Raw genomic sequence first — 57,671 nt, forward strand, 5'->3', positions numbered from 1 at the left:
GGTTAACAGCAACATGCGCAACGGATTTCATCGGGAATGTCAAATAATTCAGCGATTTCAGCGCATCACCGATTCAGTATCGCACCCATGATGGACTGGACTGACCGGCATTGCCGCGTCTTCCACCGTGGGCTGACGAAACGTGCGCTGCTTTATACCGAAATGGTCACCGCCGACGCCGTCATCCGCGGCGATCGCCAGCGCTTGATCGGCTTCTCGGCCGTCGAGCACCCGATCGCCCTTCAGCTTGGCGGCTCGGACCCGGCAAAGCTCGCCGAAGCGGCGGCAATCGGCGCAGAGTTTGGCTATGACGAAATCAATCTCAACATCGGCTGCCCGTCGGACCGCGTCCAGGAAGGCCGATTCGGCGCCTGCCTGATGGCGGAGCCCGAACTCGTCGCGGCATGCGTTTCCGCGATGCGCAAGAGCCAGCCGATGCCCGTCACCGTCAAATGCCGTATCGGCATCGACGAGCAGGATGCCGAAGCTGATTTGCAGCGGTTCATCAACGTCGTGGCGGCGACCGGCGTCAGCACGTTCATCGTCCACGCACGCAAGGCGTGGCTGAAGGGATTGTCGCCGAAAGAAAACCGTGAGGTTCCGCCACTCGATTACCAGCGCGTTTATCGCCTGAAGGCGAGGCATCCTGAACTCACCATCGTGATCAACGGCGGTATCGAAACGCTTGATGACGCGTGCCGCCATCTCAAACATGTCGACGGCGTCATGCTCGGTCGTGCCGCGTATCAGCATCCCTACATCCTCGCGGACGTCGATCGCAGGATCTTCGAAGAGACCACACCCGCACCAACGCGCGGGGAAGCCTTGGCTCGACTGCTTCCATATGCAGAAGGGCACATTGGCAAAGGCGGCCGCTTGTCGAACATCACGCGACATGTTCTCGGTCTCTACCATGGCCAGCCGCGCGGCCGTGCATTCCGCCGCCTGCTGAGTGAGCGCGCAACAAACCCATCTGCAACGGTTGCTGTGCTGGCGGATGCGATAGCTCTCGCCGAGCACGAGTTCGGTCGCGAAGACCGATCGGACGCGGCTTAGGAATGACCGCCGCCATATCGACGGAACATCTGATCGCGTTGCTCGCGCTGCTTGCGGGCGCCGGTTTACTCGCAGGATTTTTATCGGGTCTGCTCGGCATCGGCGGCGGCGGCATCATCGTGCCTGTGCTTTACGAGGTATTTGGAGCGGCAGGCGTTCCCGAAGACGTCAGAATGCACGTCACGCTCGGGACGACGCTCGCCGTCATCGCACCGACCGTGTTTCGGTCTTTCTCTGCGTTTCGGGCGCGCGGCAGCGTCGATATCGATGTCGTCAAACGGATGGGCCCCTGGATCGTCTTCGGAGTGATCGCCGGTATCGTCATCGCGAATTACGCGAGCAGCGAAGTTCTTCGATGGATCTGGGTCGTTTTCGGAACGGCCCTCGCGGTGAAGATGTTTCTAGGTCGAGACGACTGGCAAATCGCCGATAAGCTTCCGCGACCGCCGTGGCTTGAGGCTGCAGCAGGCTTCATTGGCCTCATCTCGACCTTGATGGGAATTGGCGGCGCGACCTTCACCGTTCCACTTTTGACACTCTACGGAATGCCGCTGCTGAGAGCGGTCGGAACGGCGACCGGCATCGGCACGATAATCGCGGTACCCGGCATTGCCGGATACATCATATCCGGCTGGGGCGAGGCGGGTCTCCCGCCGCTTTCGCTGGGCTACGTCAACCTCGGCGCATGCGTGATCGCACCACTTGCAGTATTAACCGCGCCGTTGGGCGTAAAGGTCGCCCACGGCATTTCCAAGCGTACGCTCGAACTCGCGTTCGCCGTTTTTCTGACGACTGTCGTCGCGCGTTTTCTTTGGACGTTGCTGACTTGATCTGATGTGCCGGCGGCCGCAGCACAGCCGCGCCCGGCGGCCGGCTCGCGAAACGCGAGTCGCCGGGCGCCAAAAGAAACCTTCGCCGGGCGCAAACGTTAAACTGCGATTTTCTGATTGTACTCGCCGACCTCAGGAAAGCGCGCGAGCTGCTGATCGATGTCTTTGAAGATCGCTTTCATATTCGCTTCCGACGTCGGGCTTTCGACGACGACGACGAGCTCCGGCTTGTTCGACGAGGCGCGAACCAATCCCCACGTTCCGTCTTCGAGCATCACGCGCACGCCGTTGACGGTGATGAGCTCGCGGATCGCCTGACCGGCGACGTGCCCGCCGCTTTCCTGTTGGCGCTTATAGTGCTCGGTGATGCGATCGACGACATTGTACTTTTTCTCGTCATCGCAATGGGGCGACATGGTTGGCGAGCCGTAGGTCTTCGGCAGTGCATCGCGGAGATCCGCAACCGTTTTTCCCGGATTGCGATCGAGCATATCGCAAACGGCGATAGCCGAAACCAACCCGTCGTCGTAGCCACGGCCGAGAGGCTCGTTGAAGAAGAAGTGTCCCGACTTCTCGAAGCCGACGAGCGTTTTGTGCTCGAAATTGTAGCGCTTGATGTAGCTGTGGCCCGTCTTCCAGTAGCTGGTCGTTGCGCCATTTCCGAGCAGCACCGGGTCGGTCGAGAACAGTCCGGTCGATTTGACGTCGACGACAAACTTCGCGTTCGGATAGATCGACGAAATATCGCGCGCCAGCATCACGCCGACCTTGTCCGCGAAGATTTCATGCCCGTCGTTGGCAACGACACCACAGCGATCGCCGTCACCGTCAAAGGCTAGGCCGACATCCGCGCTGGTCTCGAGAACCTTCGCCGAGACCGCATGAAGCATCTTCATGTCTTCGGGATTGGGATTGTGGTTTGGGAATGTGTAATCGAGGTCGGCATTGAGTGGCACGACTTCGCAGCCGAGCGCTTCCAGAACCTTCGGCGCGAAGGCGCCTGCCGTGCCGTTGCCGCTCGCGGCGACGACCTTGAGACGGCGCTTGAACTTCGGACGGTTCGTCAGCGCCTTGATGTAACGTTCTTCGAGATCGGGAACGAAAATATATTTGCCGCCCGACTGCTCTTTGAAGTCGCCGTTGAGAACGATGGACTTCAATTCGGACATGTCGTCGGGTCCGAACGTCAACGGCCGCGACAATCCCATCTTGATGCCGGTCCAGCCGTTGTCGTTGTGGCTCGCCGTCACCATCGCGACGCCTTCGACATCGAGTTCGAATTGCGCAAAGTAGGCCATCGGCGAAAGTGCGAGCCCGATGTCGTAGACTTCGCACCCGCCAGCCAGAAGGCCCGTCATCAGCGCCTGCTTCACGGCGGCGGAATACGACCGGTAGTCATGCCCGACCACAAGACGTTTCGGAACGCCGCGCCGGGCGAAGAGCGTTGCCATCCCGAGGCCAACGGCGTTGAGGCCCATGAGGTTGATTTCTTGAGGGTAGAGCCACCGAGCATCGTATTCGCGAAACCCGGTCGGCTTGACGAGCGGGAAACGCTCAAAGTCGGCGGTATTCGGCTTCAGGTCGGCGCGTGGCTTCGGCAACATATGCCTCTCCTCGAACGTTATTCATTCGGGGAACCTAACGCGCTGAGACCAGGGCGGGGTTCCGGGGTGCGCTCTATCAGCAATGTTATGGGCGGAATAGTGGAATAATGGGCGAGAGTTACTCTTGCAGCACGAGGGTGCCACCGCGCATTTCGACACGGGAGAGCCGCCCGAGAAACGACATTCCCAGCAGGGTCCGCTCGGACGCGCCGCGCTCCGATACAACTCCGGGAACGTTTCTGACGGTAATACTGCCGATGCTGATGCGCGGAATTGTGACAGGTGCAACTCGGGCGATGCCGTTCGCTGTCTGGGCCGTGTGGGTGAAGTCCGAGGGCTCCACCGAGATCCCCGCTCGTCGCGCATCCTCGTAGGTGAGAGCGACGAGGGATGCTCCGGTATCGACCATGACATCGACTTCGCGTCCGTTGATGTCAGCTTCGGCCCGGAAGTGACCGTAGTCGCCCGCGGGCAATGTCACGATGCCGGATTGGCCGCGAGGGGCATCGTCCGTGCCGGGTAGAGCGCCGTCGCTTTGAGCAGAGGATGATTGCTGCGAAAGACCGGATGTCGTTTTGGCGCGCTCTATAAAGCCGGCCACAACGCCGGGATGCGTCAGCGTATAAGCTAGGCCTGCAGCTCCCACCGCCGCGAGCGCGAAGGAGCCAAACAGACTGACAGTTGCTGATGACATTCCGGACGCCCTTTTCCAAGAGAGCTGCGCATAACCGTAATCGGCGTTCTATTGCCGAAGCGTCGCAAAATTGCCGGTGACTTGATATGACGCCAGACGTCTTAAGAAACTTGTACCGAGCAGGTTTTCGTTGAGAGTTCCGGGCCGCGCCACAAGCCCTTCCACATCGTCGATCGCCAACGGTCCGATGCGCACCGACTTCAGCCGGACCGGAGCAAGGTAACTCGTTCCGTTGGCAGTCTTGAGAGGCGTATCGAAAGTCAGATGGCTGACGTCGATGCCGGCCTTTTCGGCGTCCGATTGCCGGAGAACGACCGTCGCGGAGCCGGTGTCGATTCGAACCGTCATCGCTTGTCCGTTGACTTCAGAGTTGGCGAGAAAAGTGCCGTCGTCGGTCTGCCGGATGCGCACCGAGGCAGGCATGTCCCGTCTCGGCTGAGCCGCATCCACGCTGGTTGTTGCGCTGGGGATGAAATCAGACAACGCAAATGGCGCGCTCTTATTGAATGCCCCCGCGACGAGAACGGCGCCCGAGATGCACGCAGCAAGCGTCGGCCACAAAGCAAGCCGTCGCTCACCCCGATGGTTGAGCAGCGTCGCCATGTAAAGCGCGACCAGAATTGCGATCACGGTTGCCGCAACCGGTAGATCGGGAGCGGCGTCGAGCTTCACTCCGCCAAAGACCGTCGCGGCGAGCAGCGTTCCAAGCCCAAGAATGACCGTTAGAAGAAAGCCGAGCATCGGACCCCGAATAATAAACGATTATCGCGCATCGCCCGCGACCTTCCAGGCCACGTTTTCCGGCGCGAATGGCGAAGCAGAACGCATGCGTGGCTGCCGTGCCGGACGTGGCGCTGGATCGCGGTGACGTTCCTGACCGAGCGGTTGCAACGGCGCAATTGAATGAAGAACGCGGCGGGACGGAAGCGTGACGGTGACTTCCGTTCCCTTCCGCAATTCCGACTGCAGGTCGAACGTACCGCCATGCAGATGAATGAGGTTCTGTACGATCGGAAGTCCGAGGCCTGTGCCGCCCTCGGCTGTCTCATGCGCGAGCGACCCTTGGCCGAAGGCCTGCAGCACGCGCGGAATTTCTTCCTTCGGAATACCTGGCCCCGTGTCCGCCACCGTCATGAACTGTCCGCCGTCCTGCGTGTGGCCGACCATGAGCGTGATCTGGCCACCCTTCGGCGTGAACTTCAGGGCGTTCGAGAGCAGGTTGAGACAGATCTGGCGCAGTGCCCGCGGATCGGCCCAGACATGCGGTAAATCCGGCGCAAAGTCTTCGACGAACGTCAGCGATTTCGCATCGGCCTTGATCTTCACGAGGCGTTGGCAATCCTCCGCGATGTCGGTGAGCCGCATCGCCTCCTCATGCAGATCGTAGCGCCCCGCTTCGATACGCGAGAGATCGAGAATTTCGTTGATGATGCACAGCAGATGATCGCCGCTCTGATAAATGCTGCGCGCATAATCGCGATAGATGTCGCTCCCGATCGGGCCGAGCAGCTCTTTCTCCATCACCTCGGAAAAACCCATGATCGCATTGAGCGGGGTGCGAAGCTCATGGCTCATCGTGGCGAGAAAGCGTGATTTGGCCTTGTTGGCAGATTCCGCGCGGCGGCGCGCTTCATCGGAAATGGCGCCTGCCTCTTCGAGTTCCGAGATCAGGCTATCCTTCTCGGCACGGAATTCTACCATCGCGAGCGCCGTCGAATGCAAGCCGCGCGCGAGATAGACGAAGAACACGTGAATGCCGATCGCCATCGAGGCAAGCGCGAAATAGAAGGGGTCACCGAGCGTGAAGAGCCGGCCCGCGACGGCAACTGTCATCGGCACCGTGCCCGCCAGGAAAAGGCGAGGGAGCGTCGAGGCGAACGTCATGCGGATCGCGAGCACTACCATCAGTGTCGCGAAAATGAAGACATGCGAGGAGAACGTCGCGGGCGAAACGCCGGCCGGATTGCTGATCGACATGCCGATAAGCGCGAAAGCAGCAAGTGCGAAGCCGTTGACGAGTTCGATCCGGGTGAAATGACGGCGCCATTGACCGACATTGACTTCGGTCCGCGGAATGGAAAGCAAGCGCCGGCATTGGTCGAGCATGTAGACGCGAGAGATCGAGACGATGGCGATCCAAGTCGTCGCCTCGGTGAACGACGCCCAGAACATCGACGTGATGTAGAAGATGAAGCAAAGTGCCGGCATCGCGAAGGGCGCGCTGGTTTCGTTGCGCGCGAACATCGTGAGCAGTTCGTATTCGAACTCGGGCTTATGGACGGTGCCGTGCGTCAGCCTATCCCGGAATGATTTGAGCTCATCCCGAGAACGACCTCGTCGCGCCGGACGCGCTAGCTGTTCAGCTGCCGGCTCGACGCTGTAGGCGTTATCGTCCATACCGCGCGTTGCGTCCTATCGATGAAGGGGCACGGGTGAGATGCCCGGGCGCCGCCTGTAAATTGGCGTCAATTTGTTAAAGCAAGACTTAAAATCTCGCGGACTGGTTGAGGCTGTGGAATGCAACCCTACCCGCCTAAGTGGCGGCGGACATCGTCCAGGCGCCGATTAAATGGCTTTCTAGGGCGCTGGAGGCCGTATGTAAGGCTCATTTTGACGTTAACCGTCGCCGGAATGGCTATTTTCGCAGGCCGCGACCATTGGCGCTTTTTCCAAAGCCGCAATGACCCGTTTCCGCCCAGCGTTAGCGGCGCCGGCCGCCCCATCGATGGCGATAGCCTCTGGGTGGACGGCAACGAGGTGAGGCTGCAGGGAATTGATGCGCCGGAAGGTCGCCATACATGCCGGCGCAACGGCGAGGTCTGGAGTTGCGGCGAAGACGCTCACCGCGAGCTTGCCCGTGCCATCGGCAGCGATACGGTCACGTGCAGGGTCAGTCAGAGAGATGTCTACGGTCGGCTTCTTGCCCGCTGCACGGCCGGCGGCCGCGACCTCAATGCCCGCATGGTGGCGATCGGAATGGCCATCGCCTATGGGGTTTACACGACTGAAGAAGCCGACGCCCGTTCATCGCGGCGTGGGCTGTGGGCAGGCGAATTCGACCCGCCGGGCAAATGGCGAGCCGAGAACAATTCAAAATTCGGGAGGTAGGAAATTGCGGATCATCGAAACGCATGCAGCCCCAAGTCCGCGACGGGTCAACATCTTCCTCGCCGAAAAAGGCATCGATGTTCCGCGCGAGGAACTGAACATGATGGTCGATGACCTCAAGACCGGGGACTTCGCGAAGCTCAATCCTTGGGCTCGGGTGCCGGTGCTTATCCTCGATGACGGCCGGGCGATCTCCGAGACGGTCGCCATCTGCCGCTATTTCGAAGAGATCTCGCCCGAGCCTGCCTTGTTCGGTGTTGGCCCCGTCGGCAAAGCCGAAGTCGAAATGTGGAACAGGCGCATCGAGATCGGCCTCTACAACGCAGTGTTCGCCGTTTTCAGGCATTTGCACCCGAAGATGGCGCACCTCGAAGTTCCGCAAATCGCGGAGTGGGGCGAAGCCAACAAGGAAAAGGTCGCGCACGAATTGAAGCGGATCGATGCGCGTCTGTCGGAAAGCCCGTTTTTTGCCGGCGAAAACTATTCTATCGCCGACATTACCGCTCTCGTTGCCATCGATTTCATGAAGCCAGCTCGCCTCGGTCTGCCCGAAGGTTTCAGCAACGTCATGCGCTGGCACCGTGAGGTTTCAGCGCGGCCGAGCGCCAAGGCTTGACCGCGGCGACGCCCGATCAGGTTTCCGACTGCTGCGCGCGAACAGCTTGCGCCTCGAGGTCATCTCGCACGAGCCGGAGATCGAAGCCGCAGCCTTGGGCAGAGGAAAGCACCTCGTCGACGGGGCGCGAACGCGCGGTTACAGCTGCCCAGACAATCGCGGCCCGCTGACCCGAGGCACAATATGCGAGCGTCCGTTCTCCCGGTGCGAATTCACTTACAGCTTTGCGAACGACCTCGTCTGTGAAGAGGTTCTGCCGGGTAACGGGAATATGCGTATAATGAAGACCTGCCTCGCGGGCGGCTGCTTCCGCCTCGGTGCTCGGGATCTGATCTCGCGCCTCGTTATCCGGACGGAAATTGATCACCCTCTGAAAACCGAGCGCCTTCACATCACTGAAGTCGTCTTTGTCCAGCCAACTGCTTATGGATACGCTATCTGAAATGGGCCTGATCGGGGACATGATGATAATCGGTTATTGTTGGGGGGAAGACCCCTACATGTGTGAGCCAGGACATTTGATCAAGGGGCAAATAACTCAGAGAGAGAAAAAAATACTAATCCTCACATTGACGCCATTCAATTATAGAATATTAATTTAAAAATTGCACACCGAACAAAATGCTGTTTCTTTTTCAGAGGGCGCGTTCGCAATGTTAGACGAAATGGATGTGAAGATTCTGCGCATTCTTCAGCAGGATTGCACCCGCCCGGTGGCCGATATCGGCAAGGAGGTTGGGCTATCGACCACGCCATGCTGGCGCCGAGTCCAGAAGCTCGAAGAATCTGGCGTCATCCAACGCCGCGTTGCGATCCTCAACGCTCAGGAGGTAAATGCCGGTGTCATGGTGTTCGTGTCCATCAAGACCGACAAACATTCTCTGACCTGGCTCGAGAAGTTCCACGCCGCCGTCGCCGAGTTTCCCGAAGTCGTCGAATTTTACCGTATGTCGGGGGATATCGACTACCTGCTCCGCGTCGCGGTACCCGACATCGCCGCCTACGATGCCTTCTACAAGAAGCTCATCTCACGCGTGGATATCGCCAAGGTTTCGTCGGCCTTTGCGATGGAGCAGATCAAGTACACCACCGCACTGCCGCTGCAGTTCGCGATTACCGAACGCTCATCGAAGAGCGAACGCGCAGAAGTCTGAACGCTTCAGACTTCCTTCTTTGCTTGAAGCCTAGCGATGAGACTCGACGTGTCCCAGCGGCGACCGCCGAGTTCCTGCACCTCGCCGTAGAACCGGTCGACGAGCTTGGCGACCGCCAGGTCAGCGCCGTTGGACGCCGCTTCATCGAAGCAGATCGCGAGATCCTTGCGCATCCAATCAACCGCGAAGCCGAAGTCGAACTTTCGCTCGTGCATCGTCTTCCAGCGATTGTCCATCTGCCATGATTGCGCGGCGCCTTTCGAAATCGTGCCGATCAACGCTTCGACATCGAGCCCGGCGCATTCTGCGAAGTGAATGGATTCGGCTAATCCCTGAACGAGACCAGCAATGGCAATTTGGTTCGCCATCTTGGCGAGCTGTCCCGAGCCGGATGGGCCCATTCGGCGAATGCTGCGAGCAAAACTTTTGATCAAAGGCTCTGCAGTCGCGAACGCGCCTTCATCGCCGCCGGCCATAACTGTCAGAGTTCCGCCCTCGGCGCCGGCCTGTCCGCCGGAAACCGGACAATCAAGAAACTTGCAGCCTCGTTTTTCCGCGGCTGCCGCGAGTTCCCGCGCGACCTTTGCCGATGCCGTCGTATGGTCGATGAAAATCGCACCTGTTCGCATGTTCTCGAAGGCCCCGCCGGCCCCGGTCGTGACGCTGCGGAGATCGTCGTCGTTGCCGACGCAGGCGAACACGGCATCGCAATCGCGCGCCGCTTCAGCTGGAGTTGCGGCGACGGTCCCGCCGAACTCCTCTTTCCACTTTTCGGCTTTTGCGGCCGTTCGATTGTAGACGACGACATCGTGGCCGCCACGCACCTTCAAATGGCCAGCCATGGGATAGCCCATGACGCCCAAACCCAGCCACGCTACTTTCGCCATGTTGTGAATTCCCATCTGCGCCAACGACCGGAGAGCGAGCGCCTTCGCCGCGCGGCTCGACCACAGTCGCAGATCGCAAAAAGAAGCTCCGGGATCAACCGGGATGATTTCGATGCCGCGATGATGCCGCTGACGATCGCTTAATAACGGTCCTCCCGGCGCCATTCTCCGTGGCGGTCAAACCCGCGCACAGGTAGCGCGCTGGCGACGCAGACCAAGCCTTCGCGGCGATCCGGCCTGCAGTCGACGTGTTTGTCGGCGGCCTGACGCCAATGGGCGAACTCGCGGCCGAAGCGATCCGCGACCTTTCTGCGCCAGGCTTCGATTGCCGCCTGCCGCGCATGGTGCTCGCGGATTTCGTAGGGAACGTCGCTGTCGGGCGCGCTGGTGCGAACTTCGACGCGGGGCATCCCGCCTTCGAAATCGCCTGGCGGAGGAGGAGGACCGGCCGCAGCGCGCGGTGGAGGCTCTTGCCCATTCTCAGGCGGCGGACCATCAGCATCGCCCGGCGGTCCGTCAGCATCGTCGTCGAGGTCCTCCGCGCCAGACCCGCTATAGTCGCGTGCATCGTCCCGGTAACTGGGGGCAGCCACTCCCGCAGAGTTGCTGCCGTTGTAGGTCGGCGCGGGCGGCTCGCCTTGCGGGGCCGCTTGCTCGCTCCCGGAATTGTTCTGAGACCCGTAGGGGCCGTACTCGAATTTCTGACCTGTGGGGTCGGCCATCGAAGGGCCGGCGAGGAGTGCGGCCAATATGGCGGCGGCAAGGGCCGTCTTTGCGGGCAGGTGAGCCATGCAATTTCTCTGCACCAGAAATCATCGACAGAACGAAACGCGCCCGCAAACGACATAAGCCGGCCAGACGGACGCCAGAGCGAAGACCTTCCGGGCCTGGATCCCCCACGCACTAAACCATCAGGGCAAAAAGCGTGGGAGGCGAACCGCAAGTCAGTGTGGTAAGAACCGCAATCTGAACAAAACCTGCCGGAAGATAATGACCAAATTAGCGACGATTAATCCGCCTGAGCTTGCCGTCGCCTATGACGACATTCTTCGCGCGGCCGATGCCATCCGCGGCGCCGTAATCCCCACCCGGTTCGAGCTTAGCCGCACGCTGAGCACGCTGCTGAACGCCGAGATTTGGCTCAAGTTCGAAAACCTGCAGTTCACGGCGTCCTACAAAGAACGAGGCGCCTTGAATAAGCTCCTGTCGCTATCGCCTGAGCAGCGCCAGAACGGCGTCATCGCGATGTCGGCCGGTAATCACGCGCAAGGCGTCGCCTACCACGCCCATCGACTCGGTATTCCGGCGACGATCATCATGCCCGCCTGGACGCCGACGATCAAAGTCGAAAATACGCGCAGCCACGGAGCGAACGTCATTCTCGAGGGCCAGAGCCTCGATGAAGCCTATCGGTTCGCTGTCGGCTACGGCGCGGAACATGGGCTGACCTTTGTCCATCCCTATAACGATCCCGCGATCATCGCCGGACAAGGAACGGTCGCTGTCGAAATGCTTGGCACGGCACCCGACCTCGACGTCTTGATCGTCCCGGTCGGCGGCGGCGGCTTGATCTCGGGAATGGCGATCGCTGCGAAGGCGATCAATCCAAAGATCAAAGTCATCGGCGTCGAAGCCCAGCTTTATCCCTCGATGCTCAACGCGGTGAAAAAGACGAAGCTTCCCGTCGGCGGCGACACGCTCGCCGAAGGCATCGCCGTAACGGTGCCTGGCAGCTTGACGCAGCAGATCATCGAAGAGCTTGTCGACGACATCCTGCTCGTTTCGGAAGCCGATCTCGAACGCGCGGTCTCATTGCTGATAACGATCGAGAAGACCGTCGTCGAAGGGGCAGGCGCCGCCGGTCTCGCAGCGCTCATCGGAGCCAACAGGCTTTACAAGGGCAAGAAGATCGGGCTCGTGCTCTGCGGCGGCAACATCGACACGCGGCTGCTCGCAAGCGTACTGACGCGCGAACTCGCACGCGACGGCCGCCTGTCGCGCCTCGCCATCGACATTCCCGATCGTCCCGGCCAGCTGGCGAGAGTCTCCGGCATCATCGGGCAAGCAGGCGCCAACATCGTCGAGGTCTATCATCAGCGCGTTTTCACCGACGTGCCGGCGAAGGGTACCGAACTCCATCTCGTCATCGAAACGCGTGACCGAAAGCATCTGGACCAGGTCGTCACCGAGCTCAAAGCCAACGGCTATGTCGTGCTTGTCAAAAGCTCAGGAACAGGCGCCGGAGCGCACTGAAGCACCGACGCGTGGTCGAACGGCGCAAAAGAAAAGGCCCTGCGCCGGGTGGCGAAGGGCCTAAGTGGATCGGCATGGATCGAAAGTGAAGGATCGAGTTTGGGAACTACAAAAAACAAGTGTCAGTGAGAGGTCGTGGCGCTCGGGATCGTCGCGTGGCGGTTCTGATCGAGGGATGTAACGGCAAGAGTGCCGATGAGAAGTGCTCCCGTGGCGAGGAAGCACACCATCATGCTCGCTAAGGCCAGCCGGTCGGCTGTCGAATTCCGGTCGCTCGCTGCCTTGAGGTCCATCGATCGTTTCCGCAGTCGTCTATTCTATTGAAGTAAGGTTCTTGTAACCGAACTTTGCTTTGCGGTCGATTTTGAACTCTCGGAATGCCTAACTCGCTACTCGGCAATTTAACGAATTCTTCATCTCTCTTAACGGCGCAGCTTCACATGCGCCGCCACGATGGCGCCGCGCCTCGACGCTAGGAGCGGCGAATAAGAAAAAAAGACGGGCGGGGGCTCCAAGGACGTGCGGCCGAGATACCTGATAATTTCTGCGTGCTTGTCCGCGTGCCTGATCGGGTTCGCGTTACCAAGTGAGCGCGTCGTTGCTCAGGCGACCGCTAAGGCGGGAGCGGGCGCTTCTCTTCCAGTTCCACCGCGTCCCGACGAACCGCGCGCGGCGAAAGCGTATACGGTCCTCGAAACTCATTGCGCCCGTTGTCATCAGACTGGAAAGCTTGAACGCCCCCTCGCATCGGGCGACCTCGCAAATATCTTGGCAATCGATGATCAAGCGCGCGATCCGGTTCTGGTGAAGCCGGGGCTTCCCGACGCGTCACGCCTGTATGACGTCTTCGAAACGCGTCACGCGCCGCTCGATATTTTTACCGGACCCGACGCCAAGCCCGAGCCGCAGCCCGACGACATTCAAGCAATCCGCCGATGGATCAGGGATCTTCCTCCTGCCGCGCAGAGTTGCCCGTCGCGCCAGCCCGTGCGTACCGCCGACATCGACAAACTGATGCGCGAGGCGCAACGCCTCGAGCGCGATCAAGGCAAGGACGTGCGTTTCATCTCGCTCGTTCATCTCTACAACTCGTGCGCCACCCCGGCCGAGATGACCGCCTACGGCAAGGCGCTCAACAAGCTGATGAACTCTCTCTCTTGGGTTCAGGAGCCGGTGAAGCTGACGCCGCTCGATGATGCCGGCACACTTCTGTCGTTTCGCCTTGGCGATTTCGGCTGGGATGAAGCGCGCTGGAAACTGATCGAGAAAGCTTATCCCCCGGCGCTCATTCACATGGTTGCACCCGATGTTGTGAAGACCGCGGCCAGCAGCGTTATTGTCGTCAACGGCGATTGGCTCGCCGCTGCGGCCGGAGATACACCGCTTTATTACGCCCTGCTCGGGATACCCACGAAGCTCTCCGAACTCGCAAAAATGAACGGAACAGATCTGGATGCGAACATCCGGGCAGGTTCCGTGCGTCGCCTCGCCGTGCGTGAAAGCACCGTGACGCGTGGCAATCGTTTGATCGAAAGACATCCCGGAAAGCACGCCGGAATTTGGCTTGCCTACGACTTCGCAACGAGCAACGGCGAGCAAAATATCTTCGATCATCCGCAAGGACCGAAATCGGCGACTACAGCGAAATCACCGTTCCGGCCTGACCAGATCCGCGCACTTTTCGCCCTTCCGAACGGGTTTTACGCGTTCGCACTTTTCGATGCCGACGGCAACCGCATCGACCGTGCATTGCCCGGTATCGAAAAGCCGTACGCCGGTAACGAGGCCGACGCCGTCGAGCCCGCGACGAAAGCCGGCACCAATTGCTTCGCGTGCCACACCGAGGGATTGGTGCAGGCCAAGGATGATTTCCGTGCCGCGGGACCGATCGATATTTCCGCAGGACCCATGGCGCCCGACCGCCGCGCCGTGCTGCCCCTCTTCGGCACCGATAGCGAAAACGCACTGCTTATGCTCGGCGGATGGGACCGGTACCGCGCGGCTGCCAAAACTGCCGGTGTCGATCTCGACATGCGCGTGCATGGCGACGAACTCGTCACGGGATTGGCGCGCCGCTATCGAGAGGGTGCCGATTTCGAGGTGGCGCTGGGCGAGACGGGCCTCGAGCGATCGGAATTCTTGAAGGAGCTGGCCGAAGCAAAAGCAGATGCCGCCCCGTTGGCCCGCCGCCTCTTGCATGGCGTGCTGTCGCGCCAAGAGCTCGAGCGCCTCTTTTCGCTTCTGAAGGGCACGGACACGCCGAGCCAAACCACTGCGTCCGCAGGCTTCCTGCGCGAGGTCAAATCCGCGATCGGACTGACGATGTGGATCGACAAACCGCGCCCGGTGCCAGGCGACATCGTGACGATCAGGGCCGAGGCCGACAACGCCTGTTATCTCACAGTGATCAGCGTCGATTCAGCGGGTATCGCGACGGTTCTCTTCCCGAGCGATTTTCAGCGCGACAACCTCATCACTGCCGGCGAGGCGGTCAGCATCCCGCCAGCCGACGCGCCCTTCCAGTTGCGCTACAAGGCGGAGGGCAGCGAGACGATCCTCGGCCGCTGTTCGACGCGCGCGGCGCCCCCTGTCGGCATCGAGCATGATTTTGAACGCCAGCGATTCACCGTTCTGGGCAACTGGGAGAACTTTCTCCAGGACACGCTCGTGACGGATTGGGAAATGCGAACGAGCCCGGAAAAGGCTGAGCGTGCCCGCATCGCGCGAACGGGAGCCCTTCGACGCCAGCAGGATCGAGGCGAACGCATCCCGGAACCTCGGCCGGATGTCGCCAGCGAGAAGTCTCTCCGCGATGGACGTGCGATTCTCGTTCTCGGCCGTAGCTAGCGCGCGATTCGCCTGCTGCACATTCGGCGCGGCAGCTCGTCAGCATTCATCAAACTGTCGCAAGAGATGCCGAACGGCATCGCCCGGTGCGTCATTGTCTACATGCACTCGCGTTCGCGAGAGAATCCAGCAACCATAGAGAGCGTTTGGGTTCCGAAAGGCTTTACAGCGGGGGCCGAGATACCTAAATGCACCCCTTCAATATATCATCCAGAGCCGACATAGCTCGGCTGCCGCGAGCGAAACCGGATAGTTCTTCCCTGGGAGGTTCTTTCGCGATGGAGAAGTTTGCCACCGCCCTCGAAATGGTGACCGAGATGAAGCCGGATCTTCCGGTCTTCGCTGCGCGTCCTCATGCGGCCGGACGTGCCGCCCGCTGGTTCATCAAAAATTTTCCGGGCGAAGTGGCTTACGCCTATAAGGCGAATAGCTCCGTCTTTCTTCTGGGCGCGCTTTACGGTGCGGGCATCAAGCAGTTCGACGTGGCCTCCGTGGCGGAACTCGAGGACGCAGCGACCATCCCCGGTGTGCGCCTGCACTTCATGCATCCGGTCAAATCGCGCTACGCGATCCGCCGCGCGTATTTCGACTATGACATCAAGTGCTTCGCTCTCGACAGCGAGGACGAGCTGCAGAAGATCGTCGAGGAAACCGACGGCGCGAAAGACCTGGAGCTGTTCGTCCGCATCTCGGTGCCGGCGAAGAACAGCCGCGTTCCCCTCGAGCATAAATTCGGCATCTCAGGCCAGCGTGCGCAGCGCCTGCTCATCAAGGCACGCCAAGTCGCCGACGAGCTCGGCATCACCTTCCACGTCGGCTCGCAAACGACGACGCCAGACGCCTACGCAATGGCGTTCGAGGAAGTCAAAAAGCACATCGTGAAAGCCGGCGTCGTCGTCGACGCGATCGACATCGGTGGCGGATTTCCCTCGCGCTACACCGATAGCGTTCCCGCACGTCTCTCCGACTTCATCGAAGTCATCAAATCGTCGATGGCGAAGATGCCGGTGACCGAGCATTGCCGTCTCATCTGCGAGCCGGGCAGGGCGCTGGTCGCGGAAGCCGAGAGCTTGATCGTGAAGGTCGATCTCCGGAAACCCGGCAACCAGCTTTTCATCAACGACGGCTCCTACGGCGCGCTGTTCGACAGCGCCCACCTGGGTTTCATCTTCCCTGTACGGTTGATCCGTCCCGGCCTCGATCCCAACGAGCCGCTCGAGCCGTTCGAGTTCTGGGGCCCGACATGTGACTCGATCGATCGCATGAAGGGACCCTTCATGCTGCCGGCGTCTGTCCGCGAAGGGGATTACATCGAGATTGGCAACCTCGGAGCCTATGCGCGCGCCATGGCGACACGCTTCAACGGCTACGGCGAATACACCGACGTCATCCTGCAGGATGAGCCGATGTACTCGATCTACACCGAAGACCTCGAGCCGATTGCCCGCAACGCCTGAGCGCGCGACGGCGAAGCATCTCCCACAACGTCATCCCGGCGAAGGCTGGGATCCAGACAACCATCAGATCGGGTGATTGCTGAAAACCGGCTGGATGCCGACCCTCATCGGCATGACGTACGCCTTCAATTCGACGGCTTGGCGACCGCGACCAGTACCGGATCGGTCTGGTAGTTTTCCGGAAAGAGCTTCTTCAAGTTCTCGACCTTCGGAATATCGTTGATGGCGATATAGGGATACGTCGGATTGAGCGTCAGAAAATTCTGATGATAGTCCTCGGCCGGATAGAACGTGCGGCCGGGCTCAACTGTTGTCGCAATCGCTGATTGGAAGACGTGAGCGTTCCCCAACTGAGCGATATAGGCCTCCGCGATTTTGGCCTGTTCCGGCGTCTGCGGGAAAATCGTCGAGCGATATTGCGTGCCTGAGTCCGGTCCCTGACGGTTGAGCAATGTCGGATCGTGCGCGACCGAGAAGTAGATCTGCAACAGCTTCCCGTAGCTGACCGTCTTCGGATCAAATTTTATTTGAACGGACTCGGCATGGCCCGTATCGCCCGTGCCGACGACATTGTAGTGCGCGTCTTCCTTCTTGCCGCCGGTATAGCCCGACATCGCGCTTTCAACGCCTTTGACGTGTTGGAAGACGCCTTGAACACCCCAGAAGCAACCGCCCGCGAGAACGGTCGTCTCGGTGCCCGATCCAGGCCCGGAGTGCTCATCCATTGAGGGTGGCGGAATGGCAGTGCCTTCCTTCGCGACGAGCCGGGACCCGCTCAAAACGGCAAATACGCCGAGGATCGCGGCCGTTGCAGTGAGCCAGAAAAACCAACGATCCGGGTTGGAAAAGAATCTATTTTTCAATGACATAATGGTCGCTCCGGCAGTGGGGCTGCGCTGATGCGGTACTCGTTCTGTTGAGTGCGATACGCTGAGTACGTTGGATTTCCGCGCTTCGTTACCGGCCGTTGCCGCGGCCAGATAAGGACAGCGCGCTAAGTTTTCTTTCTGACAATGGCGTCGATCTCGATATCGATGTCGTCGCCGACCATCGATTGATAGGCTGTCATACGGAAGGCGCTCCGCTGAATGCGCCCCGTCGCCACGAATTCCCGCGCGCCATTCGAGTGCTTGAGAGCCGGGTCCGTATGTGGATGTAGCGAGATTGCGAACGTCACCGGCATCGTAATGCCGTTGACAGTTATATCGCCGGTCATTTCGGCCGTGTCCGCGCCGGTAGACCGAACCGCCCGGCTTTTGAATGTCATCACCGGATCTGCGGCGACGTTGAAGAAATCGCTGCCCTTCAACTCGTCATCGACGATCGGCTCGCCCGTCCCAAGACTTGCGGTCGCGATCGTCGCGCTGACTTGGCTCTTCTCGGGCGCTTTCTCGTCGAACTGCAGCGTGCCTTGAACCTGATTGAAGTGGCCTTGCTGTTTTGAAATTCCCATCACGTACGTGAAGCGGACTTCGGTACGTCGCGCGTCGAAAATATAGATTTCTGCATGCGCGGCAGAACTGGCAAAGCCAGCAAGAACGATGAAGGCCACGCAGTATGCGCAACCTTTTGATAACGACTTTCGCATGCTAGTCCCCTCGTTGAATGAGGGAACTCAGCATGTATGCGATCAGCCAGGCTGTTCCCCACGGAACAGCCCAGCCGATGTCAGAACTCAAGATTATTTCGAAATTCGCGAAATCTTCGATCCCTCGAGCGTCAGATTGTACATCAGGCCCTTGGGATCGAGGATGAACCCGACGACAGGGCTCGTAATCTTGTTGGTATCGATCGAACCGCCGACACCGACGGTGATGATGGCGACGGAACCGTCAACGCCGACCTTCCAGCCGGCCGTGCGCCGGAACTGCTCGAGCGCCTCGGGCGTCATGAACGCGATGATGACGGACCGCGCCTGCACGCCGAGCTGAAATCCGAACGACGCCGAGATCGTATTGTAATATCCAGCGTTACGACCGTGGACGAGAAGGGCGCCTTCGCCGTATTCGCCGCCGACGCCGAACCCGGCTTTCACGACGGACGGAAAGACGAGAATGCCGACGGCCTTGTTCGCAAGTTCGCGCGCGCCCCCGACCTGATAGAAAAACCGCTCGAGTGTTTCATGCACGCTGGCGTCGATCTCGCGCGCCGACGCGGCGCGACTTTCATGCGCGGACATGACAATCGCGCAGAGCGCGAACAGCGCTACGCTCATTCCCTTGATGGACATCGTGTACTCCCTCAGTTCCCCCGGTTGACTTATTGACGACGCTTCGTGGCCGAATTCGCGCGGAATCGGGCAAAATCGGAATAAATGGTGCTCAGTTGCACGATGAATCGCCGTACCTGCCTATCACATCCGCGAAAAGGCGAGCTTTGGACCAATAAGCGAACTCGTTAAGGATGGTGGGCGGTATAGGGATTGAACCTATGACCCCACGCGTGTGAAGCGTGTGCTCTACCGCTGAGCTAACCGCCCGTTTTGGGAAGCGCCCATATGCGAGGCGTCGGGTTAGCCTGTCAAGCGGCCCTCATCGCCGCGCTTGAGCCGATTTGTCCGGTCTGCTCTCCGATGAGGGAATGGACGAGCCTCAAGGCTTGCCCCCAGCCGGAACGATCGCAGCGCTAGAAAGAATAGCCTCGATGGCTGCGCGGCTCGCATGTCCGTTTTCGAATTCGCTCTTCGGCGCGTAAGCGGTCACGATCGCCGCGCGGCCTTCACCGCCCAGAACCAGCAGGAAGCGCGACTCGGGTCCCTGCGGGCCTTTGGCGTCCGCCAGCACATACGTGTAAGCGTCGCCCCGCTTGAGAGCGCCATCGGCGTAAGCGGCGTTCGTGTATTTGAGGCTCGCCAGAAAATCGAGAAACGCCTGACCCTTGAATTCGTGCAGCGCTTCGAGCGGAAGCTCCGCCGCCTCCACCGTGATGCCCGAAGCATCCTGGTGGATGGATGGCGTCTTGCCCGCGACCTCTTTGAAATTGTCCGCCACCTCAAACGCCACCGGCCCCACCAGCATCTTTTGCATCGCGAAGGCGCTCGGCACGCCCGCAAATGTCATGGCGACTGCAGCAAAGAACGCTGCGGCAATCAGCGCGAAGGGCGAGTTGTTGAGCATTGAAGATCCTTGAAACGAGGAAAGGGGCGGGCCGCAATCAGGCTGTTCCACAGGCCAGCAGGGCAACGCAAGCGAACTCTGAATATCGTGCCGAATGGTCCCGCCGCGCTGACATATCTCTAGCAAAAGTTGTCGGTGGCCGGGGGCACGCTTGAGGCCCGCATATATAAGCCTGGATTCGATGCGATGTAGTCCTTGCACCCAACCCCAGCAAAATGCGATGTCTCCCGGCAAACACGCACGATTGCAGGGGGCGCAGGGGCGGCTTCTTAGATCGAAGTCGTTGGGGAGGAACGTTTGGAACCAACGGAGCCGCAACGGCCGCACTTGATCTCGCTGGGCTTGAACAAGCTCGGCCTCATCGGGATCAAAGCGCCGATCCTTTCCGCGCTCATTGTCGTGCTCATCACCGCCGCCGCGGTCATGGGGCTAACGCACCTGAAGGTCGACGACAGTCTTTCAGAGCTGTTCCGGACGAACACCCCTGAGTTCAAAACCTACGAAGAGATCGACCGCCGCTTCCCATCGAGCGAATACGATGTTCTGGTCGTCGTCGAAGGCAAGAACCTATTGACGCGCGAGGGCCTGAAGGCCTTTGCGGGAGCTGCCGCCGATCTTCAGCTGGCCGATGGCGTCAACGGTATCGTCTCGATGCTTTCGGCACGCGGCAAGCCGGATGCCACGGGATATGCGCCGCCCATCGTGCCCGATGATCTTCCCGAAGGCCCAGCCTTCGATCAAATCCTCGAAGCGCTGAAAAGCAACGACATCGTCAAGGGCAAGTTCCTCTCGAACGACGGCCAGCTCGCGCTGATCGTGCTCTCCCTCAACCGCGAGGCCGTCGCCGAGAAATCCGCCAAGGTCGTCATCGGGGGCATCGAGCAGACCGCGAAGGAAGATCTCGAACCCGCCGGTCTCTCAGTGAAGCTCGCCGGCGCGCCGGTGATGCAACTCGAAATCCGCAACGCCGTCGAGCGAGATCAGCTCGTCTACAACGGCCTCGGCCTGTTTTTCGGCGCCGCCATCGCCGCGCTGTTCTTCCGCCGCATATCGCTGATGCTCGTCGCGGCCCTGCCGCCCGTCATCGCGGTCTGCTGGTCGCTGGGCCTGCTCGGATGGCTCCATTTCAAGCTCAATCTCTTCCTGAATGTGATGACGCCGCTCATCATGGTGATGGGCTTCGCCGACAGCATGCAGATGGTGTCCGCCATTCGCATTCGGTTGCGAGAAGGCGACAGCAAGCTTGAAGCCGTGAGATTTGCCGTCAACGTCGTCGGCCCGGCATGCGTGCTCGCGCACGGCGCGACGCTTCTGTCGTTCCTCGCGCTCCTGTTTTCGGAATCCGGCCTCATTCGCACGTTCGGCGAAGCCGGCGCCATGGCAGTCTGCATCTCCTTCGTCGCGGTGATCGTCGTGCTGCCGATCCTGGCGCTCCTGCTGATCCGCAACGAAAAGACTTTGGCGCGCGACCACACCCCGGCAGACGGTATGATGGACGCGCTTGGCAACTTCGTCGGCGCCATCGTCGATCGCGTCATCAAGCATTCGGTCATCTATACGATCATCGGCATCGGGCTGTTCGCCTATTTCGCGTCGCTCCATCTGCAACTCGAGCCGCGCTATCGCCTCGCCGACCAGGTTCCCGATCGCGAGCAGGCGCTCGCAGCGACCGGCCGCATCGACACCAAGCTGACCGGCGCCAATCCCTTCCACGTCATGATCCGTTGGCAGAACGGTGCCAGCCTTTACGATCCCGCCACGCTCAAAGTCATCGAGGAAACGCATCTCGCGCTCGAAAAGGCCGCTGGCCTCGGCAACGTCTGGTCGCTCGAAAGTCTCAGGCGCTGGCTGCGCGAAAACGGTGACGACAACGTTGAGACGGTCAAGAAATACGTCAATCTTTTGCCTGAGCATCTCGTTCGCCGCTTCATAGCGAAGGAGCAGGACGCGGTCCTCGTGACCGGCCGGCTGCCGGATGTCGACGCGAGCCAGATTCTACCGCTCGTACATAAGGTCGACGAAGCGCTCGCCCCGGTTCGTAAGGCCTATCCGAACTACGAGATATCGGTGACCGGACTGCCCGCGCTCGCCGCGCGCAACAGCTACCGCATGATCTCGCAGCTCGATGAAAGCATCCCGCTTTGCGTGCTCGTCGCCGCAGTGCTGCTGGCTCTCGCCTTCCGCTCCGTTTTCGTCGGCTTCATCAGCTTGCTCCCCGGCCTGTTTCCGGTCGTCACGTCTGGCGCGATGCTCTGGTATCTGGGAGGGGGCCTCGAGTTCTCATCCGTCGTCGCGCTCATCGTGGTGTTCGGATTGGGCGTCGACGCGCTCATCCACTTCCTCAATCGTCTGCGGCTTGAAGAAAAACCGGGCGTGGAGCCCGAGATCGCGATCCGCCGCGCCCGTGTGCTCGTCGGCCCGGCGATCATCCTGACAACGATCGTGCTTGCCTTCGGATTGGGCGTTACCGTGTTCTCGCAGCTTCCGTCGCTTCGGCTGTTTGGCCTCGTGTGCGGCGTGACGCTTCTGGCGTCGCTCATTGCCGATCTGGTTTTCCTTCCGGCAACAATCCTGGTCTATCGCCGCTATATCAGCGGTCACGACGTCTGAACGGACGACTAGGCCCTCGGAGGTTGCGGCAGTCCACGCCGACGGCGTAGTGTTTGCGAGCGTTATCATCGGCAACGAGGGCAGCGATGCCGCAGAAGCTCATGATCATCCTGGCAAGCACGGATCCGCTGAGCTGCGAAGGCTTGAGCGCGCCGCTCTTTCAGGCATGCGTCGCCGCCGGCATGAACTACAGCGTCGAAGTCGTCTTTACGGGCCCCGCTGCCAAATTGCTGCGGAGCGGCGTCGCCGAAGGTATCTGCCTGAAGGCCGACGAAAAGCGCACGATCTACGATTTCATCAAGGAAGGGCACGCGGCAGGCGTAAGGTTCTTCTGCTTCTCGCCGGGGCTGGACGGCTGTCCCTTGCGAAAGGAAGAACTGATTCCCGAATTCAGCGGCGTCATCGGCGCTGCACATTTCGTCGAGGAAATCATGTCGAGCGAATGCCGGGTCCTTACGTACTGACGGCAGTCCCGAGAAACTTCCGGAGAGCGCCCGGCAATTCGCGATAATCATCGATGATGGCATCCGGCCCAAACGACGCGACGGGATCCACGCTGTATCCGAAGCTCACCGCCACAACGGGCACGCGTGCCGCCTTCGCCGTCTTGATGTCCGTCTCGCTGTCGCCGATCATGATGCTCGTCTGAGGAACGCCGCCAGCCCGCGCAATTGTGCCGGTCAAATGCAGCGGATCGGGTTTGTAGGCGCCGAGGCTGTCACGCCCGGTGACCGCAGAAAAATAATGAGCGAGGTTCATCGATTCGAGAACAGCTCGAGCTTGCAGCTCCATTTTGTTCGTGCACACCGCAAGCGTCGCGCCTTCGGCCTTAAGCCCATCGAGGGTCGCGATGACGTGCGGATAGGGAACGCTGTAATCGGCCAGATGCGCCGTATAATAGATGATGAACACCTCGAAGAGGTCGTGCAACTCGCGCTCAGACAGCTTCCGCCCGTGCGCCTTCACTGCGCCGTCGATCATCGCCAGCGCCCCGTGACCGACGAACGGCCGGATGGCGAGTTCGTTGACGCGGTCGAGGCCAAGCGTCGAGAGCACGTGATTCGTCGCTTCGGCGAGATCCGGCGCCGTATCGACAAGCGTACCGTCAAGGTCGAAGACGATCGTCCAGCCCTGCATGAATTCTCCTCGCGTTTTCAAGGTAGCGTATTCATCTCGCGCAGCCATGTCACGGCGTCACGAAGGCCTGATAGGGTAGGCTGGCTTGAAAGAGCCGCATCCGCAGCCTAGAGAGGTCCCGCGCGGAGGGCGCTGATTTTACAAAGCTTGAGGCCGTAATGAGCAATGACGATTGGAAGCGACAAGCCGCCGAACAGGCGCTGACGTACGTCGAAGACGGAATGAAGCTTGGACTTGGCACCGGCTCGACAGCGGCGAAATTCGTCGAACTTCTCGGCGACAAAGTCAAAGCCGGCCTCAAGGTCGTTTGCGTGCCGACCTCGGAAGCCACGCGCGCGCAAGCGGCGGCGCTTGGCATTCCCCTGACGACCCTCGACGAGACGCCGTTTCTCGATCTGACCGTCGATGGCGCCGATGAAATCGATGAAGAGCTGCGTCTCATCAAGGGCGGCGGCGGCGCCCTGCTGAGGGAGAAAATCGTCGCTGTCGCATCCGGACGCGTCGTGATCATCGCCGATAACTCCAAGCTCGTCGAAACGCTGGGCCGTTACCCCCTGCCGCTCGAAGTCGTGCCGTTCGGGCTCGCCGCGACCGAGCAGCTCATCATTAAGCTCGCGGCCGATTCCGGATGCGAAGGCGAGGTAAAGCTTCGCATGGGCCAAGACGGCAAGCCGTTCGTGACCGACAACGGCAATTACATCCTCGATTGTGCCTTCGGCGCGATTGAGGATCCCGAAGCCCTCGACGACGCTTTGAAGCTCGTGCCGGGCATCGTCGACACGGGACTATTTTTAGGAATTGCAGACGTCGGCATCATTGCCGGGCCGAAAGGCATTGAAGTGATATCCGGAATTGAAATTGATTTCGAAGAGGATGATTGAGATGGGCTACGCCCTGCGAATAATTGCTCTGAGCCTTATTTGTTTTTCAGGTGCAGCCCTAGCCGAAGATACGCCGCCATCGCAGCCGGATCCGGCGCGCGTCGCCGCGGCGCGTGATCTTCTCGAAGTCACGGGCGTTACGAAGCAGATGGACGGCATGGTTCAGGCCATGACGCGCGGCTTCGCCAAGGGCGCCAACGCCACGTCATCCGAAGCCGGAAAGAAGCTTTCCGAACAGTTCGATCAGAGCATGAAGAAGCTTCTCGAATACCAGGACCAGATGATCAGCGATTTCGCCAACCTCTATGCCGAGACCTTCACGGCTGAGGAAATGAAAGCCGTCGCCGACTTCTATCGTTCTGGTCCCGGAGCCAAGTTCATCTCCAAAACGCCGGAATTGATGAAAAAAGGCGCGGAGATCGGCATGAAATATTCAACCAAGATCGCTGACGAGATGAGGGCGGGGGAAACGCAGCCACCCGAGCAGAAATAGTTCTGAACAAATAATCACGTCAGACCACGCAATGACAAATTTCGATTTTGATCTCTTCGTCATCGGTGCGGGCTCCGGTGGCGTCCGGGCTGCCCGCATCGCGGCCAGCCACGGCGCCAAGGTGGCCATTGCCGAAGAATTCCGGATCGGCGGCACGTGCGTCATCCGTGGCTGCGTTCCGAAAAAGCTGCTCGTTTACGCCAGCCGCTTCGCCGATGAATTCGCGGACGCCGAGGGCTTCGGCTGGACCGTCAGCGGTGAGACATTCAATTGGGCGTCGCTCGTCGCCGCAAAGGATAAGGAAATTTCGCGCCTCGAAGCCGCCTATCGCGCGACCCTCGAGAAATTCAAGGTGCAAGTATTTCCCGAGCGCGCGACGCTTGTCTCGCCACACGAGGTGCGTCTCGAAAATTCCGGCCGAACGGTCACTGCAAAGACGATTTTGGTGGCGACCGGCGGCCATCCCAACCTCGATCACACGCTGCCGGGTGTCGAGAACGTCATCACGTCCAATGAGGTGTTCGACCTGAAAGAGTTTCCGCGCCGGATCGTCATCGCGGGCGGCGGCTACATCGCCGTGGAGTTCGCATCGATCTTCAATGGCCTCGGCGCCGACGTAACGCTGATCTATCGCGGCGACAAATTCCTCCGCGGCTTCGACGAGGATATGCGCGACGGGCTTGCAGCCGCGATGACGGCACGCGGCATCCGCATCATTACCGGCCAAAAGATCACAAGGGTCGAGAAGACGTCGTCGGGCATCGTCGGCACGATCTCCGACGGCGAAACGCTCGCAGCCGATCAGATCATGTTTGCGATTGGCCGTTCGCCGAATACGAAAGGCCTTGGCCTCGAGGCTCTCGGCGTTCGCGTCAATTCCGAAGGCGCCATCGTCGTCGATAACGCCTCGCAGACGGCAGTGCCATCAATCTACGCCGTCGGCGACGTTACCAACCGCGTGAACCTGACGCCGGTCGCGATCCGCGAAGGCCATGCGTTAGCCGATTCCCTATTCGGCAAGAAGCCGTGGATCGTCGACTACACGACAATCCCGACCGCAGTTTTCTCGACACCCGAGATCGGCACCGTCGGGTTCACCGAGCAGGAAGCGCGTGCCCAGTACAAGGACGTCCATATCTACAAAACGAGCTTCCGGCCGATGAAGGCGATCCTCGCCGGCCGCAATGAGAAAATGCTCATGAAGATTATTGTCGAAGGCGCGAGCGACCGCGTCGTCGGCGTCCACGTTTTGGGGCCTGATGCGGCCGAGATCGTTCAGATGGCAGCGATCGCCGTCCGCATGCGTGCGTGCAAGTCGGACTTCGACCAGACGATGGCCTTGCATCCATCCGCCGCAGAGGAACTGGTCACGCTTCGTGAGAAATGGCTCGCCCCTGGCGAAGCCGCCGGTTGATCGTCGGAAAGCGCCGCCGTATGGGTTCGCGCCCACGTCTCGACGAGACTTCACGACACGAACTCACGGCAAGAGGGAACACATGACGCGGCTCACCGGCAAAATCGCAATCGTCACGGGCTCTGGCGGCGGCATCGGACAAGCCATCGCCTCAAGGTTCGCCCTCGAAGGCGCGCATGTCTGGGTCACCGACATCAATGGGGAAACCGCCGAAGAGACGGTTCAGAAGATCAAAGCCAAAGGCGGCGCCGCGACGGCAATGGTCGTCGATGTATCAAAAGGCCAGGATCTGACCGCCCTCCTGCGTAACGTCGAGAAAGCGCACGGATATGCGGATGTCCTGGTCAACAACGCGGGCATTCTCGTGCGCGGCGAAGTTCGTCAACTGTCGGATGCCGACTGGGCGAAGCTGCGCGAGGTTAACCTCGATGCTATCCTAAGGCTGTCGCGCGATGCACTGCCTCTGCTCCGGAAATCGAAGTCGCCGTCGATCATCAATATCTCATCGATCATGGCGCACCGGGGCCTCCGTCCGCTGGCTGCCTATACGGCCACCAAGGGCGCGATCACGGCGTTGACCAAGGGCCTCGCCGTCGAATACGCGCCGTTTAACGTTCGCGTGAATTCCGTCGCGCCCGGCTACGTCGAAACGGGCATCACGGACAGGCTGTTGAAGCTGCCCCCAGTCAAGAAGGCCCTGATCGACAAAACGCCGATGGGGCGCCTCGGACGGCCCGAAGACATGACCGGCGCGGCAGTCTTTTTTGCCTCCGACGACAGCCTATATTGCACGGGTTCAGAACTGGCCGTCGATGGCGGCATGTCTGCAGGGCTCTAGGCGAGCAATAGGGGATTGGAGCGCTGGCGTTGCCGGCCAATATCTCCTATAAGCCCCGGGATAATATGCCACAGAGCCGTGAAAGGCGCCGCCTTCGGGCACGCGCCCCAAATGTGCTTTTCAGGAGTTTACGTTACTATGGCGTCAAACGCCCAACTCGAAAAATGGTCGCCGGACAGCTGGCGCGGCAAGCCGATCCTGCAGGTTCCGGATTATCCCGATGCGAAGGCCTTGGCCGACGCCGAAGCAAAGCTCGCGACTTTCCCGCCGCTCGTATTTGCCGGTGAAGCGCGTGAGCTGAAGAAGCAACTCGCTGCCATTGCCGGAGGCACCGGCTTCTTGCTCCAGGGCGGCGACTGCGCCGAGAGCTTCGCCGAGCACCGGGCCGACAACATTCGCGACTTCTTCCGCGTCTTCCTGCAGATGGCGGTCGTGCTGACGTACGCCGGTGGCGAGCCCGTCACGAAGGTCGGCCGCATCGCCGGGCAATTCGCGAAGCCGCGCTCTGCACCGACCGAGAAGCGGGACGGACAGGAGCTGCCGAGCTATCGCGGCGACATCATCAACGGTCCGGAGTTCACGGCGGAAGCCCGTATTCCCGATCCCGTCCGCCAGCTCGAAGCCTATCGTCAATCGGCGGCGACGCTGAACCTGATCCGCGCTTTCGCAACGGGCGGCTATGCCGACCTCGAGCGCGTGCACCAGTGGAATATGGGTTTTGTGAAGGATAGCCCGCAGGGCCATCACTATCAGGAGATCGCCGACCGTATCGCCGAGACGCTGCAGTTCATGCGCGCCTGCGGGATTACGTCGGATAATACACCGCAATTGCGCACGACGAGCTTCTACACCAGCCATGAAGCGCTGCTTCTCGGCTACGAGCAGGCTCTGACGCGCAAGGATTCAACCAGCGGCGATTGGTACGCGACGAGCGGACATATGATCTGGATCGGCGATAGAACGCGCCAGCCCGATCACGCTCATATCGAGTACTGCCGCGGTATCAAGAATCCGATTGGCTTGAAGTGTGGTCCCTCGCTCGACGCCGACGGTCTGTTGCGCCTGATCGACCTTCTCAACCCGAAGGACGAACCGGGCCGCCTGACGCTCATCTGCCGGTTCGGGTTCGACAAGGTCGAGGCGCATTTGCCGAAGCTTATCCGCGCGGTGAAGAAGGCCGGCCGTTCCGTCGTCTGGTCGTGTGACCCCATGCACGGCAACACGATCTCGGCCGTCAACGGCTACAAGACGCGCCCCTTCGATCGCATCTTGAAAGAAAGCCTCTCGTTCTTCGAGGTGCATCGCGCCGAGGGAACGCACGCGGGCGGCATCCACGTCGAGATGACCGGTCAGAACGTCACCGAATGCACCGGCGGTGCAACGGCGATTTCCGAGCAGGATCTCTCAGACCGCTATCACACGCATTGCGATCCCCGCCTCAACGCCGACCAGGCGCTGGAGCTGGCTTTCCTCGTTGCCGAACAATTGAAGAAAGAGCGCGATGCAGAAGCCCGGCCGGAGCCGAAAACGCTGATTGCATAGCTAGGCTGTTGGATTTCCCGCCGGTCACGGAATGCGGTATATTGAATGGCGGCTTGCGACTGCGAGCCGCCATTTCGGTTTTACCGGATGGCAGAAGTCATGCGATTACGCGTATTCCTGATGCTGGCCGCCTTCGCGGGAATTTCCGCTGCGACCGCACATACGCTGACCATTCCCGTAGATTCCCGCGTCCACGCCGCCGAAATCTGCTGGGACCCTGACGTTGAATTCCCTGTGCCCTGTGACGACGATGACGATTGAGCAGTGTGCCGCCCCGGCCTGGACGCCGTGGTCCTGGACCTTGATTACGGCGCACTCTAAATAGCGGGAATGACCGCACCTCTCTCTCTCAAAATCGCCCTCGCACAGCTCAATCCCGTCGTTGGGGATTTGAACGGCAACGCCGAACGTGCAGCCGCTGCCCATGCTCGCGCCAAGGAACTTGGCGCCGACGTGGTCGTGTTCTCCGAGCTCTTCCTAAATGGCTACCCGCCTGAAGACCTCGTGCTGAAACCTGCCTTCCAGCAGGCAACGCGCGAGCGGCTCGAATGGTTGGCGAAGGCCTGCGCTGATGGCCCGGCAATGCTCGTCGGCGCGATCTGGGCTCAGGAGGGTAAGGCTTATAATGCTGTTGCTCTGCTTGACGGCGGCAGCATCCAGGCGACGACGCTGAAAGTCGACCTGCCGAACTATGGTGTGTTCGACGAGAAGCGCGTGTTCGCCGCCGGGCCGTTGCCCGGACCGCTCAACGTGCGTGGCGTGCGCATCGGCGTGCCGATCTGCGAAGATATCTGGAACACGGAAGTCGTCGAGACGCTCGCCGAGACGGGCGCCGAAATTTTGGTTTCGCCGAATGGATCGCCGTTCGATTGGCCGAAGCCCGACAACCGCATGAACGTCGCCGTCGCGCGCGTAACCGAAAGCGGCTTGCCGCTCGCATATCTCAATCAGGTCGGCGGCCAGGACGAGTTGGTGTTCGATGGCGCATCATTCGTGCTCAACGCCGACTGTTCCCTCGCCGTACAACTTCCAGCATGGCGCGAAGCGATTGTTTTAACCGAGTGGACGAAATCCGCCACTGGATGGCGGTGCGAGAGGGGAGAGGTGGCGAAGCTTCCCGAAGGCCCGGCGTCCGCCTATCAAGCCTGCGTACTCGGGCTTAAAGATTACGTCGATAAGAACGGATTTCCCGGTGTCGTACTCGGCCTTTCCGGCGGGATCGATTCAGCGCTCGTCGCGGCGATAGCCGTTGATGCATTGGGACCAGCGCGCGTCCACGCAATCATGCTACCGTCGAAATTCACGTCCGATGAAAGCCTGCAGGACGCCGCCGCTTGCGCGAAGGCGCTCGGCATTCGCTACGATAAGATTTCGATCGAGCCGACCGTCGCCGGACTGACCTGGAGCCTCAAGGATCTCTTCGCCGGCACCAACGCCGGCATCACCGAAGAGAACATGCAAAGCCGTGTGCGCGGCACGATCCTGATGGCCGTGTCGAACAAATTCGGCGGCATGGTTGTCACCACCGGCAACAAGAGCGAAATGTCCGTCGGCTACGCGACGCTCTACGGCGACATGAATGGCGGATACAATCCAGTCAAGGATCTCTACAAGACAGAGGTCTATGATCTCGCTCGCTGGCGGAACGCGCACGTGCCGGAAGGCGCGCTGGGTCCATCCGGCACCGTCATCCCGGAGCGCATTCTGACGAAAGCGCCGACGGCGGAGCTTCGCGCCAACCAGACGGACCAGGATTCGCTTCCGCCCTATGAAGCGCTCGACGACATCCTGAAATGCCTTGTCGAGAAGGAAATGCCCGTTACGGAAGTGATCGCCCGCGGCCACGCCATCGAAACGGTCAAGAAGGTCGAGCGCTTGCTCTACCTCGCCGAATACAAACGCCGTCAGGCCGCTCCCGGCGTCAAGATTTCCGCCCGCAACTTCGGCCGCGATCGCCGCTATCCGATCACCAACAAATTCCGCGAAGACGTCGCGCAAGCGACAGCGGAGTCTGCAATCAAAGCGAGCGGCAAGGGCGCGTAGCTTCCCCCTTCCAACGTCATACCTGGAAACCGGTCGTCCATCCCCACCGTCATCCCGGCGCCGGCCGGGATCCGTCCAAGCGAGAGACTTGGACGGGTGCCCGCCTACGCGGGCATGACGAAGCCGTCATTCTCGACCGAGCGCACCGAAAGGCGCGTCGAAGGTCGGGGATCCAGCGTGAGACTCGTCGAAGACATGATAATGAGCCTGCGGCGCTCCTTGCGGTGAATCTGGTTCTCCAAACAGCCTCGCTGCACTCGTCACGCGGGCACTCCTTGCGTTTGTTCCCGCAGGAAGTAGGGTGCGGCGCTTGAATCTCTTAAAGGCCAGACATGACACCCCGCGTCCGCTTCGCACCGAGCCCAACTGGGCGGCTCCATATTGGCAACATCCGGACAGCGGCGCTGAATTGGCTCTTCGCCCGAAAGCACGGCGGGAGCTTCCTGCTCCGCCTCGATGATACCGACACCGCGCGCTCGACCCAGGAATTCGCGGACGCCATCCGCGATGACCTGACTTGGCTTGGCCTCACCTGGAACGATCTGGTTCGCCAGCAGGACCGGACTGCCCGGTACGAAGAAGCCGCCGACGCGCTCAAAGCGTCAGGCGCACTCTATCCGTGCTTCGAGACCGAGGAAGAACTCGATCGCCGCCGCAAACGCCAGCTCGCGATGCACCGGCCGCCGATCTACGACCGCGCCGCGCTGAAGCTCACGAAGGAAGAAATCGGCGCCAAGCTCGCAGCCGGTGAGAAGCCGCACTGGCGCTTTCGTCTCCCGAACACGTCGGAAGGACGCGGGCTGACACCCCAGCCGACGCTGATCTCGTGGAACGACCTGATCCGCGGCGATCAGACGGTCGATCTCGGCTCGCTGTCCGATCCCGTGTTGATCCGCGGCGACGGCACGTTCCTCTATACGTTTACCAGCGTCATCGACGATATCGACTTCGGCATCACGCACATCGTGCGCGGAGAGGATCACGTCACGAACACGGGCGTGCAGCTTGCTATTTTTGAAGCCGCAGGCGCAATACCACCCGCATTCGGTCATCACTCTCTGCTCGTTGGCGCCGACGGACAGGCGCTGTCGAAACGTCTGGGCGCGCTCTCCATCCAAAGCTTCCGCGACGAAGGCCTGGAGCCGATGGCGGTCCTCTGTCACGCCGCATTGGTCGGCACGTCGGACGCGATCGAGCCGCTCCACTCAAGTGACGAACTGGCAGCAAAACTCGACTTCTCGAAGATCTCGATGGCGCCCGGCCGCTTCGACGTTGCAGAGCTGAAAGTGCTGAACAGCAAGTTGCTCCACACGCTCGATTACGCCAGCGTCGCCGAACGACTGCGGGGCCTGGGTATCGAAGGCCGTGAGGATTTCTGGAACGCCGTGCGCGGCAACCTCGAAATCTTTGCGGATGCTCGCATCTGGTGGGATGTCGTCGCAGGTGACATCGAACCCGTCATCGAGGATTCCAAATTGACGGTCGCCGCGGCGGCGGTTCTGCCGGAGGCTCCTTGGAGCGAGAACACCTGGTCGGAATGGACGAACGCCGTGAAAGCCAAGACCGGCGCCAAGGGCCGCGCTCTGTTCCATCCGCTCCGCCTCGCGCTCACGGGCCGTGAAGCCGGGCCGGAACTGAAGACGCTATTGCCGTTGATGGGCCGTGACCGCGTCCTCGCCCGCCTCGAAGGCAAGCGCGCTTAGCGGACGACAGCCGCACCAAATCTACCGTCATCCCGGCGAAGGCCGGGATGCATCCAAGCCAGAGTCCTGGACGGATACCCGCCTACGCGGGCACGACGTTGCTGAGAGAGACGGACCCAATTTCACAGCCACCGTCATCCCGCGACGTCAATCACACCCCCCACCGTCATCCCGGCGAAGGCCGGGATCCATCCAAGCCAGAGACTTGGACGGATGCCCGCCTACGCGGGCATGACGTTGCTGAGAGAGACGGACCCAATTTCACAGCCACCGTCATCCCGCGACGGCAATCACACCCCCACCGCCATCCCGGCGAACAATGCGCCGGCGGCCGGCTCGCGGAACGCGTGTCGCCGGCGCCAACGAAAAACTCGCGGGATCTAGGCAAGGTGCAGGGCATTCGGGTGCGTGCGGACCGCCCCCGCACCTCTCGCATCCACCCGTGTGTTGGAGCCTGTCTGGATGCCGACCTCTGTCGGCATGACGGTAGTAGCAATCACTTGGACTATTCCGGAGCTGCCTCGCGCCGCCTTACTGCGGCACGGCCTCGGTCTGCCAACCGTCAACTTCGCGGGGCTGAGCTACAGCCGAGGGGGCCGCTGACCGCCCAGCCGTCGAACCCGTGGTGATCGCGGTCGAACCGCTACCTTCCGCACGGCGGCCCGCAGCCGGAGAGCCCGACGTCGTCCCTTCGGCCTTCTTGTCGGGTGTCGTGCCATCCGGCGGCGGCACGTATTCGGCCACCTTGCACGAGCAGCCGTTCACGTACTCCTTGCGGTAGCGGAACGCGAATTTCAAACGCGTGTAGGGCTCTTGCGATCTGAGGGCGACGGATTGCTCGACCGTCCCACCAGGATTTGGATAGTAATACAACTCGGTCGGGGCAGCGCACTTCGATGTGCACGCGTCGGCATCCTGCGAGAAATGGCTCGGCAGCGTCGAGAAGCTCACCGGGAAATAGAAGCCGTCACATAGGCGAACGCAAAGCGTTCGGTATGTCTGCGCGCCGTTGGCAGCTTGCGGGTTCCACACGTTGCCGCCGCTCGATTCCTCATCTTCCCACATGCCGCTATCGCCGCGGTTACGGCGCGCCATGTCGACATAGTTGGCACCGCAGTTGTTACGCGCAAGCTCGCGGATGATGTCGTCCTGATAGGACCGTCCGGCCGATCCAAGAATATCCCGGCGTCGCGCATCGAGATCGGCAAGCCGCCGTTTCGAGGCGTCTTGCTGCCGCGACAGGTCTTTGCACTGCGGGGTGTTCTTCAGCGACTTCGTAAACAGGAAATATTCGTAGCAGCCACGATCGAGCTGTGAATCGGCCTGATCAACCACGCGCTCTAGCTGCCGGATCTCATTTTCCAGTCGCGGCAAGTCGGACTGCGATTGACCACTCTTTTGCCCTTCCTGCACGAGCCGCTGCTCGAGCTGGTAGCAAATCGGGTTCTTGGCGGACCAGTTCGACGCCGGTTGCGCGGGAGCGCCTGGAGCCGCGGGCGCACCCGGGGAGGCGGGTGCAGCCGGAGTGCCCGGATACTGCGACTGCCCGGGATAAGGGGGCTGACCAGGATACGGCGCTTGCGACGGATATGGCGGTGGCCCCTGCGCAGGGGGAGGCTGCCGGTAGACGGGCTCTTGCGGAAGGGGCGGCCCACCCCGGTCGTCCTGATCGCGGCCGCCGCCGCCTCCGAAGGGCCACCAGCTCTGGGCCGAGGCCACCTCAGATGCCAACAACAGGGCGCCCAGCGTCGCCGCCAGCACGAGCAGCAACCGGCGAACGGCGATATTGAAAGATTTCCCTTGGCTCACGCCTATTCCCCGACGCCCATTGACGGCTTTCGCGCTCCGGACGATGGCATCCGCAGCCGCACTTTCCGGACCCTAAGCAGCGATTTGCTAGCGGGTCAATGCGGAGCAATTGCGACGTGAACCATTTTACGTGAGGTTTCAAAAACTTGGACGCCGCTTGACGGGGCAGGGCACAACCGCCTAAGGCGCCACGGGCCCTTGTGCCGTCAAAGAAGGCCTATGGCATACTCAGGCTTCCGGAATATCTTCCGGCCGAACCGCAGAGACACGCGACGCGAGAGGTCCAGATTGGCGCTCAAACTTCATAATACGCTGACCCGGCAAAAGGCCGAGTTCGTGCCGATCGACCCGTCGAACGTCCGCATGTACGTCTGCGGCCCGACAGTCTACGACTACGCCCACATCGGCAACGCGCGCCCCGTGATCGTTTTCGACGTGCTGTTCCGGCTGCTCCGTCACATCTACCGACCGGACCATGTGACGTACGTGCGCAACATCACGGACGTCGACGACAAGATCAACGCCCGCGCTGCCCGCGATTACCCCGATCTGCCACTGAACGAAGCGATCCGCAAAGTCACCGAAGCGACGGAGAAGCAGTTCCACGCCGACATCTCCGCCTTGGGTGTCCTGCCGCCGACCTACGAGCCGCGCGCGACGGAGTTCATCCGCCGCGAGGACGGCCAGGAGGACATGGTGACGTTGATCGACGCCCTGCTGAAGCAGGGGCACGCCTACGTTGCCGAAAACCACGTGCTCTTCGACGTCGCCTCGATGCCTGACTACGGCCGCCTTTCGAACCGCTCCCTCGACGAGATGGAAGCCGGCGCCCGCGTCGAGGTTGCGCCCTACAAAAAGGGTCCGATGGACTTCGTCTTGTGGAAGCCGTCGAAGCCCGGCGAACCCGCGTGGAAGTCACCGGGCGGAATTGAAGTGCCAGGACGTCCCGGCTGGCACATCGAATGCTCGGCAATGGCGGGCGCGTTGCTCGGCCCCGTGTTCGACATTCACGGCGGCGGCATCGATCTGACGTTCCCGCATCATGAGAACGAGATCGCGCAATCACGCTGCGCCCACGGCACGTCCGTCATGGCCAACGTCTGGGTTCACAACGGCTTCCTGCAGGTCGAAGGCGAGAAGATGTCGAAAAGCCTTGGCAACTTCGTCACGATTCACGAGTTGCTTGTCGCGGGATGGCCGGGCGAAGTTCTTCGCTTGAACATGCTCAGAACGCACTATCGCCAGCCGATCGATTGGACAAAGAGCGGACTAGAGGAAAGCCAGAAAATTCTAACCAGCTGGTTTTCCCACGAAGGCCTCGACACGACCGATCGCACGTGCGTGCCGCAAGATTTTATCGATGCTCTCGAGGACGATCTGAATACGCCGAAAGCCATCGCCGAGCTTCATGGCTATGCGTCCGCTAAAGACTTCAAGAGTCTTGGGGCGGCGCTGGGCTTCCTGGGCTTCGATGGCGCGACGTTGAAAGCGGCCGACGAACGCTTGGCCGAAACGGCGCAAGCCCTAGCTTCGACCGTCGAACCATTGATCATTGCGCGCCTCGAAGCGAGGAAGCGCAAAGACTTCGCGGAATCCGATCGCATCCGCGACGAGCTCGTAAAGATGGGCATCGCCCTCAAAGACACGAAGAACAAGCAAACCGGCGAGATCGAAACCACCTGGGAAGTCGCGCGGTAACCAACACGTTGGCGGCCGGCTCCCCAAAGGGGAGTTGCCAACGCCAACAAAGATGCGCTGGCGGCCGGCGCGCCGCAGGCGTGTCGCCAAGCGCCAAAGAAAGCACGCTGGCGCCCGGCGCGCCGGGCGTGTCGCCAAGCGCCAAAGATAATGCATCCGTTAGCCCTCTAAAGGATGAGAGCGGCACGAATCCCGAACGCCGTGGTTACCTATGTGGTAGACACGTCCCGGCGCGAAGCTTCTGGCTGAAGCAAAGAGATCGCTACCGCGCCCGTCGATTAACGATGCGTGCCAGATGCTCAGTTCGCTGAAAACGCTTGTATTCGGTCGAGCCATCGCAAACCGGGACGCCCGTTCCGAAAAGTTTGGCGTTCTCCGCGGTGTCGCCGCCATAGGGCTCGATGGACTGAGCTCCGTGGCTTACGGCCCGGAAGCAATGCTCACCATTCTCGCGGGCACCGGATTGGCCGGGCTCAACGTCCAGATTGGCATTGCCGTCGCCATCGTTCTGCTTCTCACCGCGCTCTATTTTTCCTACCTGCAAACAATCGGAGCATATCCCAGCAACGGTGGCGCTTACGTCGTCGCGTCGGACAATCTCGGATCTTACGCCGGACCTCTCGCCGCTGCCGCTCTCATGATCGATTATCTTTTGACTGTTGCGGTCGGCATTTCGTCGGGGATCGGTGCCTTGATCTCGGCGGTGCCGAGCCTGCACCCATACACGCTCAGCCTCTGCTTGATCGTCCTTATGGGCCTGACCCTCGTAAACCTGCGCGGGACGGGTGAGTCGAGTACCTTTCTCGCGATACCGACTTACCTATTCATAGGCAGCATAGGCGCGATGCTGGCCGTGGCCGTGGCTCATGCTTGGGCCTCAGGCGGACATCCTGTTCCGGTCGATCCTCCGCCCCCGTTGCCGCCCGCAACGCAAACAGTCGGCATTTGGTTGTTGCTGCGCGCCTTCGCCAGCGGCTGCACCGCGATGACAGGCGTTGAAGCGGTCAGCAATGGCGTCAATTCCTTCCGGGAGCCGAAGGTGCCCACAGCGCGAAGAACGCTCACGGTCATCGTCGTGACGTTGGGTGTCTTCTTGCTCGCGCTTGCAGTATCGACACGCGCCTTTGACGTCATGGCCATGGATCAAACGCAGCCCGGTTATCAAAGCGTGCTGTCCCAGCTGACGGCGGCGGTATTCGGCCGAGGTTGGGCCTATTACATCACGATCGCCGCGGTCCTCGCGGTCCTGTGCCTTTCGGCCAATACGAGCTACGTCGGATTTCCGCGCCTTTGTGAAACCGTTGCAAAGGACGGATACTTGCCCGGCGAATTTGCGATACCGGGCCGCCGTCTCGTCTATTCAGCGGGTATTGTCTTTCTCACTCTCGGAGCCGGCGCGCTGCTTATTGGGTTCGACGGCGTCACCGACCGGCTGATACCGCTCTTCGCAGTCGGAGCGTTTCTTTCATTTACACTGTCGCAAGTCGGCATGGCAGTGCACTGGCGCCGCAAGCTTCGAGCCTCGCAAACGGGCCAAACAACGGCCGCCCCGAATGAGCGGAAGCGGACTTTGGTGCGATTGTTCGTCAATGGCTTCGGAGCATTGGCGACAGGAATAGCGCTCGCCATCATCATCGTCGGAAAGTTCACCGAGGGAGCGTGGATCGTTATCATCGCGATACCGGTTACGCTCATGTTTCTCCGGGCCGCCAAGCGCTTTAACGTCGAAGTCGATCGGCGCTTGCTGAGCGGTTGTCAGGCCCAAATCGATGTTCGTGATCACACAGCTCCGATCGTGATTGTGCCGATACGCCGATGGGACTTGCTCGCGCGCAAGGCGGTCGAATATGCGCTGCGACTTTCGCCCGACGTCACGGCGCTTCACGTCACCAAGACACAAGGCCCCGACGTCCGAGAGAGGATCGGACGCTTGAAACAGAACTGGCAGAAATATGTGGAAGCACCTGTCCTGCAGAACGGCCTCCGTCCACCCCGCTTGGAAATCGTTCAATCAGAATACCGCAGTCTGCTTACGCCAATACTTGATGCGGTCAAATCGATTGGCGAGCGCGACCCGCACCGGCCTTTGCTCGTCGTCTTGCCTGAGCTTGTGGAAGAGAATTGGTGGGGTTATCTGATGCACACGCATAGGGAAGCCCGGTTGCGCACGAAGCTATTGCAATACGGAGGCCCGCGCATCAGCGTCGTGTCTGTTCCTTGGCAGCTGAAGCCGCAAACGCCGGACGAGGGTCTTCAGGCGGAAAATTCGTGATTTCCGCGCTGGCGGCCGGCGCGCCGAAGGCGTGTCGCCAGCGCCAACCATAACTTTAACCGCGACCTTGCAAGGGGTTGCATCCCTGGCGACATGGGGATACGCCGGGGCACAGCACCCGAAGACCATCAGAACCTTAAGCACGCCGGCATCACCGGCCGCTAAAACGGCTATGAAAAACAATGTCCGACGACTATCCGCTCCGCCCATTTCTGCCAGCCGACGCCATGGTGCTGCGAGACCTCTTCGCGCAAAGCATCGATGAGCTGACGGCCGACGATTACGACGAAGACCAGCGCTTGGCCTGGGTCGCCACCGCCGAGGACGCGGCAGCTTTCCGCGACAAGCTTGCCGGAGCCCTAACCCTCGTTGTTCAGCTCGACGGCGAATACCTCGGTTTCGGATCCCTTAAGGACAATAAAACCATTGATATGCTTTACGTGCATCCAGACTTCGCGGGTGAGGGGGTAGGCACCGCGCTTGCCGAAGCGCTCGAGAAGATCGCGGGCGCGCGCGGAGCCGAGGCGGTAACCGTGGATGCAAGCGATACGGCCGTCCCGTTTTTCGAACGGCGCGGTTACGTCGGGGCGCAACGCAACTCCATTCCGCTCGATGATCAATGGCTTTCCAACACGACCATGGTAAAGCGTCTCGCCGGCAACCCGGCGAAAGCCGAGCCACCAAAAGTATCATGAGCAAAGAACGCCTCTATCTCTTCGATACGACACTGCGCGACGGCGCGCAGACGACGGGCGTCGACTTTTCGCTCGAGGACAAGCGCCGCTTGATGCGTGTGCTCGATGACCTGGGTATTGACTATATCGAGGGCGGGTTTCCCGGTGCCAACGCCACCGATACGGAGCTGTTCTCGTCGCGGCCCAATTTGAAGTCCGCGCGCTTCACGGCATTCGGCATGACGAAGCGCGCCGGGCGCTCGGTCTCGAACGATCCAGGACTTCAGGCGATCCTTCAGTCGGCAGCCGATAGCATCTGCCTCGTAGCCAAATCCTCCGACTACCAGGTGCGCGTCGCGCTCGGCATCACCAACGACGAGAACCTCGAAGCCATCCGGCAATCGGTCAGCGCCGTCGTCGAAACGCAGCGCGAGGCGATGATCGACTGCGAGCACTTTTTCGACGGCTACAAGTCGAACCGCGACTACGCGCTCGCCGTCGCGAAGACGGCTTATGATGCCGGCGCGCGCTGGGTCGTCCTGTGCGACACCAATGGCGGAACGCTGCCGCATGAGGTCGAGCGTATCGTCGCCGACGTGGCGAAGCACGTGCCAGGCGCAAACCTCGGCATTCACACGCACAACGATACCGAAAACGCCGTCGCCAACACACTGATGGCCGTACGCGCCGGATGCCGGCAGATCCAGGGCACGCTCAACGGCCTCGGAGAACGCTGTGGCAACGCCAACCTGACGTCCATCATTCCGACGCTGCTTCTGAAGAGCGAATTCGCCGAAGCGTTTGCGACGGGCGTCACGCCCGATAAGCTTCGTACCCTCACGCACGCAAGCCGCGTGCTCGACGAGGTTCTGAACGAAGCGCCAAACCGCCACGCGCCCTACGTCGGCGAAAGCGCCTTCGCGACAAAGGCCGGCATTCATGCCTCCGCGCTGATGAAAGCGCCGGAAACGTACGAGCACGTCCCGCCCGAAAGCGTCGGCAACGAGCGTCGTATTCTCGTATCGAAACAAGGCGGCCGATCCTCGCTGACAGCGGCGCTCGAACGCCTTGGCCTTCCGTCCGATAAGGATGACGCGCGCGTGCAAGCGCTCCTCGATGAGGTGAAGGCGCGCGAGGATCAGGGATATTCCTACGAGGCCGCGGAAGCGTCCTTCGAGCTTCTGGCGCGCCGGGCGCTGGCCAGCGTGCCGCGATATTTCTCCGTTGATAATTTCCGCGTGACGGTCGAACGCCGCGAAGAGCGCTTGCGTTCGCATAACGGCAACGGCACCGTTTCGCACGCGGTCGTCACCGTCTCGATTGCGGGCGACGACGCGCCGCTCGTCTCGGTTGGAGAAGGGAATGGCCCCGTCAACGCCCTCGATAAGGCGCTGCGCAGCGATCTAGGCCGCTATCAGAAGCACATCGAGAATGTGGAACTGGTCGACTACAAGGTTCGCATCCTGACGCAAACGCACGAGGGCGGCACGGATGCCGTGACGCGCGTGCTCGTCGAAAGCCACGACGCGGAAACCGGCGAGCGTTGGACGACCGTCGGCGTCTCGCCGAACATCATTGATGCGAGTTTCGAGGCGCTGCTCGACAGCATCAATTACAAGCTCCTGAAAGACCAAGCGCAGTTCAGCTGACGTTTCGTCCACAGCTGCGGAGAAATGTGGCGACCGCACCACTGCAAGGAGAAGCGGCGGCTTTCGCCTGTCTCGTCGCGCCCGAGCATCACAAATCCGATCCAATGAATGGTCTGACGATTAAGCGATTATCATTGCTCGGATTATTCAAATCGCGGTCTTGAAATGCTGCGTTGCATCGTTGATCCGCATAGTGATCGAAAAGCAGCAGCAACTTAAAATGACCATGTTCAGTGTACGAACAACTTGCCGCCGCATTGCCCCCTCGCTAGCAACAACCCGTGGATAAGCTGTGGACATCCGCAGTGGCGAATAAACGGGGAGACTAGTCGGGGAGCGAGTATTGTGATGCGTAAGAGTGTTGCGTGTTTGGCGTTCATTTTATTTCAGTCCACCGGAGCATTTGCGGGCGGCAGCCTGAAGGACGCACCTGCACCGATACCGCCATCAGCGGACGGCTGGTCAGGCTTCTCAGTCGGCGCCGGCATCGGCGGCGTCAGCATTGATCAAAATTCCACCGCTAAGGCAAAGCGATGGGATAAGTTCTGCCCCTATGGATATGGATGGTGTTTCCACGATCATGACAGCATCTCAGGCGGCATGAATGATGACGACTGGAAGGTCTTCGGTACGGTACAGGTGGGCTACGATCGGCTCATAAGCGACCGCATTTTGATTGGCGCATTCGCCGATTACGACTTCTACCCCAACGGCGACGAAAGTTCCTCGGGAGGCAACAGCTATCAGTCGCTCTCGGGTGAGCTTCACCGCGACGGAGCTTGGACGGTTGGCGGACGGCTCGGCGTCCTGGTGCGACCGGACCTTCTGGTCTACGGGTTGGGCGGCTTCTCACGCATGAACCAGAACGGGCAAGTGACCGCCAAGTTCGACAATTATTATTTGCCGACGAGTGTCACTTTAAAGGCCGGCGACCTCGACGGCTGGACTGTGGGTGGCGGCATCGAGACCAAACTCGACAGGCTCGACAAGAGACTGTCTCTTAAGGTTGAGTATCGGTACTCGCAATTCGAGGGCGATAGTGGGAAAGGCTTTGACTCGAATTACGCGCTCAATTGCTGGGGGGTGCAGTACGCGAAAGAAAAAGCCCGCTTCGATATCGACGACGCAACCGTGCAGTCGGTCCGCGCTGTGCTGGTCTGGAAACTACAGGCCGACGCCGCGCCGATCGAACCACTGAAGTAGGAATTCGCATACAACAAACACTCAGGGCACCTCGTCCGAAGTATCGCGTCGGAGGTGCCCTTTCTTATTTGCCGCTCGCGCGATCATCCTCCCGCAATCGCGCCGACGATCAGAAACGGCTGCGATCCAGCCGTGACCTCGTCGGGCAACGGCGCATCCATTGGCTCGTGGGAAAGATCGCGCTGACAGGCGAAAAAGCGCAAAAACGGCCGCCGCCGCTGCGTGACATGATCGCGAATGGTCCCGCGCAAGACCGGGTAGCTCGTCTCGAGCGCGTCGAGTAGCGACCGCTGTGTCACTTCCCCGGCCACGTCGAGCATCACTTCGCCTTTGATATTCGCGTGCATCCTGAGATGCGACGGCAGCACGACGCGGATCATGCGAGCGTTTGTACTTCGACCGAGAGTACCGGTGGCAAATCGTGAACGATGGCGCTCCAGGTATCGCCAGCGTCGGGGGAAGCGTAGACTTGCCCGCCCGTCGTGCCGAAGTAGACGCCGCACGTGTCGAGCGTATCGACCGCCATCGCATCCCGGAGCACATTCACGTAGCAATTCGTCTGCGGCAGCCCCTTCGTCAGCGCCTCCCATTCCTGTCCGCCCGAGCGGCTCCGCCAGACTTGCAGTTTCCCATCAATCGGGAAGTGCTCGGCATCGCTCTTGATGGGAACGACGTAGATCGTCTCCGGCTCGTGCGCATGGACGTCGATCGCGAAGCCGAAATCCGTCGGCAAATTGCCGCTCACCTCGTGCCAGGAATTGCCGGCATCGTTGCTGCGCATCACGTCCCAATGCTTCTGCATGAAAAGCACATCCGGCCGGGACGGATGCATCGCAAGGTGGTGAACGCAGTGCCCGACTTCAGCGTGCGGGTCCGGTATGTGTTCCGATTTCAGCCCCTTGTTGATCGGCTGCCATGTTTCGCCGCCATCGTCCGTTCTGAACGCGCCCGCAGCCGAAATCGCGATGAACATCCGCTTCGGATCGACAGGATCGAGCAGAATGGTGTGCAGGCACATACCGCCTGCGCCGGGCATCCAATGCGATCCCGATCCATGACCGCGGAGGCCGGAAAGTTCAGCCCAAGATTTGCCCCCGTCACTCGAGCGGAACAAGGCGGCATCCTCGACCCCCGCGAAGACCGTATCGGGGTCGGTGATCGACGGCTCGAGATGCCAGACGCGCTTGAATTCCCAGGGATGAGGCGTGCCGTCGTACCATTGGTGCGTGCCGGGAACGCCGTCATAAGCAAACTTGTTGTCGACCGGTTCCCAGGTCTTCCCGCCGTCGTCGGATCGCTGAATCTGCTGCCCAAACCAGCTGCTGGATTGCGATGCGTAAATCCGATTTGGATCGGCCCGGGATCCTTTGAGGTGATAGATTTCCCAGCCAGCGAAGTGAGGACCGCTGACGTCCCAAGTTTTACGCGTGCCGTCGGCCGTGAGAATGAAAGCACCCTTCCGCGTTCCAACCAATACCCGTACGCCTGTCATCGTTTCCTCGCCCGATTTTTTGCGCAGCCTGACCGTCAGAATGCCGATAATGACGGTTCCCTGCCAACCTGCCACCCCCGATTGGCGCGAATTCGACAGTTTCAAAATTTTTGCTCGCTGAATCAGCGCTGTCTGTGAACCGGGTGACACGCCTCTCCTCGCTGGCTACCTCGTGGCGCTCGCCCGCGAGAAGCATTTCTCTCGTGCGGCTGAACGCTGTCACGTAATCCAATCGACGCTATCATCTGGTCTCAAGGCGCTAGAGCGCGAACTCGACATGCGCTTAGTCATTCGCGGGCCCAGATTCCTGGGTTTGCCCCCCGAAGGCGAACGGGTCGACGTGCGATCGTTGTCGTCCATTGAGATCCAGAATGGGCTCGACAAATTCGAGATCGATGCCGGTCTCACTTACCTCGAGAACGAGCCCCTCACGAACGTCCGTAAGAAAGCGCTTTATCGAGAGAGATATCTTTTCGTGACGCATGCCGATAGCCACCTGGCTCAGACGGATGCAATCACCTGGCGAGATGCGACCGCCGAGAACTTGTGCCCTCTGCATGAGAGTATGAAAAACCGCCGCGTCTTGAATAATCTCGTGGCATCACTTGGTCTGAAGTTGGCTCCGACCGTTACAACGGACTCTTTTCTCGCGGTCTGTTCCCACGTCTGCAGCGGCGAATGGTCGAGCATTGTTCCGCACACGTTTTCTTTCATCTTCCGAGGATGCAAAGAGTTGGGCTTGGTAGATCTCATTGATCCTGTTCACAGCCAAGCCATCGGGCTTGTCGCTTCGGCCCGCGATCCTCTATCTCCGCTCGCGCATGCGCTGATGCATTGTGCGACGCGCCTCGACGTCGATCAATTCGCAATCGAGACCGCCGACAAGGTCTGATCGACGGGATCGATCGGCCGACAAATCTCATGCGTTTGACCGAGAAACCATTGTCGCTGAAGCTCCGCTGGCCTCGGCAAAAATAGAGCTTTCGAAGAAGGCCGGTTGCGGGGCGAGGAAGCGCGAGGAGCGATGGTCGCGGCCTGTCAGGCAGGGCGCGGCGTGTTATCCTCACCGACAGCTAGTCAATCGTCCGAGGCGTCTCGGGCGAATCGCCACCTCATGGCCAAACCCATGACGGAGAAACACCATGGCTAAGATCGTATGTGTCCTCTACGACGACCCCGTAGGCGGTTACCCGAAATCGTACGCCCGCGATGATATCCCTAAAATCACCAGATACCCGGATGGCCAAACCACGCCGACACCGTCTGCGATTGATTTCAAACCGGGTGAATTATTGGGAAGCGTGTCCGGCGAACTTGGACTGCGCAAGTTCCTGGAAAAGGCCGGACATACCCTCGTTGTGACGTCCGACAAAGACGGCAAGAATTCCAAGCTCGACCAGGAGCTGCACGATGCCGAAATCGTCATCTCGCAGCCGTTCTGGCCGGCCTACATGACGGCCGAGCGGATCGCAAAAGCGCCGAAGCTGAAGATGATCGTCACGGCCGGAATCGGCTCCGACCACACAGACCTGCAGGCTGCCATCGATCGCGGCATCACCGTGGCCGAAGTCACGTATTGCAACAGTAACAGCGTTGCAGAGCACGTGGTGATGCAGATCCTCTCTCTCGTGCGAAATTACATTCCGTCGTACAATTGGGTGATCAAGGGCGGTTGGAACATCGCCGATTGCGTAGCCCGCTCGTACGACCTTGAAGGTATGCATGTCGGGACCGTCGCTGCCGGCCGCATTGGTCTGCGCGTCCTTCGCTTGCTGAAGCCTTACGACGTCCACCTCCATTATATGGATCGCCATAAGCTGCCGGATGCGGTCGAGAAAGAACTCAACCTCACGCATCACGACACTGTCGAGAGCCTGACCAAGGTTTGCGACGTCGTCACGTTGAATTGCCCGCTTCATCCCGAAACGGAGCACATGATCAACGACAAGACTCTGAAGGACTTCAAGCGCGGCGCATATCTCGTGAACACCGCACGAGGCAAATTGTGCGATCGTGATGCGATTGTTCGCGCCCTCGAAAGCGGTCAGCTTGCCGGTTATGCGGGCGACGTTTGGTTCCCTCAGCCGCCACCTCAGGATCATCCCTGGAGGACGATGCCCCATCACGGGATGACCCCGCACATCTCGCGTACATCGCTTTCGGCCCAAGCGCGCTATGCGGCGGGAACGAGAGAAATCCTCGAGTGCTACTTCGCAGGCAAGCCAATCCGGAACGAATATCTGATCGTTCAGGGCGGCAAGCTCGCTGGCGTCGGTGCCCATTCTTACAGCGCCGGAAATGCGACGGGCGGCTCGGAAGAAGCTGCGAAATTCAAACGCTAACGGACGGTTTGGCGGACGCCTTCGGAAAACGCGTCCGCCATTCCTTTTGAATCCAGCACATTGATGAGGGGGGCGAATGGATCAGCGTGTCGGCGCGGTCGATGGCTTGGCATGGCTCAAGGATCGGCCGTGGCAAGCTTCCGTTCTGGCGGGTTTCGGCGCATTTTTGACCATCGGCGCGCTTGCAGAAATCTCGCGATCGCCCGTTAGCTACCAGCTCACAAAGTTGATGGCGCGATCCGCAGGGGACCGCGCCATTGCTTGGATCACAGAGCGTAACTTTTAGCCGGGCAGCCCCCACACGGTCAGCGAGCCGCCGAGTGCCGTGTAATTGCTGAGCGACGCATAGCCGCCCACTGCGCCAAGTCCGTCAGTCGGGTTGGTCAATCCAGCGGCGAGACCTATGCCGGCCCATCCACCGACGCCCGAGTAGACGCCGATGTACTGCTTGCCGGCGTGCTCATAGGTGAACACGTTGCCGATGATCCCTGACGGCGTTTTGTATTTGTAGAGTTCCTTGCCGTCTTTCTGATCGACGCACTTGAAGTAGCCTTCAAGAGTGCCGAAGCAGGCTATTCCGCCGGCCGTCGTCAATGCGCCGGACCACACCGAGAACTCTTCAGGCTTCGACCAGACGATCTTGCCCTTGGACGCGTCCCAAGCGATGAAGTTACCCATGTTTTTGCTGCCTGGAGCCGGGAACATGGAGAGCGTGGCGCCGACAAAGGGCTGACCTGCCGTATACGAAACCTTGAAGGGTTCGTAATCCATGCACACGTGGTTCGTCGGAACATAGAAGAGACCCGTCATCGGCGAATACGATGCGGGCTGCTCATCCTTCGTCCCGAGCGCTGCAGGGCAGATGTTTTTGGTGTTGAAGTCCTGCCCATTCTTGAACGTCGACTTGCTTGCGACGCGCTCCGGCCGGCCGTAGTTCGGGCTGTTTGGATCGAGGTCGATACTTGTTGCCCAGTTTACTGCCGGATCGAACTTGTCGGCGACGAGCGGGATGCCGGTCTTACGATCGAGCGTATATCCAAATCCGTTGCGATCGAAGTGCACGAGCACGTCGTGTTTTTCGCCTTTGATGTCCATGCCGTTCACGAGGATCATCTCGTTGATGCCGTCATAGTCCCATTCATCGAATGGTGTCATCTGATAGGCCCATGCAGCGACGCCCGTATCGGGATTGCGGGCAATAATCGCCATGGTCCATTTCTGGTCTATTGGTTTGCCGCCGGGACCTGCGCGTTGCACGGGGTTCCAGGTTCCGGGGTTGCTCGTGCCGTAATAGATCAGGTTCAGTTCTGGATCATAGGCGTACCAGCCCCACGTGGAGCCGCCGCCAATTTTCCACTGGTCGCCGTTCCAGGTCTTAAGCGAGCTGTTTTCCCCGACGGGTTTGCCGAGAGACATGGTCTTTTCCGGATCGATCAGCATTTCCTTGTCCGGTCCGGTCGAGAATGCATTCCACGCGAGCTTGCCGTCTGAGATGTTGTACGCGGTCAAGCGCCCATGGATGCCAAACTCGGCACCCGAAATACCCACAAGAACCTTGTCCTTGACGATGAGGGGAGTGCTCGTCCCGGTTTCACCTACCTTCGCGTCGCCGTTTTTGACTTTCCAAATTTCCTTGCCCGTCTTCGCGTCCAGAGCAACGAGGTTCGTGTCGGCTTGGTAGAGGAAGATCTTACCGTCCGCATACTGCACACCACGATTGACGGTGTCGCAACACATCACCGGAACGACGGAGGGATCCTGCTTAGGAGTGTATCTCCAAATGATCTTCTGATTGTCGTTGAGGTTTAGCGCGTAGACTATATTGGGGAAGGGAGTGTGCACGTACATTGTGTCGCCAATAACGAGCGGCGAACCTTCGTGACCTCGCAGCACACCGGTTGAGAAACTCCACTGCGTCTGCAGTGATCCGACATTTTGGGTGTTGATCTGATCGAGCTTCGAATAGCGCTGATTGCTATAGTCGCCTTGCTGCATCGCCCAGTTATGCGGGTCCTTCGTCGCCTCAACGACACTGTCGTTTGCAGAAGCTGGCCCGGCCGTGGCGACGATTAGGCCAAGCCCGCAGGTTATTGCGAGTAATCGCATGGCAATTCTCCTCGCCCACACCGTCTGCCGATGCGGGTGGCCTACGCGCCGAAGAGAAATATTCCCAATGACATTTGTGCTTGGCCGCGGTATTCAAACGACATGGAACTCTTGCCCGCGGCGTTGGTTTTGCCGCAGTTCGTTATGCTTCAATAAATACCCGCGAATCTTCTTAAACGTGTGCTGGAGGTAACAACCGCCGCACCGTCCAATTCGACCTGGCCCGGCGGCGAACGGAAGCGAATTGAATAAATAATTTAATCGCCGATTTGAGGTTGCTAGCGGAGTTTAGGATGACTGGAATCTCGCTGCGTGTCGTCGTTGCTAGTGTATTCGCGATGGCCTCTTCGCTCGTCCTTTGTGAAGGTACCGCAGCTCAATCGTTGAGCGATCTCACTCAGGTCTGTAGCGGATGCCACGGCGAGAATGGTGTGCCGACGGAAAAGACCACGCCCGTCATTTGGGGACAAAGCCGCGATTACATTTTGAACCAACTTTACGATTTCAAGATTGGCCATCGCAAAAACGAAATGATGGCATCCATCGTGGACTCGTTGAGCAAGACGAATATGGAAGAACTCGCGACGTATTATTCGAAACAGCCGTGGCCGGATCTTAAGCAGCCGGCGCCAGCGGCGGACGTCGACGCCGCCGCCCGTGCCGTTATTGATCCCATCAACTGCAGTGGTTGCCACCAAAGATACTTTCAAGGCGACAGGATAAGGCCGCGCCTCGCTGGTCAGCAGGAAGAGTATCTCCTTAAAACGATGACTAACTTCCATACCGGAGAACGGACGAACTATATCGGCATGAGCGTTCTGATGAAGTCGCTGGACGACGCCGAATTGAAGGCGGTCGCCACTTATCTCGCCGGCCTACAAATTCCCGGTCACCCAAAGTAGAGATTCCGAATTCGCCGAGTGCAGACTAAAGCAGGCCTGCAGTCTGCCCCACCCACCGTCATCCCGGCGCAGGCCGGGATCCACGACAACAGTCAGCGCATTCATCGCTCGCTGAACGCGCGGCATGTCCTGCAACCGACCAGACGTGGGCCTAAGCCACCTTCAGCGGCGCAGTCGCCACCGTCGTGACGCCGTGATCGTCCGTCCACGAAAACTCGAAAACTCCGGGACCCGGAACCCGCATGTAAAATGCGAGATATGGGTTTGCGGAAATGCCCGGTCCGAACTCCGCGCGGAAGACTTGCTGACCCTCAAACTTCGCAACGAACGTATTGATGATGTCGCGCGGGATCGGCTTGCCGGTCTTGTCGTGACGATTCCCCGTTTCCATGACGTGCGTGATGAGCGTCTTGATCTCGATCACCTCGCCGGCCTTCGCAACGTCGGGAAGCTTGATGCGCGGATTGGCAGCCATGACGTTCGCTCCTCAGATCCCACAGCCGCCGATGGTGACTTTGACGAGCGTTGTCGAAATCAAAAACTCGCCGTTCGACCGTTCCGCCAGGACGACAACGTTCTGCGTCTTTGCCAATCGCATCCGCGTCTGCACGCGGGCAACGGCGTTCACCGGCGACAGATGATAAGTGGCGACGTGTGCGTGGGGATTTTCAGTTGAGAGAATATGAATCGCCTTGATGTAATCGGCGTCCGTCATAGGGCTGTCGGCCGAGATGGTAATCGGAACGAAATTGCCGTTCTCGGCCGTCTCGGGCAAATCGACCGTGATCTTGCCTTCAGCCGGTTGGGCCGAACCGACAATCCGCTCAAAATCATCTTTGAATTTCTGGCTGGGCGCGAGCGCATTCGATCCCGCATCCTCCGCGCGAGCGATGTACGGAAGAAGGGCGGCCGCAGCAGCGCCCGCGGCGACGAATGTCCGGCGGCTCAGGACGGCGATGTCGATGGAGTCTGGCACGCGGGCCTCGAAGCGGAACGTTGAGTGTTATATAGGATACCCAGTCGTGGGACCTCCACCTTCATTACGATTTATTTTCCTGACATGGGGCAATAGCGGTGGCTAATGGGCCTCGGGGATGGGCATTGAAAGCCGGGCCCGGCGGCCGGCTCGCGGAACGCGTGTCGCCGGGCACGATAAAAAACGAGAGGCGGGGAATGACCGAGATTACGCGCCGCGAATTTGCTCTGCTGACTGCCGGCGCAGGTCTCGTCGCGGCTTCGGAGTTGCCACGTCCGGCGCTTGCGGCGGGGCCGGCCAAAGTCATCATCATCGGCGGCGGCCCCGGCGGCGCTGCCGTCGCCAACCGCTTGAAGGCGGCGGACGCCAGCCTCGACGTGACGCTGATCGAGCCGAAGGAAAAATATACGACCTGCTTCTACTCGAACCTCTATCTCGGCGGGTTCCGGTCGTTCAAATCGATCACGCACGACTACACGGGTGTGAAGAAGCGCGGCATCAATGTCATCACCGACGCAGCAACCGCAATCGATACGACAGCAAAGGCCGTAACGCTCGCGCATGGAACGTCGCCCCTGAAGTATGATCGCCTTGTCGTCGCCCCGGGGATCGATTTCAAATACGAAACCATCGAAGGCTACTCGCCGGAGGCGGCCAAGATCATGCCGCACGCCTGGCAGGGTGGCGAGCAGACGTGGCTCTTGAAGGAAAAGCTGCTGGCGCTTCCCGATGGCGGCCTTGTTGTCATGTCGGCGCCGCCGAACCCGTATCGCTGCCCGCCGGGTCCCTACGAGCGCGCCTGCATGATTGCGCACTTCCTGAAGACCAAGAAACCGAAGGCCAAGCTGATCCTTTTCGATGCGAAGAAAACCTACTCGAAGCAGGCCGTTTTCGAGGAAGCGTTCGACGAATATTATAAGGACATCGTCGAGATCAATCTGACGAACGAGATCGACGATTTCAACGTCGTCAAGGTCGACGCGAAAACCGGCGTCGTGACGACGAAGGCGGGCCGCACGGAACGCGCCGCACTCGCCAATATCATTCCCGCGCAGAAGGCCGGTGTCGTCGCGATTCACGCTGGCTTGGCGGACGGCGACTGGTGTCCTGTTCACCCCGAGAATTTCGCTTCGACGAAGGCGAGGGACGTCTACGTCCTCGGCGACGCGGCGATAGCGAACGATATGCCGAAGTCCGCCTACTCGGCCGTCAGCCAGGCAGGGGTCGTCGCGGCGGACATTATCGCGAGCCTTGAGGGTAAGCCCCGCGCGCCCGGGAAATACAGAAATACGTGCTGGTCAATGCTCGCCCCCGATAACAGTGCTAAAATTGGTGGCGATTACGTACCCGCAATCAAGGATGGAAAGCCCCATCTCGAAGTCAAAGAACCGTTCATTTCCAAGCCCGACGACAGCGCCGAGCTCCGCCGCCAGACCTATCAGGAGAGTGCCGACTGGTATCAGACGATCGTCGCTGATCTGTTCGGCGAGGCGCCCTTGAAGGCAGAGCGCTGATTTCCGCAATCCTTAAGGATTATCGCGCAGCATGTGCCGAAACGAGGGAAAACGCTTGGTACGGCGGCCGGGGAATGAGCGCCTGGGGGAGTTTAATGTATCTGCAAGTTAAATCCCGTTGCGAAAACGTGATTAACTGAATGGGGTCACGCTCTGGACCTCAACACGAGAAATCCCTAGATTGACGTATACGTCAACTGAAGTTACTCGGCTCGCCGACGTCTGTCGGCAGCCACATGGGAGACACGGAAATGGCAACCGTCGTTCTTTTGTTGGTGGCTTTGATCGGCTTCCTGGCCTTGGGAATGATCCGCGCGCCGCTCTGGGGTTGGGCCGCAGCCGTTGGCGTCTTCACGCTGCTCGCCACCGGCGGAAGCTTTGATCACCTCACATGGATCGCGTGGCTGCCGTTCGTGGCGCTCGCAATGCTATCCATTCCGTCCGTGCGCCGAAGCCTGATCATCGCGCCGGTCTTCGCCCAGATCCGTAAAATCCTGCCCAAGGTTTCCGACACCGAAGCCCAGGCCCTCGAAGCGGGCACCGTTGGTTTCGATGCCGAACTTTTTTCAGGCACGCCGGACTGGGATAAACTCCAGTCGATCCCACCGATCGAACTCTCCGCCGAAGAGCAAGCCTTCCTCGACGGCCCAACTGAAGAACTCTGCCGCCTCATCAGCGATTGGCAGATCCGTCACGATCTGCACGAAGTCCCCGACAACATCTGGAACTTCGTCAAGAAGCACGGCTTCCTCGGCATGTTGATCTCCAAGGAACACGGCGGCCTCGGATTTTCGCCGCAAGCGCAATCGCTCATCCTCGGCAAGATCGCATCGCGCTCTCCCGACGTCGTGACGATCGTCATGGTCCCGAATTCGCTCGGACCGGGCGAGCTGATCGAGAAGTACGGCACCGACGAGCAGAAGCATTATTATTTGCCGCGTCTTGCGAAGGGCGAGGAAGTCCCGTGCTTCTCGCTGACTGGCCCAACATCCGGCTCGGACGCCGCCACCATGCGCGACATCGGCCACGTCACGCGCGGCACCTATCAGGGCAAGGACACGCTCGGCATCCGCCTGTCGTGGGACAAGCGCTACATCACCCTCGGACCGAACGCGACTCTCGTCGGATTGGCGTTTCGCCTTTTCGATAAGGACAATCTGCTCGGCAAGGGCGAAGACATCGGCATCACCCTCGCGCTGATCCCGGCCGATCATCCAGGCGTCAACATCGGACGCCGCCACCTGCCGTCGGGCGCCGCATTTCCGAACGGACCCAACTGGGGTAACGACGTTTTCATCCCGATCGATTGGGTCATCGGCGGCGAAGCGATGGCCGGCAATGGCTGGCGCATGCTGATGGAATGCCTCTCCGCCGGACGCGCGATCTCGCTCCCGTCGTCCGCGACGGCCGGCGCGAAGATGATGCTGCGCGTGACGTCCGCTTACGGCCGCATCAGAAAGCAGTTCGGACTGCCTGTCTCGCGCATGGAAGGCGTCGAGGAACCGCTCGTCCGCATTATCGAGGCCGCTTACGTCAACGAGGCGGCCCGCGCGATGACGGCCTCGATGGTGTCGCGAGGCGAAAAGCCGTCGGTCATCTCCGCGCTAATGAAATATCAGACGACGGAAAAAATGCGCCGCGCCGTCAACGACGCGATGGACATCCACGGTGGCCGCGGCATCTGCGACGGCCCGGCGAACTATCTGCAATCGGCGTATCAGATGGTTCCCGTCGGCATCACGGTCGAAGGCGCCAATATCCTGACGCGCACGCTGATCACGTTCGCGCAGGGCGCGCTGCGCTCGCATCCTTATCTCTACAAGGAAGTGCAGGCGGCGCAGGACGCCGATAAGAAGCGCGGCTTGAATGCCTTCGAAAACGCCTTCAACAACCACATCGCTTTTTCGCTTTCGAACGCGACTGGCGGCTTCGTGCACAACCTGACGGGCGGAGCCTTCGTCAAAGCGCCAGCAACAGCGTTGCGCATGTCCCACTGGTATCGCCAGCTCGGACGCGCCAGCCGTTCCTTCGCCTTCGTCGCCGATCTGACGGTCGCGCTGCTGGGCGGCGGCCTCAAGACCAAGCAGAAGATCACAGGCCGGATGGCCGACGCGCTCTCGGAACTCTACATGCTCTCCGCGACGCTCAAGCGCTATGACGACGACGGCCGCCCGGCAGGCGACGAGCAGATTGTCGAACTCGCCGCAAAAAATGCGCTCTATCGCTTCCAGGAAGCGATCTCCGGCGTGATCGACAACTTCCCCGTCGGCTGGGCGCGCCCCCTGATGCGCATCGTCGTCTTCCCGCTCGGACGCCGCTTCAAACCCGCGTCCGACGTGTTGGGCCATCTCGTTGCGCGCCACGTATTGCAGCCGGGCGAAGTGCGCGATCGCCTGACACGGCACATTTTCGTCTCCAAGGACGTCAACGATCCAACCGGCATTCTCGAAGTGACGCTGGAGAAAGTAATCGCCGCCGAACCCGTCGAAAAGAAGCTCGAAAAAGCTATCCGCGAAGGGATCGTCCGGCGTTATCATGGCATCGACTGGTTTGCCGATGCGCAAGCGAAGGGCGTCATCACCGCCGCGGAGGCCGATCAGCTCCGCGAGGTCGAACAGCTCGTCGCCCGCGTCGTCGCGGTCGATCATTTCGATCCGGCGGAGGTGAAACCGCATTATGTGACGCTCGGCCACAACGTGCGTGGCGCCGAGAGCCTGGCAGCGGAATGAGCCGGGCTGAAGTCTCGAACTGTTGAGGTGAGTGATGACGGATGTAGCTGTGCAGGTGAATGATCAGTTGAAAGACTGGCGTTTCAAGATCGACGGCGAAGGCATCGCCTGGGCGACCTTCGACCGGGAAGGCGAGAGCGCCAACTCGCTCGGGCGGCGGCCCATCGAAGAGCTGAACGCGATCATCGAGCGCGTCGAAACGGAAGTCAGAGCAAAGACCGTTCGCGGCCTCGTCATTATTTCGGGGAAAGAGCGCGGCTACATCGTCGGCGCCGATATTCGCGAGTTCGAAACGTTCCAGAGCGAACAGGACGTCATCAGCGCACTGAAACCCGTCAACGAACTCCTCGACCGGATCGAGAAGCTTCCGGTGCCGGTCGTTGCCGCCATTCACGGCGTTTGCGTCGGCGGCGGCCTGGAGCTGATCCTCGCCTGCCATTACCGGATCGCGACGCGCGATGACTCAACGCGCGTCGGCTTCCCGGAAGTGAAGCTCGGCATCTTCCCCGGCTTCAACGGCACGGCGCGCTCGATCAAGCAGGCCGGCCCGATGGCGGCGATGCAACTGATGCTGACGGGCGGCATGATCCGGGCGACCGTCGCGAAGGCCCAGGGCCTCATCGATCAACTCGTCGGCAGCCCTGGAGAGCTGCATTGGGCCGCCCGCAAGGCGGTGCTGCAGAACCGCCGTTCGCAGTCCGCCGGTCTCGCCAAGATGGTGCTCGCCAAGTGGCCGGCACGCGGCCTCCTCGCCAAGAAAATGCGTCAGGAGACGGCCAAGAAAGTCCGCGAAGACCACTATCCCGCGCCCTTCCGTTTGATCGACCTGTTCGAGAAATTCGGCGGCGATCTCGACAAAATGAAGCGCGAGGAGACGAAAGCCTTCGCGCCGCTGATGGTGTCGGATACATCGCGCAACCTGCGCCGCGTTTTCCGCCTGACGGAGCTTCTCAAAGGCCAGGCGCCGAAGGGGTTCAAATGGCGGCCGACCCGCGCACACATCATCGGCGCGGGAACGATGGGCGCCGACATCGCGGGCGTCTGCGTTGCGGCCGGTATGGAAGTAACGCTCCAGGATATTTCCGCCGAGCAGCTCGAGAAGGGCATCAAGGCGCAAGGCAAGCTCTTCGCGCGGAAGTTCAAGACGAAGCCGACGCGCGACGCCGCGAAAGCACGCCTCATCGCCGATCCCGAAGGCAAAGGCATCGGCCGAGCCGACGTCATTATCGAGGCGATCGTCGAACGGCTCGACGTCAAGCAGAAGCTCTTTGCCGACCTCGAAACGAAGATCAAACCCCGCGCTGTGCTCGCGACGAACACGTCATCGCTGAAGCTTGAAGACATCGCCTCACCGCTGAAGGATCCGGGCCGGTTGATCGGCCTGCACTTCTTCTCGCCCGTCGCACAGATGCCGCTCGTCGAAGTGGTGCGCGGAACGAACACGCGTGACGAGGAAGTGAAAAAAGGCGCGGCCTTCGTTACAGCGATCGACAAGTTCCCGCTGATCACGAAAGACGTTCCGGGCTTCCTCGTAAATAAGGTGCTCACGCCCTATATGTTCGCGGCGATGAAGCGTCTCGAAGAGGGCGAGGACAAGGAAAAGATCGACGAAGCAGCGCGCGCCTTCGGCATGCCGATGGGCCCGATTGAACTCGCCGACAACGTCGGTCTCGACATCTGCGCTCACGTCGCAAAAATTCTCGGTCAATCGAGCGAAGGCTCCAGGCTCGACCGCCTCGTGGCATCCGGACGTCTTGGGAAAAAAACAGGTGAGGGTTTCTACGTCTGGAAGGACGGCAAGCCCGTGAAGTCGGACAAGAAATTCTCGAAGGCCGAACTCGATCAGCTTGGCCGCGAGCTTGTCGATCCGATGATCACGGAGGCGCAGAACTCACTCGATAACGGCGTCGTCGAAACCGCTGACCTCGTCGATGCGGGCATGATCTTCGGCACCGGCTTCGCACCGTTCCGCGGTGGCCCGCTGCACTACAAGAAGAGCTTGAGCCCGGCCGGTCCGGCGACCGCTCCGCACGCTGCCGCTGCCGAATAGTTTTGGGAGAATGAAATGACACGAGAACTCCGGCGCGTCGCGATCATCGGTGGCACGCGCATTCCGTTCTGCCGCTCGAATACGCTCTATGCCGACCTCTCGAACCTCGACATGATGGCCGCCGCCTTGAACGGGCTGGTCGATCGATACGGCCTCAAGGGCCAGCACATCGACGAGGTCGTCGGCGGCGCCGTCGTCACGCACTCAAAGGATTTCAACCTCGCGCGCGAAGCCGTCCTGTCGACGAAGCTCGCGCCTTCGACGCCGGGCGTGACGCTCATCCAGGCATGCGGAACATCGCTGCAATCGGCACTGATGTCGGCAGCGAAAATCGCTTCCGGCGAAATCGAAAGCGCGATCTCCGTCGGCTCCGATACGACGTCTGACGCGCCGATCGTGTTCTCGAAGAAATTCTCAAAGCGCCTCGTCGGCGCGCAGCAAGGCAAGAGCGCGCTCGACAAGATCAAAGTCTTCAAGGGTCTATCGCCCGCCGAGCTCGCGCCCCAACCGCCAAGCGTCGCCGAGCCGCGCACAGGCCTGACGATGGGCCAGCACTGCGAGCTGATGGCGCAGGAATGGCACATCCCGCGCGCCGATCAGGATCAGCTCGCCTACGAGAGCCACAAGAAGGGCGCCGCCGCCTACGACGAAGGCTACATGGACGATCTGGTCGTGCCGTGCGCCGGCGTCTTCCGTGACAATAACTTGCGCCCCGACATCACGCTCGAAAAGCTTGCGAGCCTCAAGCCCGCTTTCGAAAAATCCGAGCGCGGTACGCTGACGGCCGGTAATTCAACGCCACTTACCGACGGCGCCGCGACCGTTCTGCTTGCATCCGAACAATGGGCCAAGGACCGCAATCTCCCGGTCCTTGCGTACCTGACGTACGGCCAGCACATCGCGAACAATTTCGTCGGCGGCGATGGGCTGCTGATGGCGCCGACGATCGCCGTCTCGAAGATGCTGGACCGTGCCGGTCTGACTTTGCAGGACTTCGACTTCTACGAACTCCACGAGGCCTTCGCCGCGCAGGTGCTGTGCACGCTCAAAGCCTGGGAAGACCCGGAATATTGCAAGACGCACATGGGTAAGGACGCGCCGCTCGGCTCCATCGACCGCACAAAGCTCAACGTCAAAGGCTCGTCTCTTGCATTCGGCCATCCGTTTGCGGCAACCGGCGCCCGCATCGTCTCAAACCTTGCGAAGCTGCTGTCGACGAAGGGCGGCCGCGGCCTCATCTCCGTCTGCACGGCGGGCGGCATGGGCGTGACGGCGATCATGGAAGCCCCCAACACGATAGAGGCTCGCGCCGCGGCGTAATGCGCCGCAGACAGGACTCAGGCGTTTCCTTGCGCTATGGAACTTGCGGCCGAAGGCAAGCGAGGGAAGCGCATGGGAGCGAAGGACGATAAGCAACTCGAGGCGGCGCGCGCGCTGGTCCGCAACCTCGCAGGCCGCCTCAACGTCGATGGCTGGGTTCGGCTGTGGGACGGTACGCGCCTGCCGCTCGGCAACGCGCCCAAATCGGACTTCGAGATATCGATCCGCGATCCGGGCGTCATCGGCGCGATCCTCCGCCGTCCGTCGCTCGATTCCATCATCCGCCAGTACGTCGAAAAGGGCATCGACTTCTCGGGCGGCACACTCGTCGATTTCGGATTGGGCCTGCAGGACGGCCGCAAATCCGTGAAGATGAAGCCTGCCGAGTTCGCGAGCCTCGCGCTGAAGCTGTCGCCGTTTCTGTTCGCGAAAACCGCCGACGCGCGCGACGCTCATGGCTTCGAAGGCGAGATCACCGGCAAGAACCGGAAGACGGAAGACAACAAGGCCTACATCCAGTTCCACTACGACCTGTCGAACGACTTCTACGCGCTCTTCCTCGATCCCGAGATGGTCTACTCGTGCGCGTACTACACGGATTGGTCGAACGGCGTCGAGCAGGCCCAACACGACAAGCTGGAAATGATCTGCC

At 60.4% G+C, this 57,671-nt stretch carries 51 protein-coding genes and 1 tRNA gene (1 of these 52 cut by a window edge); 32 read left to right on the forward strand and 20 right to left on the reverse strand.

Annotated elements, in window-relative coordinates:
- Positions 1–90: 90 nt before the first annotated feature.
- Both dusA and G359_RS10500 read left to right on the forward strand, forming a co-directional pair.
- Complete coding sequence (dusA, locus tag G359_RS10495; RefSeq protein WP_371199101.1) at positions 91–1,056, forward strand: tRNA dihydrouridine(20/20a) synthase DusA; 966 nt, start codon at positions 91–93, stop codon at positions 1,054–1,056.
- Between the two features lie 2 nt (positions 1,057–1,058).
- Positions 1,059–1,886 carry a sulfite exporter TauE/SafE family protein gene (locus G359_RS10500; RefSeq protein WP_045836087.1) on the forward strand — a complete coding sequence of 276 codons (828 nt, stop codon included), beginning with the start codon at positions 1,059–1,061 and terminating at the stop codon, positions 1,884–1,886.
- Between the two features lie 98 nt (positions 1,887–1,984).
- Here G359_RS10500 and G359_RS10505 read toward each other — a convergent pair whose 3' ends face one another.
- The 4 genes from G359_RS10505 to G359_RS10520 form a co-directional block, all read right to left on the reverse strand.
- Positions 1,985–3,490, reverse strand: coding sequence for a phosphomannomutase/phosphoglucomutase (locus G359_RS10505; protein WP_045836088.1), 1,506 nt, complete (start codon positions 3,488–3,490; stop codon positions 1,985–1,987).
- A 118-nt stretch (positions 3,491–3,608) separates the two neighbouring features.
- Complete coding sequence (locus tag G359_RS10510; protein WP_045836089.1) at positions 3,609–4,184, reverse strand: retropepsin-like aspartic protease family protein; 576 nt, start codon at positions 4,182–4,184, stop codon at positions 3,609–3,611.
- A gap of 48 nt (positions 4,185–4,232) precedes the next feature.
- Positions 4,233–4,925 carry a retropepsin-like aspartic protease family protein gene (locus G359_RS10515; RefSeq protein ID WP_045836090.1) on the reverse strand — a complete coding sequence of 231 codons (693 nt, stop codon included), beginning with the start codon at positions 4,923–4,925 and terminating at the stop codon, positions 4,233–4,235.
- 21 nt (positions 4,926–4,946) lie between these two features.
- On the reverse strand, positions 4,947–6,581 hold the full coding sequence (locus G359_RS10520; protein ID WP_045836091.1) for a sensor histidine kinase: 1,635 nt from the start codon (positions 6,579–6,581) through the stop codon (positions 4,947–4,949).
- A gap of 213 nt (positions 6,582–6,794) precedes the next feature.
- Here G359_RS10520 and G359_RS10525 point away from each other — a divergent pair, with 213 nt between their 5' ends.
- Positions 6,795–7,292: a thermonuclease family protein gene (locus tag G359_RS10525; protein ID WP_245279985.1), complete on the forward strand. Its 498-nt coding sequence runs from the start codon at positions 6,795–6,797 to the stop codon at positions 7,290–7,292.
- 4 nt (positions 7,293–7,296) lie between these two features.
- On the forward strand, positions 7,297–7,908 hold the full coding sequence (locus G359_RS10530) for a glutathione S-transferase family protein (protein ID WP_045836093.1): 612 nt from the start codon (positions 7,297–7,299) through the stop codon (positions 7,906–7,908).
- 16 nt (positions 7,909–7,924) lie between these two features.
- Here G359_RS10530 and G359_RS10535 read toward each other — a convergent pair whose 3' ends face one another.
- Positions 7,925–8,371: a protein tyrosine phosphatase family protein gene (locus G359_RS10535; protein ID WP_045836094.1), complete on the reverse strand. Its 447-nt coding sequence runs from the start codon at positions 8,369–8,371 to the stop codon at positions 7,925–7,927.
- Between the two features lie 190 nt (positions 8,372–8,561).
- Between G359_RS10535 and G359_RS10540 the strand changes: the two genes are divergently transcribed.
- A complete protein-coding gene (locus G359_RS10540; RefSeq protein ID WP_045836095.1) occupies positions 8,562–9,062 on the forward strand; it encodes an Lrp/AsnC family transcriptional regulator in 501 nt (166 codons plus the stop codon).
- 5 nt (positions 9,063–9,067) lie between these two features.
- On the opposite strand, the gene G359_RS10545 is transcribed toward G359_RS10540, so the two are convergent.
- Both G359_RS10545 and G359_RS10550 read right to left on the reverse strand, forming a co-directional pair.
- Complete coding sequence (locus tag G359_RS10545) at positions 9,068–9,949, reverse strand: NAD(P)-dependent oxidoreductase (protein WP_045837887.1); 882 nt, start codon at positions 9,947–9,949, stop codon at positions 9,068–9,070.
- A gap of 140 nt (positions 9,950–10,089) precedes the next feature.
- Positions 10,090–10,740 carry a hypothetical protein gene (locus G359_RS10550; protein ID WP_045836096.1) on the reverse strand — a complete coding sequence of 217 codons (651 nt, stop codon included), beginning with the start codon at positions 10,738–10,740 and terminating at the stop codon, positions 10,090–10,092.
- A 199-nt stretch (positions 10,741–10,939) separates the two neighbouring features.
- Between G359_RS10550 and G359_RS10555 the strand changes: the two genes are divergently transcribed.
- The gene (locus tag G359_RS10555) at positions 10,940–12,202 is read left to right on the forward strand and encodes a threonine ammonia-lyase (protein WP_045836097.1); all 1,263 of its coding nucleotides are present in this window, start codon (positions 10,940–10,942) and stop codon (positions 12,200–12,202) included.
- A gap of 122 nt (positions 12,203–12,324) precedes the next feature.
- Here G359_RS10555 and G359_RS20755 read toward each other — a convergent pair whose 3' ends face one another.
- A complete protein-coding gene (locus tag G359_RS20755; RefSeq protein WP_197077561.1) occupies positions 12,325–12,495 on the reverse strand; it encodes a hypothetical protein in 171 nt (56 codons plus the stop codon).
- 475 nt (positions 12,496–12,970) lie between these two features.
- Here G359_RS20755 and G359_RS10560 point away from each other — a divergent pair, with 475 nt between their 5' ends.
- Entirely contained in the window at positions 12,971–15,049 is a 2,079-nt protein-coding gene (locus G359_RS10560) for a DUF4384 domain-containing protein (RefSeq protein ID WP_245279986.1), read from the forward strand.
- A 278-nt stretch (positions 15,050–15,327) separates the two neighbouring features.
- Entirely contained in the window at positions 15,328–16,506 is a 1,179-nt protein-coding gene (locus tag G359_RS10565; protein ID WP_045836099.1) for a type III PLP-dependent enzyme domain-containing protein, read from the forward strand.
- Positions 16,507–16,631: 125 nt separating this feature from the next.
- Here G359_RS10565 and msrA read toward each other — a convergent pair whose 3' ends face one another.
- From msrA to G359_RS10590, 5 genes are all read right to left on the reverse strand, one after another.
- Entirely contained in the window at positions 16,632–17,375 is a 744-nt protein-coding gene (msrA, locus tag G359_RS10570) for a peptide-methionine (S)-S-oxide reductase MsrA (protein WP_045836100.1), read from the reverse strand.
- Between the two features lie 125 nt (positions 17,376–17,500).
- Positions 17,501–18,094: a YceI family protein gene (locus G359_RS10575; RefSeq protein ID WP_082072893.1), complete on the reverse strand. Its 594-nt coding sequence runs from the start codon at positions 18,092–18,094 to the stop codon at positions 17,501–17,503.
- 93 nt (positions 18,095–18,187) lie between these two features.
- Positions 18,188–18,736, reverse strand: a complete 549-nt coding sequence (locus G359_RS10580) for a BPSL1445 family SYLF domain-containing lipoprotein (protein WP_045836102.1) — start codon at positions 18,734–18,736, stop codon at positions 18,188–18,190.
- Positions 18,737–18,910: 174 nt separating this feature from the next.
- A tRNA-Val gene (locus tag G359_RS10585) sits at positions 18,911–18,985 on the reverse strand.
- Between the two features lie 112 nt (positions 18,986–19,097).
- Entirely contained in the window at positions 19,098–19,622 is a 525-nt protein-coding gene (locus G359_RS10590) for a hypothetical protein (protein ID WP_045836103.1), read from the reverse strand.
- Positions 19,623–19,919: 297 nt separating this feature from the next.
- On the opposite strand from G359_RS10590, the gene G359_RS10595 reads away from it, so the two are divergent.
- Both G359_RS10595 and G359_RS10600 read left to right on the forward strand, forming a co-directional pair.
- Positions 19,920–22,232 carry an efflux RND transporter permease subunit gene (locus tag G359_RS10595; RefSeq protein WP_052699297.1) on the forward strand — a complete coding sequence of 771 codons (2,313 nt, stop codon included), beginning with the start codon at positions 19,920–19,922 and terminating at the stop codon, positions 22,230–22,232.
- An 86-nt stretch (positions 22,233–22,318) separates the two neighbouring features.
- Complete coding sequence (locus G359_RS10600; RefSeq protein ID WP_045836105.1) at positions 22,319–22,696, forward strand: DsrE family protein; 378 nt, start codon at positions 22,319–22,321, stop codon at positions 22,694–22,696.
- Here the strand turns inward: G359_RS10600 and G359_RS10605 are convergent.
- Positions 22,686–23,369: an HAD family hydrolase gene (locus G359_RS10605; protein ID WP_045837888.1), complete on the reverse strand. Its 684-nt coding sequence runs from the start codon at positions 23,367–23,369 to the stop codon at positions 22,686–22,688. The genes G359_RS10600 and G359_RS10605 overlap by 11 nt on opposite strands.
- A 158-nt stretch (positions 23,370–23,527) precedes the next feature.
- Here G359_RS10605 and rpiA point away from each other — a divergent pair, with 158 nt between their 5' ends.
- From rpiA to gltX, 8 genes are all read left to right on the forward strand, one after another.
- Positions 23,528–24,250 carry a ribose-5-phosphate isomerase RpiA gene (gene rpiA, locus G359_RS10610; protein ID WP_045836106.1) on the forward strand — a complete coding sequence of 241 codons (723 nt, stop codon included), beginning with the start codon at positions 23,528–23,530 and terminating at the stop codon, positions 24,248–24,250.
- A 1-nt stretch (position 24,251) separates the two neighbouring features.
- Positions 24,252–24,743, forward strand: coding sequence for a DUF2059 domain-containing protein (locus tag G359_RS10615; protein WP_045836107.1), 492 nt, complete (start codon positions 24,252–24,254; stop codon positions 24,741–24,743).
- Between the two features lie 31 nt (positions 24,744–24,774).
- Positions 24,775–26,157 carry a glutathione-disulfide reductase gene (gene gor / locus G359_RS10620; RefSeq protein WP_045836108.1) on the forward strand — a complete coding sequence of 461 codons (1,383 nt, stop codon included), beginning with the start codon at positions 24,775–24,777 and terminating at the stop codon, positions 26,155–26,157.
- An 82-nt stretch (positions 26,158–26,239) separates the two neighbouring features.
- The gene (locus G359_RS10625; protein WP_045836109.1) at positions 26,240–26,995 is read left to right on the forward strand and encodes an SDR family NAD(P)-dependent oxidoreductase; all 756 of its coding nucleotides are present in this window, start codon (positions 26,240–26,242) and stop codon (positions 26,993–26,995) included.
- 138 nt (positions 26,996–27,133) lie between these two features.
- Positions 27,134–28,537, forward strand: coding sequence for a class II 3-deoxy-7-phosphoheptulonate synthase (locus G359_RS10630; RefSeq protein ID WP_045836110.1), 1,404 nt, complete (start codon positions 27,134–27,136; stop codon positions 28,535–28,537).
- A gap of 99 nt (positions 28,538–28,636) precedes the next feature.
- A complete protein-coding gene (locus G359_RS20470) occupies positions 28,637–28,798 on the forward strand; it encodes a hypothetical protein (protein WP_156150736.1) in 162 nt (53 codons plus the stop codon).
- 69 nt (positions 28,799–28,867) lie between these two features.
- Positions 28,868–30,580 (forward strand): NAD+ synthase, encoded by a 1,713-nt coding sequence (locus G359_RS10635; protein ID WP_045836111.1) that lies wholly within the window; start codon positions 28,868–28,870, stop codon positions 30,578–30,580.
- Positions 30,581–30,912: 332 nt separating this feature from the next.
- Positions 30,913–32,283 carry a glutamate--tRNA ligase gene (gene gltX / locus G359_RS10640; RefSeq protein WP_045836112.1) on the forward strand — a complete coding sequence of 457 codons (1,371 nt, stop codon included), beginning with the start codon at positions 30,913–30,915 and terminating at the stop codon, positions 32,281–32,283.
- A gap of 531 nt (positions 32,284–32,814) precedes the next feature.
- Here gltX and G359_RS10645 read toward each other — a convergent pair.
- On the reverse strand, positions 32,815–34,092 hold the full coding sequence (locus tag G359_RS10645) for a DUF2865 domain-containing protein (protein WP_045836113.1): 1,278 nt from the start codon (positions 34,090–34,092) through the stop codon (positions 32,815–32,817).
- A 288-nt stretch (positions 34,093–34,380) separates the two neighbouring features.
- Here G359_RS10645 and cysS point away from each other — a divergent pair, with 288 nt between their 5' ends.
- The 5 genes from cysS (at position 34,381) to G359_RS10670 (ending at position 41,588) form a co-directional block, all read left to right on the forward strand.
- Positions 34,381–35,790 carry a cysteine--tRNA ligase gene (gene cysS / locus G359_RS10650; protein ID WP_045837889.1) on the forward strand — a complete coding sequence of 470 codons (1,410 nt, stop codon included), beginning with the start codon at positions 34,381–34,383 and terminating at the stop codon, positions 35,788–35,790.
- Positions 35,791–36,085: 295 nt separating this feature from the next.
- Positions 36,086–38,062 (forward strand): APC family permease, encoded by a 1,977-nt coding sequence (locus G359_RS10655; protein WP_045836114.1) that lies wholly within the window; start codon positions 36,086–36,088, stop codon positions 38,060–38,062.
- Positions 38,063–38,244: 182 nt separating this feature from the next.
- Positions 38,245–38,757: a GNAT family N-acetyltransferase gene (locus tag G359_RS10660; protein ID WP_045836115.1), complete on the forward strand. Its 513-nt coding sequence runs from the start codon at positions 38,245–38,247 to the stop codon at positions 38,755–38,757.
- Positions 38,754–40,385 carry a citramalate synthase gene (cimA, locus tag G359_RS10665; protein WP_045836116.1) on the forward strand — a complete coding sequence of 544 codons (1,632 nt, stop codon included), beginning with the start codon at positions 38,754–38,756 and terminating at the stop codon, positions 40,383–40,385. Before G359_RS10660 ends, cimA begins: the two co-directional genes overlap by 4 nt.
- Positions 40,386–40,733: 348 nt before the next feature.
- Positions 40,734–41,588 carry an outer membrane protein gene (locus G359_RS10670; protein WP_082072894.1) on the forward strand — a complete coding sequence of 285 codons (855 nt, stop codon included), beginning with the start codon at positions 40,734–40,736 and terminating at the stop codon, positions 41,586–41,588.
- Positions 41,589–41,671: 83 nt separating this feature from the next.
- On the opposite strand, the gene G359_RS10675 is transcribed toward G359_RS10670, so the two are convergent.
- Together G359_RS10675 and G359_RS10680 are read right to left on the reverse strand one after the other, a co-directional pair.
- Positions 41,672–41,968: a MoaD/ThiS family protein gene (locus tag G359_RS10675; RefSeq protein ID WP_045836118.1), complete on the reverse strand. Its 297-nt coding sequence runs from the start codon at positions 41,966–41,968 to the stop codon at positions 41,672–41,674.
- Complete coding sequence (locus G359_RS10680) at positions 41,965–43,185, reverse strand: WD40/YVTN/BNR-like repeat-containing protein (protein ID WP_245279987.1); 1,221 nt, start codon at positions 43,183–43,185, stop codon at positions 41,965–41,967. Before G359_RS10680 ends, G359_RS10675 begins: the two co-directional genes overlap by 4 nt.
- 67 nt (positions 43,186–43,252) lie before the next feature.
- Here G359_RS10680 and G359_RS10685 point away from each other — a divergent pair, with 67 nt between their 5' ends.
- The 3 genes from G359_RS10685 to G359_RS10695 all read left to right on the forward strand — a co-directional run bounded on the left by G359_RS10685 (position 43,253) and on the right by G359_RS10695 (position 45,708).
- Positions 43,253–43,972, forward strand: coding sequence for a LysR family transcriptional regulator (locus G359_RS10685; RefSeq protein ID WP_305809680.1), 720 nt, complete (start codon positions 43,253–43,255; stop codon positions 43,970–43,972).
- A 250-nt stretch (positions 43,973–44,222) separates the two neighbouring features.
- Complete coding sequence (locus G359_RS10690; protein WP_045836120.1) at positions 44,223–45,422, forward strand: NAD-dependent formate dehydrogenase; 1,200 nt, start codon at positions 44,223–44,225, stop codon at positions 45,420–45,422.
- Positions 45,423–45,498: 76 nt separating this feature from the next.
- Complete coding sequence (locus G359_RS10695; RefSeq protein ID WP_045836121.1) at positions 45,499–45,708, forward strand: hypothetical protein; 210 nt, start codon at positions 45,499–45,501, stop codon at positions 45,706–45,708.
- Here G359_RS10695 and G359_RS10700 read toward each other — a convergent pair.
- Entirely contained in the window at positions 45,705–47,528 is a 1,824-nt protein-coding gene (locus G359_RS10700; protein ID WP_045836122.1) for a methanol/ethanol family PQQ-dependent dehydrogenase, read from the reverse strand. The genes G359_RS10695 and G359_RS10700 overlap by 4 nt on opposite strands.
- A 293-nt stretch (positions 47,529–47,821) precedes the next feature.
- On the opposite strand from G359_RS10700, the gene G359_RS10705 reads away from it, so the two are divergent.
- Positions 47,822–48,430 (forward strand): c-type cytochrome, encoded by a 609-nt coding sequence (locus G359_RS10705; protein ID WP_045836123.1) that lies wholly within the window; start codon positions 47,822–47,824, stop codon positions 48,428–48,430.
- A gap of 151 nt (positions 48,431–48,581) precedes the next feature.
- Here G359_RS10705 and soxZ read toward each other — a convergent pair whose 3' ends face one another.
- Together soxZ and soxY are read right to left on the reverse strand one after the other, a co-directional pair.
- Entirely contained in the window at positions 48,582–48,905 is a 324-nt protein-coding gene (soxZ, locus tag G359_RS10710) for a thiosulfate oxidation carrier complex protein SoxZ (RefSeq protein ID WP_045836124.1), read from the reverse strand.
- A 12-nt stretch (positions 48,906–48,917) separates the two neighbouring features.
- Positions 48,918–49,406 (reverse strand): thiosulfate oxidation carrier protein SoxY, encoded by a 489-nt coding sequence (gene soxY, locus G359_RS10715; protein ID WP_052699300.1) that lies wholly within the window; start codon positions 49,404–49,406, stop codon positions 48,918–48,920.
- Positions 49,407–49,603: 197 nt separating this feature from the next.
- On the opposite strand from soxY, the gene G359_RS10720 reads away from it, so the two are divergent.
- From G359_RS10720 to G359_RS10740, 5 genes are all read left to right on the forward strand, one after another.
- Positions 49,604–50,920 carry an NAD(P)/FAD-dependent oxidoreductase gene (locus G359_RS10720; protein WP_052699494.1) on the forward strand — a complete coding sequence of 439 codons (1,317 nt, stop codon included), beginning with the start codon at positions 49,604–49,606 and terminating at the stop codon, positions 50,918–50,920.
- A 251-nt stretch (positions 50,921–51,171) separates the two neighbouring features.
- On the forward strand, positions 51,172–53,649 hold the full coding sequence (locus G359_RS10725) for an acyl-CoA dehydrogenase (protein WP_045837893.1): 2,478 nt from the start codon (positions 51,172–51,174) through the stop codon (positions 53,647–53,649).
- A gap of 34 nt (positions 53,650–53,683) precedes the next feature.
- Positions 53,684–55,699 (forward strand): 3-hydroxyacyl-CoA dehydrogenase NAD-binding domain-containing protein, encoded by a 2,016-nt coding sequence (locus tag G359_RS10730; protein ID WP_045836125.1) that lies wholly within the window; start codon positions 53,684–53,686, stop codon positions 55,697–55,699.
- Between the two features lie 15 nt (positions 55,700–55,714).
- A complete protein-coding gene (locus tag G359_RS10735) occupies positions 55,715–57,019 on the forward strand; it encodes an acetyl-CoA C-acetyltransferase (protein WP_045836126.1) in 1,305 nt (434 codons plus the stop codon).
- Positions 57,020–57,091: 72 nt separating this feature from the next.
- Positions 57,092–57,671, forward strand: the start of a protein-coding gene (locus tag G359_RS10740) for an SAM-dependent methyltransferase (RefSeq protein ID WP_045837894.1). Its footprint extends 734 nt past the window's final position; 580 of the gene's 1,314 nt are visible here — the first part of the coding sequence; its start codon is at positions 57,092–57,094; its stop codon lies off the right edge, out of view.

Source organism: Hyphomicrobium sp. 99, from assembly GCF_000384335.2.
Classification (GTDB): domain Bacteria; phylum Pseudomonadota; class Alphaproteobacteria; order Rhizobiales; family Hyphomicrobiaceae; genus Hyphomicrobium_B.

Excerpts from the sequence above, each read along its gene's own strand:
- dusA (WP_371199101.1), top strand. The coding sequence starts at position 91 with ATGGACTGGACTGACCGGCATTGCCGCGTCTTCCACCGTGGGCTGACG.
- G359_RS10500 (WP_045836087.1), top strand. The coding sequence starts at position 1,059 with ATGACCGCCGCCATATCGACGGAACATCTGATCGCGTTGCTCGCGCTG.
- G359_RS10505 (WP_045836088.1), bottom strand. The coding sequence starts at position 3,490 with ATGTTGCCGAAGCCACGCGCCGACCTGAAGCCGAATACCGCCGACTTT.
- G359_RS10510 (WP_045836089.1), bottom strand. The coding sequence starts at position 4,184 with ATGTCATCAGCAACTGTCAGTCTGTTTGGCTCCTTCGCGCTCGCGGCG.
- G359_RS10515 (WP_045836090.1), bottom strand. The coding sequence starts at position 4,925 with ATGCTCGGCTTTCTTCTAACGGTCATTCTTGGGCTTGGAACGCTGCTC.
- G359_RS10520 (WP_045836091.1), bottom strand. The coding sequence starts at position 6,581 with ATGGACGATAACGCCTACAGCGTCGAGCCGGCAGCTGAACAGCTAGCG.
- G359_RS10535 (WP_045836094.1), bottom strand. The coding sequence starts at position 8,371 with ATGTCCCCGATCAGGCCCATTTCAGATAGCGTATCCATAAGCAGTTGG.
- G359_RS10540 (WP_045836095.1), top strand. The coding sequence starts at position 8,562 with ATGTTAGACGAAATGGATGTGAAGATTCTGCGCATTCTTCAGCAGGAT.
- G359_RS10545 (WP_045837887.1), bottom strand. The coding sequence starts at position 9,949 with ATGGCGAAAGTAGCGTGGCTGGGTTTGGGCGTCATGGGCTATCCCATG.
- G359_RS10550 (WP_045836096.1), bottom strand. The coding sequence starts at position 10,740 with ATGGCTCACCTGCCCGCAAAGACGGCCCTTGCCGCCGCCATATTGGCC.
- G359_RS10555 (WP_045836097.1), top strand. The coding sequence starts at position 10,940 with ATGACCAAATTAGCGACGATTAATCCGCCTGAGCTTGCCGTCGCCTAT.
- G359_RS20755 (WP_197077561.1), bottom strand. The coding sequence starts at position 12,495 with ATGGACCTCAAGGCAGCGAGCGACCGGAATTCGACAGCCGACCGGCTG.
- G359_RS10565 (WP_045836099.1), top strand. The coding sequence starts at position 15,328 with ATGGAGAAGTTTGCCACCGCCCTCGAAATGGTGACCGAGATGAAGCCG.
- msrA (WP_045836100.1), bottom strand. The coding sequence starts at position 17,375 with ATGTCATTGAAAAATAGATTCTTTTCCAACCCGGATCGTTGGTTTTTC.
- G359_RS10575 (WP_082072893.1), bottom strand. The coding sequence starts at position 18,094 with ATGCGAAAGTCGTTATCAAAAGGTTGCGCATACTGCGTGGCCTTCATC.
- G359_RS10580 (WP_045836102.1), bottom strand. The coding sequence starts at position 18,736 with ATGTCCATCAAGGGAATGAGCGTAGCGCTGTTCGCGCTCTGCGCGATT.
- G359_RS10590 (WP_045836103.1), bottom strand. The coding sequence starts at position 19,622 with ATGCTCAACAACTCGCCCTTCGCGCTGATTGCCGCAGCGTTCTTTGCT.
- G359_RS10600 (WP_045836105.1), top strand. The coding sequence starts at position 22,319 with ATGCCGCAGAAGCTCATGATCATCCTGGCAAGCACGGATCCGCTGAGC.
- G359_RS10605 (WP_045837888.1), bottom strand. The coding sequence starts at position 23,369 with ATGCAGGGCTGGACGATCGTCTTCGACCTTGACGGTACGCTTGTCGAT.
- rpiA (WP_045836106.1), top strand. The coding sequence starts at position 23,528 with ATGAGCAATGACGATTGGAAGCGACAAGCCGCCGAACAGGCGCTGACG.
- G359_RS10615 (WP_045836107.1), top strand. The coding sequence starts at position 24,252 with ATGGGCTACGCCCTGCGAATAATTGCTCTGAGCCTTATTTGTTTTTCA.
- gor (WP_045836108.1), top strand. The coding sequence starts at position 24,775 with ATGACAAATTTCGATTTTGATCTCTTCGTCATCGGTGCGGGCTCCGGT.
- G359_RS10625 (WP_045836109.1), top strand. The coding sequence starts at position 26,240 with ATGACGCGGCTCACCGGCAAAATCGCAATCGTCACGGGCTCTGGCGGC.
- G359_RS10630 (WP_045836110.1), top strand. The coding sequence starts at position 27,134 with ATGGCGTCAAACGCCCAACTCGAAAAATGGTCGCCGGACAGCTGGCGC.
- G359_RS20470 (WP_156150736.1), top strand. The coding sequence starts at position 28,637 with ATGCGATTACGCGTATTCCTGATGCTGGCCGCCTTCGCGGGAATTTCC.
- G359_RS10635 (WP_045836111.1), top strand. The coding sequence starts at position 28,868 with ATGACCGCACCTCTCTCTCTCAAAATCGCCCTCGCACAGCTCAATCCC.
- gltX (WP_045836112.1), top strand. The coding sequence starts at position 30,913 with ATGACACCCCGCGTCCGCTTCGCACCGAGCCCAACTGGGCGGCTCCAT.
- G359_RS10655 (WP_045836114.1), top strand. The coding sequence starts at position 36,086 with ATGCTCAGTTCGCTGAAAACGCTTGTATTCGGTCGAGCCATCGCAAAC.
- G359_RS10660 (WP_045836115.1), top strand. The coding sequence starts at position 38,245 with ATGTCCGACGACTATCCGCTCCGCCCATTTCTGCCAGCCGACGCCATG.
- cimA (WP_045836116.1), top strand. The coding sequence starts at position 38,754 with ATGAGCAAAGAACGCCTCTATCTCTTCGATACGACACTGCGCGACGGC.
- G359_RS10670 (WP_082072894.1), top strand. The coding sequence starts at position 40,734 with ATGCGTAAGAGTGTTGCGTGTTTGGCGTTCATTTTATTTCAGTCCACC.
- G359_RS10675 (WP_045836118.1), bottom strand. The coding sequence starts at position 41,968 with ATGATCCGCGTCGTGCTGCCGTCGCATCTCAGGATGCACGCGAATATC.
- G359_RS10690 (WP_045836120.1), top strand. The coding sequence starts at position 44,223 with ATGGCTAAGATCGTATGTGTCCTCTACGACGACCCCGTAGGCGGTTAC.
- G359_RS10695 (WP_045836121.1), top strand. The coding sequence starts at position 45,499 with ATGGATCAGCGTGTCGGCGCGGTCGATGGCTTGGCATGGCTCAAGGAT.
- G359_RS10700 (WP_045836122.1), bottom strand. The coding sequence starts at position 47,528 with ATGCGATTACTCGCAATAACCTGCGGGCTTGGCCTAATCGTCGCCACG.
- G359_RS10705 (WP_045836123.1), top strand. The coding sequence starts at position 47,822 with ATGACTGGAATCTCGCTGCGTGTCGTCGTTGCTAGTGTATTCGCGATG.
- soxZ (WP_045836124.1), bottom strand. The coding sequence starts at position 48,905 with ATGGCTGCCAATCCGCGCATCAAGCTTCCCGACGTTGCGAAGGCCGGC.
- G359_RS10720 (WP_052699494.1), top strand. The coding sequence starts at position 49,604 with ATGACCGAGATTACGCGCCGCGAATTTGCTCTGCTGACTGCCGGCGCA.
- G359_RS10725 (WP_045837893.1), top strand. The coding sequence starts at position 51,172 with ATGGCAACCGTCGTTCTTTTGTTGGTGGCTTTGATCGGCTTCCTGGCC.
- G359_RS10730 (WP_045836125.1), top strand. The coding sequence starts at position 53,684 with ATGACGGATGTAGCTGTGCAGGTGAATGATCAGTTGAAAGACTGGCGT.
- G359_RS10735 (WP_045836126.1), top strand. The coding sequence starts at position 55,715 with ATGACACGAGAACTCCGGCGCGTCGCGATCATCGGTGGCACGCGCATT.